At 61.2% G+C, this 57,671-nt stretch carries 53 protein-coding genes and 3 pseudogenes (1 of these 56 running past the window's edge); 45 read left to right on the forward strand and 11 right to left on the reverse strand.

Annotated elements, in window-relative coordinates:
- Nucleotides 1–99 precede the first annotated feature (99 nt).
- From ACTJJW_RS13435 to ACTJJW_RS13445, 3 genes are all read right to left on the reverse strand, one after another.
- Complete coding sequence (locus tag ACTJJW_RS13435; protein WP_462645465.1) at nt 100–282, reverse strand: AAA family ATPase; 183 nt, start codon at nt 280–282, stop codon at nt 100–102.
- Nucleotides 283–473: 191 nt separating this feature from the next.
- Nucleotides 474–1,487 carry an EcsC family protein gene (locus tag ACTJJW_RS13440; RefSeq protein ID WP_462645467.1) on the reverse strand — a complete coding sequence of 338 codons (1,014 nt, stop codon included), beginning with the start codon at nt 1,485–1,487 and terminating at the stop codon, nt 474–476.
- A 258-nt stretch (nt 1,488–1,745) separates the two neighbouring features.
- A complete protein-coding gene (locus ACTJJW_RS13445; RefSeq protein ID WP_462645469.1) occupies nt 1,746–2,759 on the reverse strand; it encodes a DUF368 domain-containing protein in 1,014 nt (337 codons plus the stop codon).
- Nucleotides 2,760–2,901: 142 nt separating this feature from the next.
- Between ACTJJW_RS13445 and ACTJJW_RS13450 the strand changes: the two genes are divergently transcribed.
- From ACTJJW_RS13450 to ACTJJW_RS13465, 4 genes are all read left to right on the forward strand, one after another.
- Nucleotides 2,902–4,350, forward strand: a complete 1,449-nt coding sequence (locus ACTJJW_RS13450) for a threonine/serine exporter family protein (protein WP_462645471.1) — start codon at nt 2,902–2,904, stop codon at nt 4,348–4,350.
- A gap of 91 nt (nt 4,351–4,441) precedes the next feature.
- The gene (locus tag ACTJJW_RS13455) at nt 4,442–5,026 is read left to right on the forward strand and encodes a type IV toxin-antitoxin system AbiEi family antitoxin domain-containing protein (RefSeq protein WP_462645473.1); all 585 of its coding nucleotides are present in this window, start codon (nt 4,442–4,444) and stop codon (nt 5,024–5,026) included.
- Nucleotides 5,023–5,952 (forward strand): nucleotidyl transferase AbiEii/AbiGii toxin family protein, encoded by a 930-nt coding sequence (locus ACTJJW_RS13460; protein WP_462645475.1) that lies wholly within the window; start codon nt 5,023–5,025, stop codon nt 5,950–5,952. The genes ACTJJW_RS13455 and ACTJJW_RS13460 overlap by 4 nt, the downstream gene beginning before the upstream one ends.
- Nucleotides 5,953–6,136: 184 nt before the next feature.
- Nucleotides 6,137–6,778 carry a dsDNA nuclease domain-containing protein gene (locus tag ACTJJW_RS13465; protein WP_462645477.1) on the forward strand — a complete coding sequence of 214 codons (642 nt, stop codon included), beginning with the start codon at nt 6,137–6,139 and terminating at the stop codon, nt 6,776–6,778.
- A 21-nt stretch (nt 6,779–6,799) separates the two neighbouring features.
- Here the strand turns inward: ACTJJW_RS13465 and ACTJJW_RS13470 are convergent.
- Nucleotides 6,800–7,117 (reverse strand): annotated as a pseudogene (locus tag ACTJJW_RS13470) (transposase); the annotation flags it as partial.
- A 370-nt stretch (nt 7,118–7,487) separates the two neighbouring features.
- Between ACTJJW_RS13470 and ACTJJW_RS13475 the strand changes: the two are divergent.
- Entirely contained in the window at nt 7,488–8,567 is a 1,080-nt protein-coding gene (locus ACTJJW_RS13475; protein ID WP_462645479.1) for an IS110 family RNA-guided transposase, read from the forward strand.
- Between the two features lie 4 nt (nt 8,568–8,571).
- Nucleotides 8,572–9,075: an integrase core domain-containing protein gene (locus ACTJJW_RS13480; RefSeq protein WP_462645565.1), complete on the forward strand. Its 504-nt coding sequence runs from the start codon at nt 8,572–8,574 to the stop codon at nt 9,073–9,075.
- Here ACTJJW_RS13480 and ACTJJW_RS13485 read toward each other — a convergent pair.
- Nucleotides 9,049–9,477: pseudogene (locus tag ACTJJW_RS13485) on the reverse strand (RES domain-containing protein); the annotation flags it as partial. The gene ACTJJW_RS13480 and the pseudogene ACTJJW_RS13485 sit on opposite strands and share 27 nt — an antisense overlap.
- Nucleotides 9,474–10,217, reverse strand: a complete 744-nt coding sequence (locus ACTJJW_RS13490) for a hypothetical protein (protein ID WP_462645481.1) — start codon at nt 10,215–10,217, stop codon at nt 9,474–9,476. The gene ACTJJW_RS13490 and the pseudogene ACTJJW_RS13485, both read right to left, overlap by 4 nt.
- Before the next feature lie 319 nt (nt 10,218–10,536).
- Between ACTJJW_RS13490 and ACTJJW_RS13495 the strand changes: the two genes are divergently transcribed.
- Nucleotides 10,537–10,737 carry a restriction endonuclease gene (locus ACTJJW_RS13495; RefSeq protein ID WP_462645567.1) on the forward strand — a complete coding sequence of 67 codons (201 nt, stop codon included), beginning with the start codon at nt 10,537–10,539 and terminating at the stop codon, nt 10,735–10,737.
- Nucleotides 10,738–10,882: 145 nt separating this feature from the next.
- Here ACTJJW_RS13495 and ACTJJW_RS13500 read toward each other — a convergent pair whose 3' ends face one another.
- Nucleotides 10,883–11,218: a DUF3024 domain-containing protein gene (locus ACTJJW_RS13500; protein WP_462645483.1), complete on the reverse strand. Its 336-nt coding sequence runs from the start codon at nt 11,216–11,218 to the stop codon at nt 10,883–10,885.
- A gap of 102 nt (nt 11,219–11,320) precedes the next feature.
- Here ACTJJW_RS13500 and ACTJJW_RS13505 point away from each other — a divergent pair, with 102 nt between their 5' ends.
- Entirely contained in the window at nt 11,321–11,632 is a 312-nt protein-coding gene (locus ACTJJW_RS13505) for a helix-turn-helix domain-containing protein (RefSeq protein ID WP_462645485.1), read from the forward strand.
- Nucleotides 11,633–11,829: 197 nt separating this feature from the next.
- Here the strand turns inward: ACTJJW_RS13505 and ACTJJW_RS13510 are convergent, their stop codons facing one another.
- Entirely contained in the window at nt 11,830–12,873 is a 1,044-nt protein-coding gene (locus ACTJJW_RS13510) for a LacI family DNA-binding transcriptional regulator (RefSeq protein ID WP_462645487.1), read from the reverse strand.
- 132 nt (nt 12,874–13,005) lie between these two features.
- On the opposite strand from ACTJJW_RS13510, the gene ACTJJW_RS13515 reads away from it, so the two are divergent.
- From ACTJJW_RS13515 to ACTJJW_RS13585, 15 genes are all read left to right on the forward strand, one after another.
- On the forward strand, nt 13,006–14,643 hold the full coding sequence (locus tag ACTJJW_RS13515; protein WP_462645489.1) for an ABC transporter substrate-binding protein: 1,638 nt from the start codon (nt 13,006–13,008) through the stop codon (nt 14,641–14,643).
- Nucleotides 14,644–14,719: 76 nt separating this feature from the next.
- Complete coding sequence (locus ACTJJW_RS13520) at nt 14,720–15,658, forward strand: ABC transporter permease (protein WP_462645568.1); 939 nt, start codon at nt 14,720–14,722, stop codon at nt 15,656–15,658.
- Nucleotides 15,655–16,482: an ABC transporter permease gene (locus ACTJJW_RS13525; protein WP_462645491.1), complete on the forward strand. Its 828-nt coding sequence runs from the start codon at nt 15,655–15,657 to the stop codon at nt 16,480–16,482. The genes ACTJJW_RS13520 and ACTJJW_RS13525 overlap by 4 nt, the downstream gene beginning before the upstream one ends.
- A complete protein-coding gene (locus ACTJJW_RS13530; protein WP_462645493.1) occupies nt 16,482–17,312 on the forward strand; it encodes an ABC transporter ATP-binding protein in 831 nt (276 codons plus the stop codon). Before ACTJJW_RS13525 ends, ACTJJW_RS13530 begins: the two co-directional genes overlap by 1 nt.
- Nucleotides 17,309–18,136 carry an ABC transporter ATP-binding protein gene (locus ACTJJW_RS13535; protein ID WP_462645495.1) on the forward strand — a complete coding sequence of 276 codons (828 nt, stop codon included), beginning with the start codon at nt 17,309–17,311 and terminating at the stop codon, nt 18,134–18,136. The genes ACTJJW_RS13530 and ACTJJW_RS13535 overlap by 4 nt, the downstream gene beginning before the upstream one ends.
- Nucleotides 18,133–19,242 (forward strand): C45 family autoproteolytic acyltransferase/hydolase, encoded by a 1,110-nt coding sequence (locus ACTJJW_RS13540; protein WP_462645497.1) that lies wholly within the window; start codon nt 18,133–18,135, stop codon nt 19,240–19,242. The genes ACTJJW_RS13535 and ACTJJW_RS13540 overlap by 4 nt, the downstream gene beginning before the upstream one ends.
- Nucleotides 19,243–19,288: 46 nt before the next feature.
- The gene (locus ACTJJW_RS13545; RefSeq protein ID WP_462645499.1) at nt 19,289–20,737 is read left to right on the forward strand and encodes a threonine/serine exporter family protein; all 1,449 of its coding nucleotides are present in this window, start codon (nt 19,289–19,291) and stop codon (nt 20,735–20,737) included.
- 76 nt (nt 20,738–20,813) lie between these two features.
- Nucleotides 20,814–21,350, forward strand: a complete 537-nt coding sequence (locus ACTJJW_RS13550; protein WP_462645501.1) for a helix-turn-helix domain-containing protein — start codon at nt 20,814–20,816, stop codon at nt 21,348–21,350.
- On the forward strand, nt 21,350–22,630 hold the full coding sequence (locus ACTJJW_RS13555; protein ID WP_462645503.1) for an MFS transporter: 1,281 nt from the start codon (nt 21,350–21,352) through the stop codon (nt 22,628–22,630). Before ACTJJW_RS13550 ends, ACTJJW_RS13555 begins: the two co-directional genes overlap by 1 nt.
- Before the next feature lie 516 nt (nt 22,631–23,146).
- Entirely contained in the window at nt 23,147–23,536 is a 390-nt protein-coding gene (locus ACTJJW_RS13560) for a hypothetical protein (protein ID WP_462645504.1), read from the forward strand.
- Between the two features lie 4 nt (nt 23,537–23,540).
- On the forward strand, nt 23,541–24,296 hold the full coding sequence (locus ACTJJW_RS13565; protein ID WP_462645506.1) for an SDR family oxidoreductase: 756 nt from the start codon (nt 23,541–23,543) through the stop codon (nt 24,294–24,296).
- An 885-nt stretch (nt 24,297–25,181) separates the two neighbouring features.
- Nucleotides 25,182–26,381 carry a CaiB/BaiF CoA transferase family protein gene (locus ACTJJW_RS13570; RefSeq protein WP_462645508.1) on the forward strand — a complete coding sequence of 400 codons (1,200 nt, stop codon included), beginning with the start codon at nt 25,182–25,184 and terminating at the stop codon, nt 26,379–26,381.
- Nucleotides 26,378–27,190: a cyclase family protein gene (locus tag ACTJJW_RS13575; protein WP_462645510.1), complete on the forward strand. Its 813-nt coding sequence runs from the start codon at nt 26,378–26,380 to the stop codon at nt 27,188–27,190. Before ACTJJW_RS13570 ends, ACTJJW_RS13575 begins: the two co-directional genes overlap by 4 nt.
- Nucleotides 27,187–28,626, forward strand: coding sequence for an MmgE/PrpD family protein (locus ACTJJW_RS13580; RefSeq protein WP_462645511.1), 1,440 nt, complete (start codon nt 27,187–27,189; stop codon nt 28,624–28,626). Before ACTJJW_RS13575 ends, ACTJJW_RS13580 begins: the two co-directional genes overlap by 4 nt.
- Before the next feature lie 81 nt (nt 28,627–28,707).
- Nucleotides 28,708–30,171, forward strand: coding sequence for a dihydroorotase (locus ACTJJW_RS13585; RefSeq protein ID WP_462645513.1), 1,464 nt, complete (start codon nt 28,708–28,710; stop codon nt 30,169–30,171).
- A 93-nt stretch (nt 30,172–30,264) separates the two neighbouring features.
- Here ACTJJW_RS13585 and ACTJJW_RS13590 read toward each other — a convergent pair whose 3' ends face one another.
- Together ACTJJW_RS13590 and ACTJJW_RS13595 are read right to left on the reverse strand one after the other, a co-directional pair.
- On the reverse strand, nt 30,265–31,170 hold the full coding sequence (locus ACTJJW_RS13590) for an HpcH/HpaI aldolase/citrate lyase family protein (protein WP_462645515.1): 906 nt from the start codon (nt 31,168–31,170) through the stop codon (nt 30,265–30,267).
- A gap of 1 nt (nt 31,171) precedes the next feature.
- Nucleotides 31,172–31,948 carry an IclR family transcriptional regulator gene (locus ACTJJW_RS13595; protein WP_462645517.1) on the reverse strand — a complete coding sequence of 259 codons (777 nt, stop codon included), beginning with the start codon at nt 31,946–31,948 and terminating at the stop codon, nt 31,172–31,174.
- Between the two features lie 235 nt (nt 31,949–32,183).
- On the opposite strand from ACTJJW_RS13595, the gene ACTJJW_RS13600 reads away from it, so the two are divergent.
- The 10 genes from ACTJJW_RS13600 (at nt 32,184) to ACTJJW_RS13645 (ending at nt 41,051) form a co-directional block, all read left to right on the forward strand.
- Entirely contained in the window at nt 32,184–33,425 is a 1,242-nt protein-coding gene (locus ACTJJW_RS13600; RefSeq protein WP_462645518.1) for an ABC transporter substrate-binding protein, read from the forward strand.
- Between the two features lie 18 nt (nt 33,426–33,443).
- Entirely contained in the window at nt 33,444–34,457 is a 1,014-nt protein-coding gene (locus ACTJJW_RS13605; protein ID WP_462645520.1) for a branched-chain amino acid ABC transporter permease, read from the forward strand.
- Nucleotides 34,454–35,503, forward strand: coding sequence for a branched-chain amino acid ABC transporter permease (locus ACTJJW_RS13610; RefSeq protein ID WP_462645522.1), 1,050 nt, complete (start codon nt 34,454–34,456; stop codon nt 35,501–35,503). Before ACTJJW_RS13605 ends, ACTJJW_RS13610 begins: the two co-directional genes overlap by 4 nt.
- Entirely contained in the window at nt 35,500–36,219 is a 720-nt protein-coding gene (locus ACTJJW_RS13615; RefSeq protein ID WP_462645524.1) for an ABC transporter ATP-binding protein, read from the forward strand. The genes ACTJJW_RS13610 and ACTJJW_RS13615 overlap by 4 nt, the downstream gene beginning before the upstream one ends.
- The gene (locus ACTJJW_RS13620; RefSeq protein WP_462645526.1) at nt 36,216–36,920 is read left to right on the forward strand and encodes an ABC transporter ATP-binding protein; all 705 of its coding nucleotides are present in this window, start codon (nt 36,216–36,218) and stop codon (nt 36,918–36,920) included. Before ACTJJW_RS13615 ends, ACTJJW_RS13620 begins: the two co-directional genes overlap by 4 nt.
- A 14-nt stretch (nt 36,921–36,934) precedes the next feature.
- Nucleotides 36,935–37,261 carry a muconolactone Delta-isomerase gene (locus tag ACTJJW_RS13625; protein ID WP_462645528.1) on the forward strand — a complete coding sequence of 109 codons (327 nt, stop codon included), beginning with the start codon at nt 36,935–36,937 and terminating at the stop codon, nt 37,259–37,261.
- Entirely contained in the window at nt 37,258–37,950 is a 693-nt protein-coding gene (locus tag ACTJJW_RS13630) for an aspartate/glutamate racemase family protein (RefSeq protein ID WP_462645530.1), read from the forward strand. The genes ACTJJW_RS13625 and ACTJJW_RS13630 overlap by 4 nt, the downstream gene beginning before the upstream one ends.
- Entirely contained in the window at nt 37,947–39,299 is a 1,353-nt protein-coding gene (locus ACTJJW_RS13635; RefSeq protein ID WP_462645532.1) for an MmgE/PrpD family protein, read from the forward strand. The genes ACTJJW_RS13630 and ACTJJW_RS13635 overlap by 4 nt, the downstream gene beginning before the upstream one ends.
- Before the next feature lie 35 nt (nt 39,300–39,334).
- Nucleotides 39,335–40,708: an FAD-dependent oxidoreductase gene (locus tag ACTJJW_RS13640; RefSeq protein ID WP_462645533.1), complete on the forward strand. Its 1,374-nt coding sequence runs from the start codon at nt 39,335–39,337 to the stop codon at nt 40,706–40,708.
- Between the two features lie 139 nt (nt 40,709–40,847).
- Nucleotides 40,848–41,051, forward strand: a complete 204-nt coding sequence (locus tag ACTJJW_RS13645) for a hypothetical protein (protein WP_462645535.1) — start codon at nt 40,848–40,850, stop codon at nt 41,049–41,051.
- Nucleotides 41,052–41,115: 64 nt separating this feature from the next.
- On the opposite strand, the pseudogene ACTJJW_RS13650 reads toward ACTJJW_RS13645, so the two are convergent.
- A pseudogene (locus tag ACTJJW_RS13650) lies at nt 41,116–41,841 on the reverse strand (tyrosine-protein phosphatase).
- A 240-nt stretch (nt 41,842–42,081) separates the two neighbouring features.
- Between ACTJJW_RS13650 and ACTJJW_RS13655 the strand changes: the two are divergent.
- The 12 genes from ACTJJW_RS13655 to ACTJJW_RS13710 all read left to right on the forward strand — a co-directional run.
- Nucleotides 42,082–42,849 carry a helix-turn-helix domain-containing protein gene (locus ACTJJW_RS13655; protein WP_462645537.1) on the forward strand — a complete coding sequence of 256 codons (768 nt, stop codon included), beginning with the start codon at nt 42,082–42,084 and terminating at the stop codon, nt 42,847–42,849.
- Between the two features lie 3 nt (nt 42,850–42,852).
- Nucleotides 42,853–43,716: a Fic family protein gene (locus tag ACTJJW_RS13660; RefSeq protein ID WP_462645539.1), complete on the forward strand. Its 864-nt coding sequence runs from the start codon at nt 42,853–42,855 to the stop codon at nt 43,714–43,716.
- A 348-nt stretch (nt 43,717–44,064) separates the two neighbouring features.
- The gene (locus ACTJJW_RS13665; RefSeq protein WP_462645541.1) at nt 44,065–44,832 is read left to right on the forward strand and encodes an IclR family transcriptional regulator; all 768 of its coding nucleotides are present in this window, start codon (nt 44,065–44,067) and stop codon (nt 44,830–44,832) included.
- A gap of 276 nt (nt 44,833–45,108) precedes the next feature.
- Nucleotides 45,109–47,337 (forward strand): malate synthase G, encoded by a 2,229-nt coding sequence (locus tag ACTJJW_RS13670; protein WP_462645543.1) that lies wholly within the window; start codon nt 45,109–45,111, stop codon nt 47,335–47,337.
- A 111-nt stretch (nt 47,338–47,448) separates the two neighbouring features.
- The gene (locus tag ACTJJW_RS13675) at nt 47,449–48,987 is read left to right on the forward strand and encodes a Re/Si-specific NAD(P)(+) transhydrogenase subunit alpha (protein WP_462645545.1); all 1,539 of its coding nucleotides are present in this window, start codon (nt 47,449–47,451) and stop codon (nt 48,985–48,987) included.
- A 5-nt stretch (nt 48,988–48,992) separates the two neighbouring features.
- A complete protein-coding gene (pntB, locus tag ACTJJW_RS13680) occupies nt 48,993–50,438 on the forward strand; it encodes a Re/Si-specific NAD(P)(+) transhydrogenase subunit beta (protein ID WP_462645547.1) in 1,446 nt (481 codons plus the stop codon).
- 247 nt (nt 50,439–50,685) lie between these two features.
- Nucleotides 50,686–52,482 carry an L-lactate permease gene (locus ACTJJW_RS13685; RefSeq protein ID WP_462645549.1) on the forward strand — a complete coding sequence of 599 codons (1,797 nt, stop codon included), beginning with the start codon at nt 50,686–50,688 and terminating at the stop codon, nt 52,480–52,482.
- A 221-nt stretch (nt 52,483–52,703) separates the two neighbouring features.
- Nucleotides 52,704–54,098, forward strand: coding sequence for an FAD-binding oxidoreductase (locus ACTJJW_RS13690; RefSeq protein ID WP_462645551.1), 1,395 nt, complete (start codon nt 52,704–52,706; stop codon nt 54,096–54,098).
- Nucleotides 54,098–54,529: a GlcG/HbpS family heme-binding protein gene (locus tag ACTJJW_RS13695; protein WP_462645553.1), complete on the forward strand. Its 432-nt coding sequence runs from the start codon at nt 54,098–54,100 to the stop codon at nt 54,527–54,529. The genes ACTJJW_RS13690 and ACTJJW_RS13695 overlap by 1 nt, the downstream gene beginning before the upstream one ends.
- A gap of 137 nt (nt 54,530–54,666) precedes the next feature.
- A complete protein-coding gene (locus tag ACTJJW_RS13700) occupies nt 54,667–55,440 on the forward strand; it encodes an electron transfer flavoprotein subunit beta/FixA family protein (protein WP_462645555.1) in 774 nt (257 codons plus the stop codon).
- Nucleotide 55,441: 1 nt separating this feature from the next.
- A complete protein-coding gene (locus ACTJJW_RS13705; protein ID WP_462645557.1) occupies nt 55,442–56,428 on the forward strand; it encodes an electron transfer flavoprotein subunit alpha/FixB family protein in 987 nt (328 codons plus the stop codon).
- Nucleotides 56,429–56,751: 323 nt separating this feature from the next.
- A protein-coding gene (locus tag ACTJJW_RS13710) for a cytochrome b/b6 domain-containing protein (RefSeq protein ID WP_462645558.1) crosses the window boundary here: on the forward strand, nt 56,752–57,671 show its 5' portion. The gene runs 133 nt beyond the window's last position; only the first 920 of its 1,053 coding nucleotides appear in the window; it begins with the start codon at nt 56,752–56,754; the stop codon falls past the right edge of the window.

A 57,671-nucleotide genomic window follows, 5' to 3' on the forward strand; every position in this document is an offset into this window, starting at 1 on the left:
CATAACCCGCATCGCCTTCGGCTTCAAATCCCCCGACGCCCTCATCGCCCTCGCGATGCTCAGCCTCGGTGGCCACAAACCCGTGCTCCCCGGCAGGAATTAACCCACGGAAGAGACAGGAGAGCCCGATTTCCCGCCATTATTATCGCCAACCAGATAGTTCACCCCGGCGCCGAACTCGAATGTAGTTTCAGCCCGAAAGCTCTTGACGTTCTCGACAGTAACCCGCTTGATGTACAAGTTGCTCCACTCGTAAGACGCAGCGCCATCCGGGGCGCACAACTCGCAGCTTATTTGAGTGTCGCTCGATTATCTATAGCGGACTCGATCAAGACTGCCAACCCGACCCGGCCCTCAAAGCGCCTATCTACTTACTGTGACAAACGAGTTTATTCTGTCGGGTGTGTCATTCATTCAGGCCGAGCGCTGCAGTCGCTGCCTTCGTTGTCGCAAGTGATAGGCACATGCAGCGATTAGTCCGGCTGTGGCTCTGAGCTATTGCCCAGATCTGTGAAAAGTGCGGCCGGTAGTGGTAGCTCGTACTTCTCGCACAAAAAGCGGGTCTGGCAATATCGCTGAGCGTCCGCAGCAACCTTGCCCAAAATTGCAGAATTAACGCCCGCCCCTATAACTATGCCTACGAAAGGCGCGACTTTAGCAACGTTCTTCACTGAGACTTTCGCTCCGTTGGGGCCCAGTTGTTGCAACAATTTTTCGATAGCCGCGAGGAGTCTGTTGTCCACGCGAAGTTTCTCCGACCACCGCACGCGTCCTTTGATGGCTTGAGCTGCGAGCGCCGCTTCCCGCAATGGTTCCGCTTTGGCCGCCTGAGCCATGAACGAGCGCTGCACTAGTCGCTGAATAAAAACTTGCTCCGCCGGATCCTTTGCGTCATATCCATACGAATGAGCAATACGAGCGGCGATCGACACGCTAAGGACTTGTATGACGAGGATGTCCGCGCCGATTGCTAGAGGAATTCCTGCGACGGGGACCAACGCAAGCGCGCCCATCGCCCCTCCCTCGAGGGCACCCGCCGTCCTCCAATTCAGGGTGTTCCGGCTTAGCAGCCGATCAGAAAATTTGAGATCTTGTAAACGCAACTCCGTGAAACTCACTATTTCAAGCCCGCGCTTTCGAGCGAGTTTCTCTACGCTGGTCGGGTCATTCAGCTCTAGAGCCCAATCGTTGAATAACTCGAGAAGTCTTGCTGCGGAACCTGCTATAGGTACTAGAGCCTTGTCTGCGACGGCTTCTCCAGCACGACGGATCGGTTCCTTGATCACTTTCGGGACGGATTCCGAAACTCGCTTAGTGGCGTCTCCTGCAAACTTGCTACCGCGATCCAGCGATGTGCTGACCCAATTAGGGAGATTGCGACGATTGTTTCGATCTTGCCAGTGCTTGTTGAGTGCGATCCACACCTGGCGCTCGTAATTGGTCATCCCCGCCGTGGCGTCCGCGAGAGGTTGGGCTTCGGTGCTCAATACAATTCCCCTTATGTAGTGACTACATGGTTCATGTTGCCCTAGTGCAGCGGGAACTGAGCGAAGCCGCACTGGCGATTGATTCAAATACTCGAATGAGTGATGCTGGGATTCCTTGCGTTGCCTTTTTGGGTTTCTTCGGTGAACCCGGCCAGCGCAGTTCTGGGCGTGGACGAACTCGTATTTGGTGCGCTCTGAGACGCCGCGCAGTGCAGCGCGTCGTACGTGCGCCAGAGACCCTTGAGAGAGCAGCGTGAGCTACTCAGAGGAGCGCGGCTCAGGATCAGCCACAATCTCGGGCGAGAGCATCCGCCGCTTCATTAGGGTAGCTTCTGCGGCCAAAATGCCCAGCACGAGGCTGGCGCCTACGGCTATGAGTAACAGCACGAGCCCGAGGTCGTCGGCGGGCGGCAGGATTCCGCCCGACTCGGTCTGCCAGGGCCACAACGCGCGAAGCGAGCCGAGCATGAGGCCCGTCATGATGGCGAGGGTGATGCGGCGGCGGTTCTTCAGCAGCCGCTGCAAGCCCGAAACGAAGAGTCCCAAGCCGACGATGGCGCCGATAATGAATGCGCCGAGGTAGGCGAAGTTGCGGTCGTTCACGGCCGCGAGGGTGGGGGCGTACATCCCGAGGATCAGTAGTAGGTACGATCCCGAAACTCCGGGCAGGATGAGAGCGCAGACGGCAAGTGCTGCGGCGAACGACACAATGATTAGCGAGGGTTCGACATCCCCGCCTCGAGGCAAGCTCGTGAGAGCAACAGCGACGGCAGCGGCAAGTAAGCCGATCAGTATTTCTCGTAGCGTCCACCGGCTACCCACCATGCGCGCTGGCACGATGAGCGAGGCGGCGATGAGGCCGGCGGAGACTGCGCGGGTGCCCGTCGGGTATGCCTCGAGCAGTGGGGCGAGCACAGCGGCTCCGACGACGATTGCCAGAAGCATCCCGATACCGATGGGCAGCACGACGTTCCAGCGCACCGAACGGAAGTGTGCGGCAGCGCGTGAGAGCCCGCGGCCACGGATGCCGTCTGCGATCGTGAGGGCCACTCCGCGCGCAAGGTGCCCGGCACCGTCGATGAGAGTGTCGTAGACGCCGACGAGCAGTGCGATGGTGCCGCCACTGACCCCGGGAACAATCTCGGCGAAGCCGATAAGGGCGCCGCGGAAGGCATCGCCGACGGTGCGTATGACGGGGTGCAGTCGAGTACTCGCGCGCCCGTGTTCATTTGGTTGTCTTTTTGTGCTTGTCGTTGTTGCTAGTTCCGTCAATCCAGATCTCAATCTCGGGTCGTGGCACTCTGAGCGGTGGAGTTTCTCAACACCGTGCAGGTCGGTCGAACTAGTTTAGGCGGCGGTGACTGATTGCGCTCTCAGGTACCAGACGCCACGCTTGTGCCCGTAGCCTAGAGGGGTGAATAACGGCAGCAACAACCGGGTTCGGGCATTTCAGCAACGTGTGAGTCGATCCCTCATCACTATGGCTGGGGGAGCCCTGCGCTCAACCAATGCGCCGACTCAGCTCCTGTCGATTCCAGGGAGCGAGCAGCAGCTATCCCAGCGACACGCACGCTCGGTTATCGATCTATGTTTGCGCGCCGGCGAAGCAATGTTGGCGACCGGAGCATCCGCGGCTGACGTTGTTGCCACGGTGCTTCGTATCAGTACTGCGTATGGCGTTAGCGGAATGCACGTCGACATTACCTTCACCTCGCTCACTGTTTCGGTGCATCGCGGGATGAACGAAGACCCGATGTCGATCATGCGCATTGTGAAGGTGCGCACCATCGACTACACGCGGCTGCAGAACGTGTACTGGCTCATTGACGTGATCACGGGGCCGGACGGTCCCGGGGATGTCGATGAGACACGCGAGCAGCTTGGTGCGATTCTGACAACACCGCATCCGTACCGGCGCTGGGTGGTGACCGCGGGTAAAGCGATTCTGGCGGCAGGTGTCGTGGTGATGTTCGACGTGAGCTTTGTGCTGGTGCTCGTGGCGGCAGCATCCGCCGCTATCTCGGATCTCATGACTCGTCGCTTAGAACGCTGGTCGGTTCCCGCATTCTTCGCTCAGATGGCTGCCGCAGCGGTAACCACCGTGATCGCGGTATTCATGTTCTGGCTTCACTCGGTTGGCATCGATATGCCCGGATCGAATAGTCCGACTGTCATTGTGATCGCCGGCATCATCATGCTTCTTTCCGGTGTCGGGCTCACCGCTGCGGCCAGTGACGCGATTGGCGGCTACTACGTCACGGCGACTGCCCGCGGAATGGAAGTCGTCATGATGACACTCGGCCTCGCAGTCGGCATCTCGATCGTGCTGAGCCTTTCCTTGCGCCTGGGAATACCGGTGGCCGTCGGCGATTCTTTGGGTGAAAGTCGAAGCTTGATCTCTGGGATGGTCGGGGCTGCGATCATCGCCGTCGGCTTCGCCCTCGCCTCCTACGTGCGGCTACGGTTGTTGCCGCTCATGGCAATCGGGGCCAGCCTCGTGTTCGCCGTGTACTGGGTGGTGCTGCCATTGGCATCCTCGCCAGGGCTAGCCCCCGCTATCGCCGGCACCGCTGCCGGCGTCATCAGCTACCTTCTCTATCGCTGGCTGAAAGTGCCAGAAGGCGCCACAAACATGGTGGGTATCATCGCTCTGCTGCCCGGACTCGCACTGTATCGAGGCATCTATGCCCTCATGGATTCCGAATATGGAGTCAATCTGGCGCTGCCCGCAATGGTTATGGCACTAGCGACCGGCTTAGGCCTCGCTGCAGGAACAACCATCGGGGGATTCATTGCACGACGCACCTTCGGGTTCGACCGCTCGGCAATGCTGGCGCTGAAGCGCTCACGGACGCCGCGGTAACGATGCTTGCCATTCGCGTGCGGACCTAGCGAAAGTCTCCGTTGCCTTCCTAACTCATTACAGATAGGCTTCATGTGTAGAGAGTTGGGAGGTGAGCGTGTTGGTAGCAGATCTCGCACCAGTGTTTACGCTCGGCGACGCTCGCACCGCAGGCCTGCGGAAAGACCAGGTTTACGACCTGCTCGCGAACGGGGAGATCGAACGAGTAGGCCGCGGCGTGTATCTGCGTCCTGACAAGATCGAGCCTGCCTTCGCCTCGCTCGCCGCAGCAACAGCTGTGCGTGAAGAGGCGACGTTGTGTCTGACGAGTGCGCTCGTACGCCACGACCTGAGCGACGCCATCCCGTTCGAGTCTGATATCGCCCTCCCGCGAGGCACCCATCATCCCGTTGGACTCGCTCACGTTGCATGGCACAGCTTCGACCCGACAACCTTCCAGATCGGACGCGACCACATCGATGCCGGAAATGGATTCAGGTTCGCCATCTACTCAGCCGAGAGATCGATCGTGGACTGCTTCCGACTCATGCATCAGGAAGGAAGCGACGTCGCCTACGAAGCACTCCGACGGTGGTTGCGACAACGCGGGAACTCGCCGGCAGCCCTGTTGAAGGTTGCATCATCTTTTCCGAAGGCACAGCCGCGGATCCGCCAGGCGCTCGAGGCGCTCCTATGACTCCGCCAACACCGACACGAGACACGCCTGCTGGGCAGGCATACAACGATCTGCGCAACCTCGCTCGCCGCGACGGACGCGACCCTGCCGAGTACATCACCTTGTATGCGCTCGAAGGTTTTCTCGCCCGGTTGGCCTTCTCTGAGCACGCTGGAGAGTTCGTGCTCAAGGGTGGTGTGCTCATGGCAGTGTTCGCTGCGCGCCGACCGACCCGCGACATCGACTTCGCAGCGACTGGATTCGCCAACGACATCGCCGATGTCGAGCAACGGGTACGCAGCACCATCGAGGTACATCTCGACGATGGGTTGGAGTTTGATCCGGACTCCGCTGTGGGGGAGCCGATCCGGGACGACGCCGACTACAACGGCGTCCGCGTCAAGGTCACGGCGCAACTCGCGACAGCGCGAGTAGCTCTGCACGTCGACGTGAACTTTGGCGATCCGATCTGGCCGGCCCCAACCGAAGTGGTGCTCCCACTCCTGCTCGGCGGAACACTTCGATTGAGGGGCTATCCCGACCACATGGTGCTTGCCGAGAAGATCGTCACCGCGATCGAACGAGGTGAGCAGAACACCCGGTGGCGCGACTTCACCGACATCGCGGCCATTGCCCGCACCCGGAGAATTCGCGGCACGGACCTGCGTTCGGCGATCGACACCGTTGCGCGCTACCGCCAAGTCGAGATCGAACCGCTTGGTCCATTGATCGCAAACATGCCCGACCTCGCGCAACGCAAGTGGGAGGTCTGGCGACGGAAACAACGGCTCGAAGGGACGACGCCCGTCCGCTTTGGCGAGCTTCTCGACACATGTTTTGCACTTACCGAACCGATCCTTTCTGAGAGCGCTACCAACCTGTCATGGGACCCGCGAACCGGGTTATGGAAAGTGCCCACTTTCGAACCGGGAGAAAGCCCTTGGTGACTTCGACGGGCAGGGATTCGAAACCGAGCCAAGCATCGTGGATGGACATTGACTCCACGGAAACTCCAGCGAGCAACGGTTCAGCCTCGGGGAGAACAGCTAGCCGTGGAATCATGCGAAAAACAGGTCCGCTGATAGTTTCGGGACGTCTGGGTGCGTCACAGGTCGTCAATACCATCGAGATATGACCCGTCGAGACTCAGAGCGCACGACAGCCGAAGCGCGCCGACGGCGTGCCGCGCAAGAGCGCCGCGGTAAGCAAAGGGAGACTTTGCCACCTCCCAGCCCAGCGTCTTTGTCTACGGAGCCACAGACGACCTTGTGGGCCATATCTCGAGCCGGTGCGCGTGCCGGGCGTGGATTTCGCTATCAGAATATGGTCGCCACGCTCGTCGTATTGCGTCTGTGGAGCGAAGGCGACGCGACAGCGTTAGTGACGCCGGAAGGGTACGACGACATTTCGGTGCAGTCGTTGAGCGGGTCGTTCTTCATCCAGGTCAAGTCGCGACGTGAGAGCGCGGGCGATTTCGCCCCGACCGATCTGCGAAAGGACTTGCGTTCCGTCGCAAAGGCTTGGGTGAAGCGCAGGGACGCCGAACTCCCAGCCGCGACGATCCTCTTGCTTGAGCGCCCGGTCACTCGAATTCCAGTACCCGAGTGGGGGAGCGAGGCTGCACAGCCTAGCTCCAGCGCCCGGAGTGAATTAGCCAAGGAGCTGGACGCTGTCTCATTGGACGACGATCAGGACATGGCTGCCTTTGCGGCTTCAACCTCAGTTGTAGTCTGTCCCGATCCGTATGGGCAGGCGATCAGCAGGGTCTGCTGAGGGTTTGGTTGAGTCTGGGGTTTATGCCGTTAGAGCAACGGCATCCATCATTATGGTCTCGAACTCGATTGGTGTCAGCTTCCCTAAGCTGCGTTGCCGTCGCTTGCGGTGATACTTCCCCTCGATCCATGAAACGATCGCGAGGCGCAACTCCTGTCGGCTCGCCCAGGACTGCCGGTCGAGCACGTTTTTCTGCAACAAGCTGAAGAACGATTCCATCGCGGCATTGTCCCCGCACGCGCCCACTCTGCCCATCGAGCCGAGCAGCCCATGACGCTTCAAAGCCCTCCGGAATTTCCTGGAACCAAATTGCGTGCCACGATCGCTGTTAAGCCGAATTCGGCTTAACAGCGACCGCGGCGTTCAATATGTCGCGATTCGCTACACCGAACGCCTTGCCGAGAACGGCATCGTCGCCTCAGTCGGCTCGAAGGGAGACAGCTACGATTGTCAGTCTGTTTCTACCGGGTTCCGCAAGAATCGGGTAGTCCTGGCCGGCACGGTCTGACCCATCTCTACGATTGGCCCGCATGGTGCCTTAGCGTTGATCTGTCGACCGTCCGGCCGGGCACGCAATAAGCGCTGCCGCCGGTCGGGCGTGACCTGATAGGAGCCTGGAGCAGACTTTTTGGAAGCGTCCCCATGACAGTCCTGTCCACCCGCCGGCAACAACGTGTGACCCACGATAACCGGCAAAGGAGACACCACAGTGGACGAGGTTGAGCAGTTCAGATCAGGGCATGTCGTGATCGGCGTCGATACCCACAAACACATTCATGTTGCAGCAGTCATGGATTCGATCGGGGGAATTCTTGCGACTCTCACGGTCGCGACCGACACCGCCGGGTTCCGGCAGCTTCTTCAATGGGCTGCAGGGTTTGGGAAGATTATCGCGTTCGGGATCGAAGGAACGGGCTCTTACGGCGCGTCATTGACCTCATTTGTTCGCCGCCACGGCCATAAAGTGATCGAGGTCTCCCGCCCCGACCGACGGCTGCGCAGACTCAACGGTAAATCCGACACACTCGATGCTGAGAACGCAGCCAGGGCCGTGCTAGCCGGGTTTGCGACCGCGATCCCCAAGACCGCTGACGGCGCAGTGGAGATGATCAGGCAACTGAAAGTCGCCCACGACACAGCAGTGAAAGATCGCTCTGCAGCCATGATCACCCTCAAAGCGATGATCGTGCACGCACCCGAACAGCTCCGCACTGAGACCGCCAAGAAGACGCAGCGAATGATCGCCCGCCACTGCGCAGCGTTGCGACCCCGGGCGTTGGAAACCCCAGACGACTCGATCCGCCACACGCTACGTTCGATCGCGAAACGCTGGCTTGCCCTCGACGAGGAGATCAAGGAACTCGTGGCCATGATCGAGCAGCTCGTCATGAAGCGGGCACCGCACCTGCTGGAGGAGTTCGGCATCGGCGTTGATACCGCGGCGGAGATTCTCATCGTCGTCGGCGACAACCCCGAGCGCATCCACTCCGAGGCAGCATTCGCGAAACTCGCCGGCATCAGCCCCATTCCCACCGGTTCAGGGATGACCTCCGGCAAGCACCGCATCAACCACGGCGGACACCGACAACTCAACGCCGCCATCTACCGCACAGTGATCGTGCGCATGCAGCACCACGAGCAGACGAAAGCATACGTCGCCCGCCGAACCACCGAAGGCAAAAGCAAACGCGACATCATCCGATGCCTCAAGCGCTACGTCATCCGAGAGGTCTACCAGCTGATCAAGATCAACCCGACGACAGGCGAAATCACTACTAGACAAACATAGGAGCATCAATGCGTCCGCGGAGACAGTGATGGGGCTCTACAAGAACGAAGCCGTCCAGAAGGGATCACCGTTCTGGTCGGGCCCGTTGAAGACTCTCGCCGATGTCGAAGAGCTCACCTTCGACTGGGTCGACTGGTACAACAATGACCGCCTGCACAGCGCCCTCAGGAACATTCCGCCCGAGGAATACGAGGCCGCCTACTACGATGAAGTCAATGTCCCATCAACCGGGGAGCCGCTAACAAAACAGCGGCATGAAAACCGGGACGGTTCAGCCAACCTTCTACTTTTTCGGTGGAGCAAGCACGGTGATATCGGTGCGCTTGGGCGGATTCGGAAGCACCTGAAGTCCCGCTTCGGCACACGCCGAAACACCATCGAGTATCTCCACTTGCGTGCCACAGGATCCCGCACCGGATTTCCCGAAAATTGCCCAGGCCGTTGGTGGCCCCGGGGTGAAGCGTGGAGAGTATCGGATGCCATCAAAAGCGGCCCGCTCGATCGCTGACGCCCACGCCTGAGGCACCACATACGGCGTCATCGACGTCAGCTCGCTCGTCACCTCAAAATTTGCGGCCTCCGGTACACTCACCGCAGCAAACTGCCCACCCCTGGTCGTGAATTTGGTTACGCGCGTCCCGTGGGCATCACTGGAGCTCACCCTCCCTTGCCTGATGACAATACCCAACCGCTCACGGAGAGCACCCGCGATATCGTCTGCGGCATATAACGTCCCGCGCGGCGCCGGCAGGTCAAACCTGCCGCCGAGGCTCGACGAGTAGTAGCCCGCGTCATTTCCAGTCGAGTGGGCGCGCGCGAGCACCCGCGCAGGCGATAAAGCCTCAGCCGGGAAATCTTCTAAAAGTGCGTCGTCTGCAGGGGGCCGCTGCGCGACTACTTCTCGGCTCATGTGAGCCGACTCGCAACATCTTGCTCCGCTAACGCCAGCACATCCGAAGCATCATCATCCGTGCCCCGCAACTTCTCGGCGGCCGACTTCCCACCCCACTCCTCCAACGGTGTGTTGAGCCACATCGCTCGAGTCCACTCATCGGTAATCCCGCGACGAAGGACCCTTGTGACATCGTGGATCCGCGGCAGCAGTTCCCCTGCAGCATCAAACTGGAACGAGGGGTGAAGGAATTCTCCGTCAGCAGACTTCAGGCCGAGAAGACGATCTTGGCGACGCAACACTGAGAGGCGTTGACGAGAAAGTCCGCGCCACACCACCAGCGCAGAAGTGTCATAAAACGGACCAACCAGTGCATCCCACGGGCTCTTCTGTGTGGTGGGTACGACCGCAATAAGTCGGCGAGCCACCTCAAGAGCATCAACACCCTCGAACGCACCCTCACCCAGCTCACGCTGCCGGTCTTGGAGCTGCGATATGAAAGCGGTAACCAAATCCCCCATCGGTTCGGAAAGTTCCACCTCCGGGCTTGGCCCACCAGCTACAGTGGCGCCCGTCGGCTCAAGACGCATATGCAGACGCGCGATGTCCCGAATCCTCCTCGGGACGGCCATTGTACCCACGACCTCCACTGGAATTTTCTGACTCACGACATTAACGAGGATGTACTTTCCGCCAACGGTCTCGAGTTCCACGGACGTCTGCGGTGCCCGTCGCGCAGGTTCATGGGTGATCGACATTTCAACCTCCGTCAATAGTGTCAATGCCAATGTACCACATGGTCAATAGCGTCAATAGCGGGGAGCGCACCGCCACCTCGCGGGCACCCGCTCCGCACAGCTATCCCATCGCGGTCTCATGAGTGGCTAGTTTTGCAGGTACACGACAGGCCGCCTTTCCGACTGTGCTTCGCGCCGCCTATGCCCCGAGAACGGCCCCTCGCGTCCGCGAGCCTGGGCTCCGGCCAACCAAAATCGTCGACCAGGAGCATGACAGTTGCGGTAACGCATCACCCGCGTCCTCATGGGCTGAAGGTGGTCAGACTTCAGTAAGGCGGGTATCAAGCTCAAGAAACACGTCTACGACTTCGTGGTGACGGACTCGAAGATTGAGCGAGCGTTCGTCACAGAGCTGGACACCAGTACGGAGGTCGCTGTCTACGCGAAGCTCCCACGCGGGTTCTTCATCCCGACCCCTGTCGGTGATTACAATCCGGACTGGGCGATCGGGTCTGCTGCACCGCTAGGTGACAGTTTCTAGTCACGCAGCCAATACGCACGAACGGTATGTCGTGCTCTGCTGTGGGGCGAAGTCGGTCACCGTGGTCAGCGACACTCCGCTTTTCTCGCCAGTGCGACCCTGCGGCGCGGAGGTTATCTGAGAACTGTGCTGCTGGTCCCCGACTTCATCCCCAGAAGATTGGGTCGCCGCTGGTGCCGATGTGGTCGAGCAGAGATTGAACAGTCTTCGTTGGTTTCGTGCCGTCGTAGATGTGGAACCGAAGGTTGCGATCCTGCCAGTAGAGAGACCAGAGCCCGGTCGATGCGGTGTAGCGGAGCCGGGCGATGGGGGAGCGCGTCCACTCGCGATCTGAGTCGTCCCATGGCGGACGGGTCTCCATAATGGTGACGTGCCGGTCAGCGATCTCACACTCGACGCGGACCTGCTCCCGCAGGTGCTCGGGAATGCGGGCTCGGCACCAGCGGGCGATGCGCAACGCGTCCAGTTCAGGGATTGCCATATGCCTAGTTTCACAGACCGATACCAGCGCACAATGCTGTCGGATCGAAGCAGTTGACCGCGTATGTGTTGTGACACATAATTGTGGGGGAGGGGAGCTGTGATGGTAAAGAACTTTAACGAACTTGCGGATCGTGCGAAGGCGGCATGGTCCGACGACACTCGACGGGTGTATGAGGCAGCATCGTCCGAGTTTGCCGCCGAGGTAGACGAACGTGCCGAACTTGGTGCTGTGCTCGCGACCGCACGCAAGGCCAGGTCTCTTACTCAGCCGGCGTTGTCTGAACTGACGGGCATCCAGCAGGCAGAGATCAGCCGCATCGAGCGAGGCGCTGGGAATCCGACCGCCGCGACACTCCTGCGTTTGGCTGATGCATTGGGGCAGAAGCTCACACTCGTTCCCGCCAAACACTGAATCTTTCACCGCACGTCAGTGCGGCGTGTTGGGCTCGCGCTGTTGCGCTTCCGGTCCGCCGAGTAGCGGGAGTGAAGTGGACCAATCTAGTGACCAACGCCCTGCAATGCGTGCAGAACGTGACGGCCGTTGACGTGCTCTGAATGGGAAATCCCCGATCAGCTTCCGGATGAAGGCTCAACTCGTCGTCAACGCGCTCACAATGGCCGGTTCGTCGATTCGCGAAATCGGAGCACGTTCTCGACGAACGGTGGACTGCTTTCGGTGTCGCCGTCGAGTCTGCAGAGCAGAAAGTCGACTGCGGCTTTCGCAGTGGCCTCCGGCACGAGGTCGACAGAGGTGATCGGCGGAGTGCTGTTTCTGGTTTGTTCTGAGTCCGAGCCAGCAACGATCATGATGTGTGCAGGGATGCGGTAACCGGCTTCCTGCAGGCGTTTCTGCAGACCAGCCGCGTGACGTCCGGTGAGGCAGTAGATAGCGTCGGGCAGTTCCTTCTCGCCAGCGAGCTTTGCCGCGAGCATCTCGTCGGCGACAGTTCGGCCTCCAGCTTCGCCCGAGCGTTCGTCCTGATGGTATAAGAATCCGTCCTGTCCGTGCTCGGCTGCCCACGTGCGATACGACAGCTCGCTGTCGGCGTTCCACGCGTTGGAGTCTGTTCCGGTGACGAGGGCGATTCGTTTTGCACCTCGTTCGACGAGAGCATTTACGACCGCACGGCAGTCGGTTGTCGTGCCTGTCCCTACCCAGTCAGCGAACTCTGGACGCTCGGTATCGCGACCCACGGTGACTATCGGGATGCCGTTGCGATTCAACAGGGCGATCACCGGGTCGTTGGCGACCGGGTCAGAAATGATGAAGCCGTCGACCGCGAGTGCGATGCCGGGCAAGGCACCTGCTGTGGGATCTCGCACGAGCATGAGTCCGAATCCGCGGTCTAGGGCTTCGACTGCCGCGGCACCAGCAAAGCGCATGAAGTAGTCCACGCCCTCCGGCTGGTAGGAGTCTAGGTCTTCGAGCGGGCGGATGACGATGCCGAGCACGCCCAGACGGTTGCTGCGCAGCCCCCTCGCAATTGCATTGGCGCTGTAGCCGATTTCGTTGGCGGTATCGATGACACGCTGCCGAGTCGCGTCGGCCACGACACCTTTACCGTTGAGCGCGTGGGAGACCGTCGTAATGGAAACGCCGGCTTGCTTGGCGACGTCATGAATCGTGGTTCTGTGTCGACGTGGGCGGGTCATCACCGAATGTTACCTGTTGGTAACGGCTTTCGGGATTTCCAGAACGCTCTTGTCCAAAACGTTTTGGCTAACTACAGTCACAACAACGTCATGGTGTTCGTACCTCGACCAAGGACCAATAGGAGCATTTCAATGAAGAAGAGCGCACTAGCTTCCACCGTCATCCTCGCGCTTGCCCTCACGGGCTGCGTGGCGACCGACGACACAGATACAAAGTCCAATGGATCGGGTTCCGACGAGCTTGTCTTTACGACGCCGCCAGCCGTCGGAGAACTTGATCTCGCAACGTGGAACCTGCCGTTCGGCGAACCAGCGTCGCTGGACCCGATCAAGGCATTCAACTACCCGGAGAACACGGTAGTCGCGAACTTGTGTGAAGGGCTCATGCAACTGCAGCCCGACTACACGATCGAGCCGAACCTGGCCGAGAGCGTCGAAACTCCGGATTCGACCACCTACATCTACACGATTCGTGATGGCGTGGAGTTCTGGAACGGTGATCCACTGACGGCGGAAGACGTGGTCTTCAGTCTGGGCCGTCACATGAACCCCGACGAGGGAAGCTATTGGGCCGGTGACGTTGTCAGCAACATAGCGTCGATCGAGAAGACCGGAGAGCGTGAAGTCACCGTCAAGCTCACGGAGCCAGATGTCACGTTCAACTCCTACATGGTATCGCCGATCGGCAACATTGTTCAGCAATCGCACCGCGAAGCTGCCGGCGGAGATTACGGCAATCCCACAGGACTCGTCATGTGCACCGGTCCATTCTCGATGGGTGAATGGAATCAGGGTCAGTCCATTTCGCTTATGCGCAACGATAACTACTGGAACGAAGAGAAGATGGCCAAGACCGCACAGGTCGACATCAACTTTATCGTCGACTCCGCGGCCATTTCCAGCGCTCTGACCACCGGGGCTATCGATGGTTCCTATGATGTGCCGCTTGGCTCAGTGCCCACCTTGGAGAGCGCCGACAACGGCACTCTGTACCTCGGCAGCTCGCTGCAGGTCATGGCAATCATCGGTACGGGCAACGGCGCATTTGCTGACCCAGCAGTTCGCCAAGCACTCATGATGGCGACCGACCGTCAAGCAATCGCCGACACCGTGTATGAAGGTACAGCGCAACCGTCCAGGTCGCTCGTGCCGAACAACGGGTGGTCTTACGGCGAGGACGAGTTCACCAGCGGACGCGAAGACCTCCGACCAACCGAGGTTGACATCGAGGGCGCGAAAAAGGCCCTCGAGAGTGCGACGGTAGATCTCGATCAGACCATCAGCATCGTGTACCCCGCGGAGCGTGGCTACTATGCGGACATCATCTCCGAAATCGCCAACGGCGCACGGGCCATCGGGCTGACGGTCGAGCCGGTAGGAGTCCCGAGCGCACAGTTCGGTGCTTACTTCTCCGACGAAGAGGCTCGTGCGGGTAGCGATGCGTTCGTGACTGCGAACTACATGGATGTGCCAGACCCACTCGCGTTCCTTCGCGGCATCGTTGGTCCTGAGGGCTCGCAGAACTACAACGGCTATGACAATCCTGAGGTCAACGCGCTAATCAATGAGGCGGAGGCGATGACCGACGAGAACGAGAGAGCGGCCGTCGTCAACCAGATTCAGCAGATCGTCATGGAGGATCTGCCGTGGATCCCGATCGTCGATTCCGCCGTGCGACTGTTTCTGAACGACAGGGTGACTGGCGTGCCAGCATCCTTCGTGTACCTCTACTACCCGTGGGCAGCTGACCTCGGCGCATCGGGAAACTGATCAACCGGCAGGTGTGAGGGTGCAATAGACCGCACCCTCACTCCTGCTGCCACCAAAGGGGGGTGCCATTCCAGTGATGTTCATCATACGAAGACTTTTCGCGCTCATCGGCGTGCTCATCGTGTCGAGCTTTCTCGTCTTCGCCGGGATGTATGCCGCCCCGGGCAGCCCAGAGAACTTCCTTGTGCAGGGTCGCACCGTCTCCCCGGAAGTGCTTGCAGCTATCCGGGAGCAGTACTCGCTCAACGACCCCTTCCTCGTGCGCTTCTGGAACTGGCTCACCGGAGTTCTGCAGGGAAACTTCGGGCAATCGCTCATCAACCGCCAAGATGTCGGTGAGCTACTCGCCACCCGACTACCGACGACAATCACCCTCGTGGTGATGGCTGCCATCCTGATCATGGTGCTCGGAGTGGGACTGGGTATCGTCGCAGGCACCCGCGATGGGGCTCTCGATAAGGTCATCCTGCTTGGTTCAAACCTCGGCTTCGCCGTCCCTACTTTTTTCGCCGCGCTGATCCTGATGAGTATTTTCAGCGTCGGGTTGGGCTGGTTTCCGGTATTCGGCTCCGGGGACGGCTTTCTCGACCGACTCTGGCACCTCACCCTGCCGGCTTTTGCACTCGCGCTGCCCTCAATGGCAGTCGTCGCGCGGATCACCCGCACGTCCATTCGCGAAGAACGCGGTTCCGAGCACTCGATCATGGCTCAGGCTCGCGGCGTCCCGCGAGCACTCGTGCAACGCCGTCACGTGATCCGTAACTCGATGCTCCCGGTGAGTACGATCGTCGGAGTACACATCGCCGGTCTCATCGCTGGCGCCTTCGTTGTCGAGTACGCCTTCACTCTGGATGGCATCGGGACACTGCTCATCAGTGCCGTGCAGACCAAAGACTTCGCCGTGGTGCAAGCGATCGCCATCATCCTGGTTGCAGCCTTTGGTCTCATCAATCTTCTCGTTGACCTGCTCTACGCGGCGATCGATCCGCGCGTGAGAACACGAGGTGAAGGATGATTCGCGTCAAGTCGCTGCTTGGCCCGATTGGCATAGCCGCTGCGGGCCTGTTCACGCTGGTCGTTCTGGGGGCACTATTCGCCCCGTTGATCGCCCCCTACGATCCCACGATCGGCTCCGTCACCGAGCGCTACCTCGGGGTCAGCGCCGCTCACCTACTGGGCACCGACCAGGCCGGTCGCGACATCTTCTCCCGACTGTTGTGGGGCGCGAGATCCGCTTTGATCGGCCCTGTCATCGTCGTGACGATTACGGCGGTACTTGGTACCGGACTCGCCCTGATCAGTGTCTGGTGGGGTGGACTCGTTGACTCCTTCATCAGTCGCGTCCTCGACCTGCTCTTTGCGTTCCCCAACCTGCTGCTCGCGATGCTGGCGATTGCCGTGTTCGGACCGAGCCTGACGACTGCAGCTCTCGCACTCTCGATCGCGTACATCCCTTACACCGCCCGTGTTATCCGGAGCATGGCGCTTCGCGAACGCAACCTTCCCTACATCCGTTCGCCGCAGCTGCAGGGGATCTCGGGGGTCGTGATCACGGTGAGGCACCTGATCCCGAACATCGCACCATTGATCGTGACCGGCGCCACAATAAACTTTGGTTTTGCCATGATCGAACTCGCCGCACTGTCCTTCCTCGGGCTCGGGGTCCAGGCACCCGATGCTGATTGGGGTCTCATGGTCGCCGACGGCCAGCAGTCGTTGCTGAGGGGTTACCCGGCCGAGAGCATGCTCGCAGGCTTGCTCATCGTGCTCACGGTCGCCTCGCTGGGCTACATCGGTGAACGACTTGGCGGTCGTGCCGCAGCCGGGAGGAAAGTCTGATGTTAGAGATTCGCGATCTGTGCATGACAATCGCCACCGAACGGGCAGAGCTCGACATTCTGCGGAACGTGTCGCTTTCGGTCGGCGCGGGTGAATCCGTGGGTCTTGTCGGAGAGTCCGGCAGCGGTAAATCGATGACCTTGCGTTCCATTCTTCGTATCGAACCGAGTAATGCTTCGATCACCGGGAGCATCACCTTTGCAGGGACGGACGTGCTCGCGTTGCGGGGCGAGTCTTTGCGCCGGATGCGCTCCACAGACGTATCAATGATCGCCCAGAATCCGCACGCGGTGCTGAATCCGGTACTTCCCGTCGTCAACTACCTGATCGAAGGTATGCACGATGCGCAGGGAATGCCCAAGGATGCAGCACGGCTGCGCGCCGGTGAACTACTCGAGCAAGTTGGCATCGACGGCGTTGACCGGGTGCTTGGTTCGTACCCGCACCAGCTCTCTGGCGGGATGCTCCAACGTGTCGTTATTGCGGGAGCGATCGCGGGTAAGCCAAAACTCATGCTTGCCGACGAACCCACCACGGCGCTCGATGTCACGACACAAGCCGAGGTAATGGCGATTCTCGATGAACTCCGCCGGGATCTTGGCATGGCAATGCTCTACGTGACGCATGATCTGGACCTCGCCGCGGCGGTCTGCGACCGCATCAGTGTGATGAAGGACGGACAGATCGTCGAAACCGGAGTGCCAGAACAGTTGCGCGACAATCCCACACATCCCTATACGCGGGAGCTGATGGACTCGCGGCCGGTAGGGATTATTCCGACCGGGATCGTTCCACCTGGGATTGACGTCGACGAAAGTGAGTCCACATGAGCACGCCCGCAATAGTCGTGGATGCGCTGACGAAGACCTTCAACGGCCACGGGCGACACAAAGTTACGGCGCTAGATAATATTTCCTTGACTGTCGAGCGCGGCTCATGTCTCGCAGTGGTCGGCGAATCGGGCTCCGGCAAAACTACTCTCGCGCGGATCATCGTAGGGCTCGAGACTGCCGATTCGGGCACCGTAATGCTCAACGGAAAACCGGTCGCCGAGCGCGCGAGCCGTCGAGAACTGCACCGGCGCGCCCGTGAAATTCAAATGGTGTTTCAAGACCCGCAGAGCTCGCTGAACCGACGGCTGCGGGTGAGCACCGCCGTCGACGAGGTCCTGAGGGCCCACACGACGCTGGATGCTCGCGCAAGACGTGAGCGGTGCGTTGAACTCTTCGAGCAGGTTGGCCTCGAACCCCGTCAGCTCGACGCACTGCCGGGTGAACTTTCCGGCGGACAGCGGCAGCGCGTAGCGATCGCGCGTGCGCTCGCGGCCGACCCGTCGGTCATTGTGCTCGACGAATCGGTTGCCGCACTTGACGTCACGGTCCAGGGTCAGATTCTCAAACTCCTCGCTGAGCTTCGCGCTGCTAAGAACTTGAGCTATGTCTTCATCACCCACGATCTCTCCGTCGTGCAACTGGTGGCTGACCAGATTGTCGTCATGCATCGGGGTGCCATCGTGGAGCGGGGTGCGACGTCCGACGTGCTCGGTAACCCTCGCCACGCCTACACCCAGCTATTACTCGCCTGCGCGCCTCGGCCCGGGTGGAAACCGCAGCGAGGTCTCATCCAAGCTTTCCGAGAGAAGATCGCGTCATGATTGGCTCCCGCCCAGAGATCATCCGAATCGATTCGGCGGATGCTCACGAACGCGGGCTGCAACGCGGGTCTGCGCTGCGCGGCACCCTCACTGAGGGGGTGAGCATCTATATGGCGCTATTCGCGCAGGCCGGCATCGAAGAAGCGTCGGTTCGCAACAACGCAGAACAGGCCATCGTGAGCACCCGGCAATGGTGCCCCACCCTCGTCGATGAGATGCGAGGAACGGCCGAAGGATCTGGTCTCGAACTCTGGCAGATCGCCGCGCTCAACGCGCGCACCGAGATTTTGTCTGGCGCGCCCGGGGCGAGGCCCGGAGAGTGCTCGACGATTGTGAACACGCGCGGCGCCCCCGTCGGTGCACAGACCTGGGACTGGCACGAAGAGTTATCCCACTATTGGCATCTTCAGGATGTGCGCGGCAACGTCCGCAACTTCGTTGGTCTAACCGAGCACGGCATCCTGAGCAAGATTGGGATCAATGACGCGGGGATCGGCATCATGCTCAATATTCTTGGGCATCAGGATGACCGGCCCGACGGCGTGCCCGTGCACTTGGTCGCGGCCCGGGTTCTGGCGGAATCGTCGACGCTCGCCGAGGCGGTAGACGTTCTGCAGTCGGCCCCGGTGAGCACATCCAGCGCGATCACGGTGGTCAGTCCGAACGCTGCCGTAATCGTGGAGTTGAGTCCCCGTGGAGCAGTCGTACTCACCCCGAACGACGGTGTGCTGCTGCATACCAATCACTTTCTCGACGAGCACTTGGGTCGCGGCGAAAAGCCCGGGCTTTATGACCCGGACTCCCAGCTCCGCTACCGTGTTCTGATCGATCGCGTGGCGGACTCACCACTTCCCATGTTGGCCAGCGAGCTGGTTCCTTATCTCGTTTCCCACCCGGGTGACGAAGCAGAACTGTGCTGTGTTCCCGAGCCCGGAGCCTCGTTAGGCAATCGCTGGGCAACGCTTGCGACGATCACACTGGATGCCGCAGCGCGGGAGATGACAGTGTCGGTCGGTACGCCGCGGGACGCACCAAGCGTGCCGCTCGTGCCGCTCGTGGCAGAGTCCGCGCAACCTCTCGTTCAGCGTGCTGTCTCGAGCGCCTGAGTAGAAGGTTAGCGCTTCGGCTTCGGATGCCCGTTAGCCTAGAGGAGTGAGTGAAGGCATCAACGACCGGTTACGGGTTTTTCGGCAACGTGTGAGCCGATCGCTCGTCGAGCTGGCTGGTGGAGCCCTGCGCGCAACTAACGCGCCGACCCAAATGATTGCGATTCCGGGCAGCGAGCAGCAGCTGTCCCAGCGACACGCACGCTCGGTTATCGATCTATGTTTGCGCGCCGGCGAAGCAATGTTGGCGACCGGAGCATCCGCGGCTGACGTTGTTGCCACGGTGCTTCGTATCAGTACTGCGTATGGCGTCAGCGGAATGCACGTCGATATCACCTTCACCTCGCTCACTGTTTCGGTGCATCGGGGGATGAACGAAGACCCGATGTCGATCATGCGCATTGTGAAGGTGCGCACCATCGACTACACGCGGCTGCAGAACGTGTACTGGCTCATTGACGTGATCACGGGGCCGGACGGTCCCGGGGATGTGGATGAGACACGCGAGCAGCTTGGTGCGATTCTGACAACACCGCATCCGTACCGGCGCTGGGTGGTGACCGCGGGTAAAGCGATTCTGGCGGCAGGTGTCGTGGTGATGTTCGACGTGAGCTTTGTGCTGGTGCTCGTGGCGGCAGCATCCGCCGCTATCTCGGATCTCATGACTCGTCGCTTAGAACGCTGGTCGGTTCCCGCATTCTTCGCTCAGATGGCTGCCGCAGCGGTAACCACCGTGATCGCGGTATTCATGTTCTGGCTTCACTCGGTTGGCATCGATATGCCCGGATCGAATAGTCCGACTGTCATTGTGATCGCCGGCATCATCATGCTTCTTTCCGGTGTCGGGCTCACCGCTGCGGCCAGTGACGCGATTGGCGGCTACTACGTCACGGCGACTGCCCGCGGAATGGAGGTCGTCATGATGACGCTCGGCCTCGCGGTCGGTATCTCGATCGTTTTGAGCCTTTCGTTGCGCCTCGGAATACCGGTGGCGGTCGGCGACTCACTCGGAGACAATCGAAGTGTTATCTCGGGGATGGCCGGGGCTGCGATCATCGCCGTCGGCTTTGCCCTCGCCTCCTACGTGCGGATGCGGTTGTTGCCGCTCATGGCAATCGGGGCCAGCCTCGTATTTGCCGTGTACTGGGTGGTGCTGCCATTGGCATCCTCGCCAGGGCTAGCCCCCGCAATCGCCGGCACCGCTGCCGGCGTCATCAGCTACCTTCTCTATCGCTGGCTGAAAGTGCCAGAAGGCGCCACGAACATGGTGGGCATCATCGCCCTTCTCCCCGGACTCGCACTGTATCGAGGCATCTACGCGTTGATGGATTCCGAATATGGAGTCAATCTGGCGCTGCCCGCAATGGTTATGGCACTAGCGACCGGCTTAGGCCTCGCTGCAGGAACAACCATCGGGGGATTCGTTGCTCGGCGCACCTTCGGGTTCGACCGCTCAGCAATGCTGGCGCTGAAGCGCTCACGCACGCCGCGGTAGCACTTCTCGCCATTGGGCGAATGGGCCCGACGAAAGCCTCTTGACATTAGTGTTAATGGTCGTTGACACTAATGAAATGACGAATTCTGTTGAGAGCACGGACCCTGTCCCGGCTGAAGATTCAGTTGCCACCGGCGACCTCCGCGCCCTTGCCAACGCGGTGCGGCTCGACATGCTCAGGCTGCTGCGTGATCGCGAGTGGACCATGGCCGAGCTCGCGACCGAGTTGGGGCTGCGCAAGGGCAGCATCAGTTACCACTTGCGCGTATTGGAGCGGGCCGGCATCGTGTGCCAGGTTGGTGAGCGCAGTGTGCGCGGTGGGAGGCAGCAGCTTTGGGGGCTGACGGCTCCGTCTATCGCTGGTGATCCCGATAGTACTGATCCGGGTGCTCGGCCCGCAGTGCTCCGGGCTCTGGCTTCGCAGATGGAAGCAAGCGAGTCGCAGCGACTGTTTGTGTCGCAGGTGCGATTGGATGCGGCAGGCAAGGAAGCTGCGGTCGTCCTGTTGGAGAGTGCTCTGGCATCCATTCGGCAGCTCGAGATCGACGGGGGAGATATCGTCTCGCTTGGCGCGTTCACGTATTCGGTAGGCAGCTCGACGAGAAGCGAATAATGTCCGGCGGGCAAAAGCTCGGGCGTCCGTTCTGGGTTTTCTGGAGCGCCGTCACTGCGACGAATGTGGGCGACGGCATCCGTCTGGTCGCGCTGCCTTTGTTGGCGACTCAGGTAACGGAGAGCCCTGGTCTTATCGCGCTGGTTACCGTGTTCACGTATGTGCCGGCGCTGCTCTTTGGACAAGTTGCCGGAGTTTTTGTTGACCGGGTCAGGAAGCGGCGACTGATCGCGCTGTCGCAGATGGGGCGTGCTGTCGTGTTGGCGTTCGTGGCGGTTGCGATTGCTCTCGGGATGCTCGACATCACGATGCTGTGCGTGGCCGCGTTCCTTTATGGGGTGGGGGAGGCGGTATCGGATCCGGCATCGCACGCGATTCTTCCGCGGCTTGTTGTTGCGAAAGACTTGGGGCGGGCGAACTCTGATCTGCAGTCAGGGCAGATCGTTGGTGAGATGTTTGTCGGGCGTGCGCTCGGCGGGATTCTGTTTGCGGTGGCTCAGCCGGTGCCGATTCTTGCGAATGTGTTGTTGCTGGTTGCGGCGGCACTCGCGATGGTTTCGTTGGGTGAGGTTGAGGGTGCGTCCGAAGCTGCTGTGCCTGCTGCGCCTGATCGTGCGGGAGGGCGCATCCGGAACTTCATCGCAGACTTGGCCGACGGAATTCGTGTGGTGACGCACTCTCGACTACTCGGCGTCATGTCGGTGCTACTGGCGGTGTGGGCTGGGGTGTCCGGAGCCTTCTGGGGTGTTGCCGCGATCTACGCGTTGCGCGATCTGCAATCAGGAGAGGTCGGGTTCGGCATCATGTTGGCGTTGGCTGCAGTCGGTTCTCTGGTCGGTGCGCGGATCGCGATTCGGGTCATTCAGAGACTGGGCGCGCCTGGCGCTGCGGTCGTTTCGGTTCTCGTCAGTGGGGTCTCGATCATCGCCCTCACCTGGACACGAGACCTCTGGCTCGCATCCCTGCTGCTCGCGTTCAACGGCGCGGCCGTCACGCTGTGGAACGTGATGACCATCACCATCCGGCAAGTCACCGTCGAGCCGCACATGCTCGGCCGGGTCAGCAGTACCTACCTCGTGCTGGCGCGAACCGCGCTTCCTGTGGGAGCTGGGCTCGCGGGGCTGTTGGCGACCGCGACCGATGCTCCGACCGTGTTCTTGGTGTCCGGCAGTGTGTTGTTGGTCTCTTCGGCTGTGTTGCTGCCGATGCTGTGGAAGACGTTCGGGGAGTCGTGGCCGCGCGGGCAGGGTTCGGCGCAGAAGGTTAGTGCGGATCTGTAATGTTGCCCAGCGACTGCGTTTCATATGTTGCAGCCCGCGAGGTCCAAACTTCGGGTGGTCGGTAGGCCGCCCAAGTCTCGGGCATTGATGAAGCCACCCAGGCGCTGTCTTGCGGCAGCCGTCAGGTTCTGAATAAAAGTCGAATTTGCGCGTCGGCGACCTGCATTACTCAACACAAGAGCCGCTTCGGGGCTTTGTAGAGAGCTGACAGCGAACGCAGTACGAGCGGGTTGAATATCCGAGTCTGTGTAGCGCGGGCCTGAATGCCGGATGCGCGGAGGCGTTGAAGTTGGGGGCTTGATGTGGCATTTTGAAACGGAGAGTGTGTTTTAGAGATGCGCGAAGTATTCCCTACACTTGAATACAGGGGAAGGGGCAACGACCTACGATAGTGACCCGCTTGCCGCGACCCCTTGCATAGTCGGCGAGATTTTATCCCAAGAGAAAGCTGTCGTCCCATCGGTTCGATGGTTCTTGCAAATGAGCGCGTGAGAGAGAAGTTTGATGATAAAGGCAGTGCTTGCATACGATATTGTCGAAGGTGTCGACGAACAGGAATATAACGACTGGATAGTGGATGTGCACGCGCACGATCTGCTCGCAAATCCGTACATTGATCGGCTGCTCTTCAACACCGTATTGCGCCCGGTAGCTTCGTCTAGTGGGGGAGCGAGCTCGATCACCAACGAGATTCTTCCCTACCGCGTGGCCGAGATCCATTACGCTGATGAGGCTGCCTACGAGAAGGCGCTGGAATGGTTCGAAGACCATCCCATCCCTCCCGAGCGGGGCCCTGCCGGTCGCACAAAATTCTACTTCTATGTGCTTACGACCGTGGTTTCAATTGATCGGGAGAACCTTGGTTCGATAGATCGCGCTGAATTGCAATCAACCAGTGGGCGGTAGGCAAATGCCGGCCCGTTTGGGGAGCGGTGTTGTTTCACCCGTCGTGGTCAGCGGGGCCACGGGAGCTCTCGGTTCAGCGATCGTTGAGCGATTAGTGCGTGCCGATGTTCCGATTATTGCGATCGCGCGGTCCAAGGACGCATTAGATAGTCTTGGTGCACAATTTCCGGGAATTCAAGTGATCGCGTGTGATCTCAGTCGGGATAGCCCGGTCATTGATGAGTCGCGCATATCCGGGGTTGTGCATGCCGCTGGGGCTGCGTTCGGTGGGGGAGTGCTCGATGTCGAACCGGCCGCTGTGCTGGAAGGGATTGACCTCAAGGTGAACGGGTTGCTCAGACTGATTCGCTCGGTTGATGGGGGGCTCGTCGAAGGTTCGCGGATCATTGCGCTGGGTGGGAACCTTGGCCTCGACCCCGTGGCTGGGGCTGCAGTGCCAGGCGTCGCTAACGCCGCGTTGGCAAACCTTATCCGTCAACTTAGCCGCGCTTATGCACCGCGTCACGTGACGGCGCACCTCATTTCACCAGGCCCTGTCGACACGGAGCGATTGCGACTGCGTGCGGCTGATGAAGCTCATTTCTCCGGGTCTTCACCAGAGGAGATTTATGCTGGATACGCGGCGTCGTCGCCACTAAGTCGTCTGACAACACCCGCAGAGGTCGCATGGGCGGTGCAGTTGCTTTTTGAACCTGAGGCGGTGGCGCTAGCTGGCTCTACCTTGTTTCTCGATTCTGGGTTACGAACCAGCATCCCTTAGCCTCGATGCACCGATCAGCTGGGGTTGGGCGCCGGTTTCGGTTTTTGAGCGCGTTCGCTCGTTGTGGCGCGTTTGATCTGTGGGCCTCGCTGCCCAGCAGTTCCACGTGTTGTCCAAGTAGTGCCGGAGATCGATCGCCCCGCAAACGTACTACGCGGCACGCAAAAGACTGCCCTCAAAACGATTCGTCAGCGACGTGGATACCGCGGTGAAGATCCACACAGTGCATAAGAAGAACTACCGTGTCTACGGGCCACGGAAGGTCCACGCGCAACTACGCCGCGAGGGGGCGCCCGGCGACCGCCTCGCCAACCACGCCAATCCACCGCATCGTGCGCGTGCGCCTCTGCCACCACGACGAGCGCACCATGGCCTATTTCGAGCGCCGCCGCGCCAACAATGCCAGCAGTTGAGCATCCCGATCACTGATCTCGCTCGCAGCCTGAGCGTTCCCTGCCAGCGCCTACGCAGGCTCGAGTTCGGCAAACGGACCGATGCCGAACTCGAAGCACAATGCCAGAATTGGCTCACCGCCGCTTGATGAAGATAGGAGCATCCACTCGAGGGGACGTGACCCAGATTCTGTGCAGAGAAACGGCCCAGCACATTCTTTCGGAATGCATAGGCGCCCGTGTGAATGACTCCCAACTCATCGTGGTCCTACGCGCCGCGATCCGGTAACTTTGGTCGCCCACTCCACCGCTCGTCGTTTCTCGGCGCATTCCGGCCAGAGAAACAAAGATACCGACACCGTCTTTCAAAAGAGTCTTCGCGATATCGCTCGACTCATTTTACTGTTTGTTTTATTGGGCTCAGGGGTATCATCCGTCTCGCATTTTCGCTACACTTGATGAATTCAGTGTTTCACTCAGCGGAACGAGAAAAATGTCGAATTCCCCATCTCCCCTGGCGGGCCTCCGCGTTTTGGATGTCTCCACAATTTTGGCCGGCCCCTTATGCTGCCAAATCTTGGGCGATTTCGGTGCCGACGTCATCAAGATTGAACACCCGACCCGTGGCGACAGCATGCGCGGTCACGGGGAGGGCAAGAACGGCGTGCCAATCTGGTGGAAGGAAGTTTCGCGAAACAAACGAACTCTCGCCTTGATCCTCAGTACAGCCGAAGGCGCCGCGGTATTCAGAAAACTCGTAGCCACCGCCGACGTCGTCGTCGAGAACTTCCGGCCCGGCACCCTCGAACGGTGGGATCTCGGCCCTGAGGAGCTTCTCTCTATCAATCCGGGCCTAATTTTGGTGCGCTTGACGGGGTTTGGCCAAACGGGCCCTTACTCATCACGTCCAGGGTTCGGAACCCTCGCCGAAGCAATGAGCGGGTTCGCCCACCTCACCGGCCAGACAGATGGTCCGCCCACGCTCCCGGCCTTCGGACTGGCCGACAGCATTTGCGGCATAGCAGCGTCATCCGCGACGCTCATGGCGCTGCGCCACCGGGACCGAACGGGAGTCGGGCAAGTCGTGGATCTGAGTATCCTCGAACCCATCATGACGGCCGTCGGCCCCGGCCCGACCAACTATGAGCAGCTCGGGATAATAGGCCAACGCAATGGCAATCGGTCGACCAATAACGCCCCGCGCAACACCTACCTGACCAAAGACAACAAATGGGTGGCCGTGTCGACGAGCGCGCAGAGTATCGCCGAACGCGTCATGCATATTGTGGGCCACCCCGAAGTCATCGATGAACCGTGGTTTTCCTCTGGAAGCACCCGTGTGCAGCACGTCGACGAACTCGACGCGTACGTTGGCTCGTGGATTGGCGACCGCACTCGCGCCGATGTCATGGAGATCTTCTCTGTTGCCGGCGCCGCAGTGGCCGCCGTCTATGACGCCCAGGACATTGTGGAGGACCCTCACATTCGCGAGACCAAGATGCTCATCGACGTACCCGACCGGGACTTCGGCACGGTTCTGCAGCACAACGTCATGTGGCGCATGAGCGAGACCCCGGGCAGTATTCGATTCACCGGGCGCAACCTCGGCGAAGACAGCGACAGCATCCTGGATGAAATCGGCTACGACACCGACGATATCGTCGCCCTAAAAGAAAGTGGAACAGTGAGATGAGCGATGCACTGATTGAGGCGGTAGCCCAAGGGCTGCAGATGGTTGATCTGGGCCGCCAACTGAGAGTCGGCATGCCGCAATCGCCGAACCACCCGCAATTCTGGCATACTCTCCCCCGACGTCACGGCGACACGATGCGTGACGATGGTAGCAGCGCGGCCAACGACATGATCTCGACCGGCACCCATGTCGGAACCCACATCGATGCTCTCGCGCACGTCAGTCAGGACGGCAAGCTCTTTGGTGGAGCGGATGCCGGCAGCTCCTGTATCGGGGGCAAATATGTGGAACACGGCGTGCACACCATCCAGCCCATGATTTGTCGCGGCGTTCTGCTCGACGTTCCCACCTATCTGGCTGTGCCCGACCTCGAAGGTGGCTACGAAATTACCGCGGACGACATTAAGGGAACGATCAATGCTCAGCACACGCCCGTTGGCGAAGGTGATGTGGTGCTGATCCGCTCGGGCTGGGGCAAGAAGTTCACCGAAGGAGCCGCCTACCTCGGCGGGCCCTCGGGAGTGCCGGGAATCGGCGAGGGCGCCGCAACCTGGCTCGCCGCGCAGCATATCCATGCCGCGGGTGCCGACACCATCGCGTTCGAGCGACTAGCCCCTGGCGGCGGACACGCTCTTTTGCCCGCCCACCGGGTGTTTCTCGTTGAAAACGGCATCTACATCATCGAAGCGCTCGATCTCGAGGAGCTGGCCGAACGTCGGCTCTACGAATTCACTTTTGTGCTGGTTCCCTTGAATATTTATGGAGCGACCGGGTCTCCCGTGCGGCCTTTGGCTCTGGTGCAGGCATGAGCACCGAGCCGACACTCGCCCAACAACTCGCCGATTTCGCGGCCAATGTTCGCTACGACGAACTGCCCGTGGCGGTAGTCGAGAGCGTCAAGGCTCGCGTGCTCGATATTTTGGGCATCTGCGCTGCGGCTGCTCCCCTCGAGACCAGCCGCGGCGCGCGCGCGTGGGCCGCGGAGCAGGGCGGAACCGCCCAAGCCAATGCGGTGGGAGTCGCGCAGGCCCTGCCCGCATCGCTGGCAGCCTTTGTCAACGGCGTGCTGGCTCATTCGCTCGACTACGACGACACCCATCTTCCGTCGGTGTTGCACCCCAGCGCCAGCGTCATTCCCGCTGTCCTGGCTGCCGCACAAGCCAAGGGCGCCACCGGGGCGGAACTCATTCGCGCCATCGCTATTGGGCTCGAAGTCACCGTGCGACTGGGCATGGCCGGCTTCGACAAAGAGAGCGGAAACTCCGTGTTCTTTGAGCATGGCCAGCATGCAACCTCAATCTGCGGAACCATGGGTGCGGCCACGGCCGTGGCCGCACTTTACGGCGACGCAACCCTGATCCGCAATTCTCTCGGCGTTGCCGCATCCATGGCCTCAGGAATCATTGAAGCCAATCGAACGGGTGGAACCGTCAAGCGAATTCACTGCGGGTGGGCTGCGCACGCTGCCATCAGCGCCGTCAATCTCGTACGTTTCGGCCTCACCGGCCCGCCCACCGTTCTTGAGGGCCGATTTGGCTTCTTTCAGGCTTGGCTGCACGGCAAGTTCAATGCGCGGGAGATCACCGACGACCTCGGCCAGCAGTGGTCGATTCAGGACATCTTCTTCAAGCCCTACCCTGCGAACCACTTCACCCATGCGGCCGTCGACGCCGCGGCGGCGCTTCGACGGGCCGGCATTACGCCCGACGAGATCGAGTCGCTGGTACTCGGGGTACCCGCGCCGAATCTGCGCACCATCGGGGAGCCGATCGAGGTGAAGCGCCGCCCCGAAACGGGATACATGGCACAGTTTTCGGGACCCTATGCCGTTGCAGCCGGGCTGCTCGGGGGCAGCGGGCTCGAAGTGGGGCTCGATGACTACTCCGACGAGTTGGCGCGGGATCCATACCGACGTTCTCTGATGGCCAAGGTCGACGTGGTACCCGACGCTGAGTGCACAGCAATCTTTCCCATGCAATTTCCGGCGGTGCTCACCGCTCATCTCAGTGATGGCCGCACCCTCATCGAAAAGGTCCTCACCACCCGCGGAGGGCCGGATCGTCCACTGAGCTTTGACGAACTGACCCGAAAGTTTCGAGACAATGCCCGGCGCACACTGAGCACAGAGGCCATGGAACACTTGCAGACCTATTGCCGTGATCTGGAGCAGGCCGACAACGTCAACGACATTTTCGTGAACCTCACCCTGGTCGATGCCGATGCGCCCGCTCTGCTAGTTTCCTAGGCCCACCACATTCTTTGCCCCGGCATCGAAACTTCCTTCGGAGTCGGGTCGTACCCAAATCACAGTCAAGAAAGGCACGACATGTTCAGTTACGACCTGTTGATCAAGAATGTCAAAGTGGTCCGCCCCGACCAGGAGTCCGTAGAATCCCTCGATGTTGCTGTCAAAGACGGCAAGTTCGCCTCCATCGCGCCCAACATCGACCCGAGCACCGCTGCTGAGGTTCTCGATGGCAATGGCCGCCACCTGTTTCCCGGCGTTGTAGATGCCCACCAGCATTGGGGCATCTACAACGAACTTTCCGAGGACACCAACATCGAGAGTCGCGCCAGCGCTCAGGGCGGCGTCACGAGTGGCATCACGTACATTCGCACCGGTGCGTACTATCTGAACAAATCCGGCCCCTACAAGACGATCTTCCCCGAGATTTTACAGGCGGCCGAAGGCCGGGCCTATATCGATTACGCCTTTCATGTTGCCCCCATTCTGAAAGAACACATCGACGAGATCCCTGACCTGCTCGACATGGGCGTTCCCTCGTTCAAAATTTTTATGTTCTACGGCATTCACGGCCTGCACGGCCGGTCCAGCGATCAGGGCAAGTTCCTTATGATTCCCGAGGATGAGTCTTATGACTACGCTCACTTCGAATTCATCATGCGCGGCATCGAAAAGGCACGCCGCGACCCGAAGTACGCAGCGATCAAAGATCAGATCTCCCTGTCACTGCACTGTGAGACGGCCGAAATCATGCGTGCCTACACGAAACTCGTCGAGGAAGAGGGCGTGCTGACAGGGCTCGAAGCCTACAGCGCCGCGCGCCCGCCGCACTCGGAGGGACTGGCCATCACCATCGCCTCCTATCTGGCCTACGAGACGGAACTGCCCAACATCAACCTGTTGCACCTCAGCTCACGCAAGGCCATTGAAGCAGCCATGCTAATGCAGACAACTTTTCCGCACATCGATTTTCGGCGCGAGGTGACCGTGGGTCATCTGCTCGCCGATTGTGAGACTACGGGCGTCGGAGGCAAGGTCAACCCGCCGCTGCGCCCCCGCGAAGACGTCGAGGCGATGTGGGACCATGTTCTGGCCGGTGACTTCTCATGGGTGAGCTCTGACCACGCCTGCTGCAAGGACGAGGCAAAATTCGGAGACCCGAAGGACGACGTCTTCCTAGCGAAGTCGGGTTTCGGCGGGGCCGAATACCTGCTTCCTGGCTTGATCTCCGAAGGGCGCAAGCGCGGCTTGTCATACAACAAGATTGCGCAGCTCGTCTCGAAAAACCCGGCAGACCGCTTTGGTCTCGCTGGCAAGGGCGATATCGCCGTGGGTTTCGACGCGGACTTCTGCCTCGTCGACGACAACGTCGGTCAGGTCGTGCATGCGGAGGATTCGCTTTCAGCGCAGGAATACACGCCGTTTGAAGGCTATGAACTTACGGCCACGGTGACCGATACGTACCTTCGCGGCGGCGCTGTCTATCGCGATGGTGCCATTCTCGGCGCTCCGCGTGGGCAATACCTCAAGCGCTCAGGAAACTAGCCCCGACCGACACAGAAGAGGTAGCGGCCCGCGGGCCGCTACCTCTTCTGGCCTGACGGCGGCGGGCCGAAGGCAAGCGCACCGATTGCCTGCCTAAAATGCTAGCGTGCTGCGTAAGAGCACCTCTTCGGCACCGCGAACCACTGCCGGGTCGATCATGCGACCATCGCGGTCGAGGGCAACTCCACCGTGCGCCTGCTCAAGGCACGCTATGGTCTCGCGGGCAGCCGCAATGTCGGCGGCTCCTGGGGTAAACACGCCATGAATAATGGGAACCTGTTTTGGATGCACAGCTGTGCGAGAGCGAAACCCGATGTCGTGCATCTTTTGGCTGCTCTCCGCGAACGCGTCAAGAGCGTGAACATCCGTCGACGTTGGCGCGACCGGCGGCAGCAGCCCGGCCGCCGCCGCGCTGACGACAAATCGCGCCCGCAGAGAGTCCAGCGCGACCTCTGACTGGGTACTTCGGGTCATGCGCAGATCAGCCATAAGGTCGACCTCCCCGATCGCGAAAGTCACGAGTCGCACATTGCTCGCCATGAGGTCGAGGTGGAGCAGCGCTGCGGCGCTCTCGACCAGGCCGATGACGCCCACGCTCCCCGGCAAGAGCCCGCGCTCAAGCTCCAGCATGCTGAGCGTCGCTGCGGCCTCTGCCAGGAGCAGTGTCGTGCATTTGGCCAGAAATATCCCGGTGAGCCCCGCGCCGACCACGGCCGTGAGGTCAGCGACCATGTTCTCCGCGCTCACGCGCACCCACTGCTGTTGAACCGGGCGCACATTTTTGCCACCAGCGGGAGGCCGCGTGTCGAACCAACGGCGCAGGTTCTGCCTCGCGATGGCTTTTCGCTTACGCGGTACCGCGTCTTCCAGATCAAGAATCAGGGCATCAGCAGGCCCTGCCGCGGCCTTCTCGAACAGTACGAACTGGTCCGCTGGCACGTAGAGGAATGAGCGAGGTAAATATTTCGGTCGAACAACCGCGGTATCTACGTTCTGCATGTCAGCGGCTCAGCAGAGCAGTAATCTGGCGGGCAGCCGCGGTGACCTTCTCAGCGTGGCCCGCAACATCCGCCGCGTCATAGCGAAAGACCGGTCCGCAGGAGCTGATCGACCCCATCACGTTTCCGGATTTGTCGAAGAAAGCGGCGGCGATCGACGCCGCGCCAATATTGCGTTCGTTGAGCGAAGCCGCATAACCGTCTATGCGAATCTTGGCGAGCTTACGGCGGTACTCGCTCTCATCGAGGTCTGCATTCAGGCGGCTCAGTTGTTCAATGGCTTCATCAACCCTGACCGGCGGAAGGGAGGCCAGAATCGCCCGGCTCGACGCGCCCGAATGCAGCGGATACCGCACGCCAATTTCCACGACCATCTTGATTTCCTTCGCGCTCTCATACTGGTCAAGGTAGATTCTCGCATCACTCGAGAGCACAGACAGTGTGGTCGTTTCGTGTGTCTTGTCGCGCAGTGCTCGCAGCACCGGCGCAGCGATGGTTCGAAAGTCGAGCTGGTTCCACGCTTTGTTGCCCAGGCTGATCGCGCTGGGCCCGAGCACATAGTTCGATGTCTGCGGCGGAGTCTGTACAAGCCCGCGGGAGCTGAGCGACTGCAGAATACGGTGGACCACGGCTTTGCTGAGGTCGAGGCTGCGGGCAATCTCGGAGACACCGAGCGCTCCATCGGATCGGCTAAACAGTAAAAGGACATCTGCGACTCTGTCGCCGGCCTCCGTACCTCCGGCGCTCGGGCGAACATTCGTAACGTTTTCCCGTTGCATTGCCAATCCTCTCGTTTGGACCAGTATAGCAACTAGTCCGCTGAGCGGAATGGTCAATCGCATTACGTTCCTGTAAATCGCTAGCTATCTGAGGACCTCTCGTGCAACACTAGGCGAACACGGCCTTCTTGCCGTAATTTACGTTCCGCTTTACGGAACGGCTTCACGTTCTTCATTCCTCTCAGCGCACCGTCGCGCTGGAGAATCTGAAACAGAAAGGTCGCAGGAAACAATTATGACCAAGAAAATCTTAAGTACAGCAGTGATCATGGTCGCCATGCTGGGCGTCACGGCGTGTTCTAGTGATGGGGGCAGCGACGCCACGGCATCAGGAAACCCTGACACCATCACCATCGGCGCTGTCCATCCGCTGAGCGGAGGCCTGGCCGGGGTCGGGGGGCTCATGAGTGACGGCGCCAAGCTCGCAGTCGACGATATCAACGCGGCGGGCGGCATCAAGTCGCAGGGCGGCGCATCCCTCGAGTTGATCGTTGGCGACAGTCAGGGCAGCGCCGAGACAGGGCAGAGCGAGGCGCAGCGACTTATTAGCGCTGGCGCCGTCGCCCTCGTGGGGACCTACCAGTCCGATGTCACGATAAATGTCGCATCCGTTGCAGAACGATCCAAGATTCCTCTTGTCATTGACGTTGCCGTCGACGACAAGATTCTGGATGAGGGCTACCAGTACAGCTTCAGAATCCAACCCAACGCCAGCAACATGGGCGAATCAGGCGCTAACGCCCTCATCGACATGGCCAAGCAGAGCGGCACCACGATCAGCACCGTCTCGTACATCCACATTGAGGGCGCCTACGGAAGCAGCGTGTTTGAGGCTTTCAAGGCCGAAGCGGAGAGCCTGGGCATTGACGTTGCCAAGGAGGTCACATACTTAGGCAGCAACTTCTCCGATGCCACCACCCAGGTCGCTGATGCACTGACCGTCAATCCGGATGTGATTGTCGTGACCGGTTACTTCCCCGACAACCTCCTCATCGCCAAAGCCGTTGAAGCGATGGGACCGGATATCAAGGCCGTGTTCGGCATCGCCAGTGGCGCCTTCGATGACAGCTCGTTCCCTGCCAGCGCGGGTTCGGCGGCCAGCGGAATTTTGAGCGCCAACTACCATTACAGTGCGACGAGCGAACGTGCAGCCGACATTCGGCAGCGTTTCGAAGCCAAGTACGGCAAGCCCATGGAGACCTCAGCCATGCTGTCCTACCAGGCAGTTGAGGTTATCGCCGCAGGGCTGGAGGAAAGTGGATCCACCGACCCGACGAAATTGCGTGATGCCATTTCCGGCATCAGCATAGAAGACCCGCTGCTGGCGTTCCAGGGTCCGATCGAATTCGATGAGACCGGTGAGAATAAGAACGCCTCCGTGATTGTCATGCAGGTGCAGGACGGATTGATCGAACAGGTCTTTCCCGGTGACTTCGCTACCGCAGACCTCGTTTTTCCCGTTCCTGCTCAGCAGTAGCCTGAAGGGAGTGAGCGCATGACCACAACAGTAGAAGTTGTCGACACCGATCAGGTTGCGCCCCGTCGAAGCGGGTTCTTTGCTTCGACGGGGCGGAAAGTCTCAGTAGGTGCCACTGCCCTCGTGGTAGTTGCCTTGGCTGCGATCTACCTCGTCGGCAACCGGGATCCTTCACTGGTCACCCAATCAATTGTCACTGGGCTACTTCTCGGCGGGGTCTACGCGCTCGCTTCCCTCGGCTTGACTCTGATATTTGGGGTCCTGGGAATCGTAAATTTCGCCCAGGGCGCGATGCTGACGATGTCCATGTTCATTGTGTACTTCATGGTCTCGTCCCTGGGCCTAAACGTCTATCTGGCCGTGGTCCTCACGGTTCCAATCATGTTCGGCTTCGGATGGCTCGTCCAATCCACGCTCATGAACCGGCTGGCCGACGACGGCGGGCATGAGCGTCCGCTTATGGTGACCCTCGGGCTGTCGCTTCTCATTATTAACGGCCTGCTTATGATTTTCGGTGGCCGACCGTTGTCGGTCACCGCGCCCATCGAGGGTTCGATCCAGGTGCTGGGCGCTATTGCCGATTACTCCCGCATGATCGCGTTCGGCGGTGCCGTCATCGTGGCGGTCACCTTGGCATTGATTCTGAAGAAATCGCCGCTGGGCTTGGCAATTCGGGCAGTGTCCGAGAATCGTACGGGCGCCTCGCTCGTGGGCATCAACGTGAGCAGAATCTACTCACTGACCTTTGGTCTGGGAGCGGCCGCCGTTGCTGTGGCCGGCGGGCTGATCACCCCATTCACGAGTCTGATCCCGTCGGTCGGCGACCAGTACACAACCCTGGCATTCGTCATCGTTGTACTTGGCGGGTTGGGCAGCATTCGCGGCGCTGTCATCGGCGGCCTGTTCATCGGGCTCCTGCAGATGGTCGGATCGCTGTATCTACCGGGCAGCGGATCCCTGCTGCTCGTCTTTGTCGTATTCGTCCTCATCCTCTTCCTGCGCCCCCAGGGACTATTCGGAGCAAGAAAATGACGCAGACCGAAAGCTCACAGCTGATACGCCCTGCCCGCACAATGCGACGTCGGCAAGGCAGCGGGGCTGGCCGCCAATACCTGTATCTCGCCATCGGGCTGGTCGTCTTCTTCTTCGTGCCCTTTGTTCTCCCGGAGTCGGCTCAGCCGGTCGCCGTGAGTACGCTGATCTTCGCTATCATGGCGGTCGGCTGGAATCTCATGAGCGGTTATGGGGGCATGTTCAGTTTCGGGCACGCGGCCTTCTTCGGGGTCGGGGCCTACACCGTGGCCTACCTGCTGTCCGAGTTTGGCGTTTCGCCCTGGATAGCGATGGTCGTGGGTGCAGTCTTATCCGCCAGCGTCGGAGTGCTCATCGCATACCTCTGCCTTCGCTACAAGCTGTCCGGATCCTATTTCGCACTCGCCACTTTCGCCTTCGCCCAGATGTTCCTGCTCCTCAGCCAGAGCTCGGAATTCCTCCACAAAACCGAAGGCATCAACATCCCCTTACTCCCGCAGGAATCCTGGTCAATGATGCAGTTCGACCAGAACAGCAAGAATTACTACTGGATTCCCCTGGTTCTCCTCGCGATCGTGGTGGCCATCACTATTGGTTACGTGCACTCCCGCGCCGGCCAATTTACCCAGGCGATACGCGACGATGCGACCGCGGCCGAGTCATTGGGAATCAAGGTCATGAAGTATCGCTTGATCACAGTCGCTTTGAGTTGTGCCATTACCGCGATCGCCGGTGCATACTACACCCAGTACTACCTCTACGTGGGCCCGGAACAGGCCTTCGGAGTGCACGTCTCCATCAACGCGCTCATCCCCGCTGTGATCGGCGGAATGGGCACGATTTGGGGACCATTGGTGGGTGCAGCAGTGATGGGGCCGTTGTCCGAGGTAATCGCTGGAATGCTGCGCAACCCGCCCCCCATCCTGGAGTTCTTGCAGGGCCGGAGCGGACTCGACGTTGCGGTCTACGCGGTGTTACTCATTGCAATCGTGGTCTTCCTGCCCAAGGGCATATTCGGAACCATCAGAGAGAGATGGCGCAAATGAGCCTGCTCACAATCGAGGGGTTGTCAAAGTCCTTCGGTGGACTTCAAGCCCTCAAGAACATCAACCTGGAGATCCCTGAACATGAGTTCCTGGGAATAGTTGGCCCAAATGGTGCAGGGAAAACCACGCTCTTCTCCGTCTTGGCTGGGCAGATCCCCCCAACCAGCGGGAAAGTCACGTTCCAAGGTCAGGATATTACCGGCTGGTCCGCAGACCGGGTTGCCTCCGTCGGGTTGGTGCGCACGTTCCAACTCATGCGCCCCTTTGAGAGCATGACGGTTCTGGAGAATGTCGCGGTAGCCTCGCACAACAAACGCCGTTCCGTGGCCAGCGCGCGTCATCACGCCACCGGCGTCATCGAGCGGGTCGGCCTCTCGCCATACCTGAATTCCATGTCCGGAACCCTGCCCACGGCCGGGCTGAAACGGCTGGAATTGGCCCGGGCACTCGCCTTGGAGCCGCAGATGCTCCTCCTGGACGAGGTTCTGGCCGGGCTCGTGCCAACGGAACGCGCGCCCATCATCGAGCTGCTGCGCGAGATTCACCGTGACGGTGTCACGGTGATGTTTGTCGAACACATTATGGCTGCCGTCATGGCCTTGTCGGAGCGTCTCCTGGTCATGCACGAAGGCCAGGAGCTCGCGCTCGGGGCACCCGAGACAGTGATCCAAGACACACGGGTGGTCGATGCCTACCTCGGAGAGGACTACCTATGATTCTTGAGATGCAGAACGTCTGTGCCGGTTATCGCAGGCTCGAAATCCTGCACGACCTGAACCTTCACGTCAACGAAGGAGAGATCGTCTGCTTGATCGGTGCCAACGGAGCAGGCAAGACCACCGCGCTGCGCGCCCTAGCCGGACTGATCAATGCCACCCGCGGTCAGATTCTGTTCGAGGGCAAGCCCATAGGTAAGTCCCGGCCCGACCAGATCGTGAGGGCAGGCCTGGTGCATGTTGCCCAGGACCGTGCACTGTTCGGCGGGCTTCCCGTCATCGAGAACCTCACCGTCGGCGCGTATACGCAGCCCAAATCATCCATCAGCGCGTCCCTCGACCAGGTCTTCGAGCTGTTTCCCATTCTGAAGGACCGCAGAAGCCAGCTGGCCAACACCATGTCTGGTGGCCAGCAACAAATGCTGGCTATCGGGCGGGCTCTCATGGCCAGACCCAAGTGCCTCACGCTGGATGAACCTTCCATTGGCCTCGCGCCCAATCTGGTGGCACAGGTATTCAGCGCGATTACCCGAATCGGTGAAGCCGGCGTGACCGTGCTCATCGTGGAGCAGAACGCGTCGCAAGCCCTGGCAATTGCGGATCGCGCCTACGTCATGGAGAGCGGAACCATCGCGATCGAGGGAACCGGGTTGGAACTGGCCGACAGCCCCGAAGTGCGCAAGGCATACCTCGGCATGTAGCCGAAAGGACAATCATGGAATTTCTCGTCAAGATTGAAATCAACTGGCCCCCAGAAACAGACGAAGCCCGTCGAAGTGAAATCTTCACCCGCGAGTTGGCGCGCGGTCAGCTCTTGGCCCGCGAAGGAAAACTCCGACGAATCTGGCGCATACCGGGCCGCTGGGCGAACTGGAGCCTCTATGAGGTCGCGGATGCCACCGAACTTCACGAAGCGTTAACGTCTCTGCCGCTGTACCCCTGGATGAACATTGAGGCACATGCGCTGGCTGAGCATCCCAACGATCCAATATCTCTGGGGATTACTCCCGATGGCGGACCCGCCAAGGAGACCTCCCAATGAGGCTGTTGGCGATAACCCCGATCTGCGTTGACGACGCTGAATTGGCGAGGCGGCAGCACCGTTACGACCGGCTGGCGCCAGCCGGCCTATCGATTCGGCTTCTCAACCTCGGTACCGGTTCTGAGATTCCTCGCGCGCTCAACACTGCAGATGACATCACTGCTTCCGAGCAAGCGCTACTGCACCGACTTCGTGCCGTTGACACGGGCGACGCCCGCGAAACCGACCTCGCGAGTGTGGATGCCTTCCTGCCTGACTGCATTCTGGACCCTGTCGTAGATCTGCCCAACACCGGTCTTTCACGGCCGGTCTTAGGCCTGTTGAAGCTCACCGGGCACTTTCTGGTGAGCCTGGGAACAACCGTCGGCGCCGTGGCGCGGAATGAGGCGATCGCCCGCGAACTGGACCGCAAATTCCAGTCCTACGGCCTCGGCCGGCCGCAGGGAACAACATTCGTTCTCGGTCTCACTGTTGGCGATATCGCAAATGATGAGATTTGGGCCACGGCCGTAGGTTCCCACCTTCAGACGATGGGCGCGGACGTTGTAATCAACGGATGCTCCGCCGTTGAAGCTTTCGCACCCAGCGGCCAGCCGGTATTGGTGGATCCGACAAGAACGGCGCTCCGGCTCATCGCGCTCAGCGAGGCCGTAGGTGCCATGGGTGCTATCGCCACGGAGGACGATTGAACGGGGCCTCTGCACAAATTGCCGCCGTCGACGAAATGGCCCAATTCGCTGCCGACCTGCGCTGGGCTAATCTGCCCATCTTGGTGCGCGAACGGCTGAATCTCATGCTGATCGATTTAACTGGCGTTGCGGCCGCTGGCGCTCGCACACCAGAAATGCGAGCGCTTGTTGACGTCTGGGGTCCGAGCCCCGGGGTGTCACCAATCGTCGGCGCCCACCGCACGACAAGCCCCGAGACCGCCGCCTATCTGAATGCCATCGCCGCGTGTTCTCTTGAACTTGACGAGGGAAACAAACACGCAAAGGGCCATCCCGCAGCGCACGTAGTTTTCAGCGCTATGGCCGCTGTACAGCTTCTGGAACGACCCGTTACGGGTGCGGAATTTCTCACGGCCGTTGCCGCCGGTTATGAAGTTGCGGCCAGATTCGGGCGCGCCTTGGAACGCGAAGCCACGTGGCACACACATGGTCACTGGGGCGTGACCGGTGCCGCGTGCGCCTCCGCACTGATTATGGGGGCCTCCCGCGACCAGATCGCTGCCGCCATTGATGCCTCGACAGCTCTCATGCACGTGACTCCGTGGGCGACCGTGCTGGGCGGTAATTTTGTGCGAAACCTATGGGCGGCTGGCGCGAATATGGCTGGACTGAATGCCGCAAGACTGGCCCTGGCAGGTCTGGCCACCAACAATGCAACCGCTCTCGACACCCTCGGCGGGATCGTAGGTTCCTTGGACACTGCAACGCTTGCACACGGGCTAGGAATCGAGTGGCTGATCACCGAGGGCTATATGAAGCGATACCCCTCGTGCTCGTACACCCACGCAGCCGTCGACGCGGTGCAGGGCATCAAAGCACAGCAAGATTTCTGCACGACCGACATCGTGAGCGTGAAAGTGCGCACGCACTCATTGGCCACGCCACTGTTCACACGGAATCCACACAACCGCCTGTCCGCCATGTTCTCGCTCCCTTTCGTGGTCAGCGCTGCCATCGTGAACGACGCCCTTGACCCTGCCATGTTGGAGCCGGGAACACCTGCCTTTGAGCAGGCGCAGAAGTTCAGCGACAAGGTAATCGTAGAAGTCTCGCCCGAACTTGATCAACGTCTGCCTCTGGAGCGCTGGGCCGATGTCGAGATAGTCCTCCACGACGGCTCCGTTTTCACCCAAGCGCATCCCAATCCAATTGGCGACGTGGATTACTTTCCGATGGGGCCTGCGGAGGTCGAAGCGAAGCTCTTTTCCCTCCTCGGGCCTGATGACAGCCACATTATTCAGAACACAATTGGTCACCTGGCAGAGAGCCCCAACGCGCTCTTGACCCTGGCCAGGCTAAGCGCTATCTAAGACCGCGCACCGCGTTCAACGGCAAGGAGATCGACATGACAGAACAAGAATTTGACGGGCCAGACTTGGTCGTAGCCGGAGCTGGAGGCGGACTGGTTGCCGCCCTGCGGGCCGCCCAGCTCGGCCTCTCTGTGCTTGTGGTCGAGGCCAACGCCCGTTTTCGACGAGGAAACAACACGGCGATGTCGACCGCGATGATTCCGGGTGCTGGAAGTCGGTGGCAGGCCGAGGCCGGCATCGACGACTCGCCAGAACGGTTTCTGGCCGACATTATGGCCAAAACGAACGATGAGGCGGACCCCGAGTTGGCGCAGGCGCTTGCAGTCGTCAGCGCACGGCTGGTCGAGTGGATGGCCGACGACCTGAAGCTGCCCATGTCACTCGTCACCGATTTTCACTACCCAGGACACTCCCGGCTGCGTTGTCACACCGTGCCGGGGCGCATCGGAACGGCGCTACTGGACTCCATGCACACCCAAGTCGAAGCCTCACCGCTGATCGATTTGTACATGCCTGCCCGCCTGGTCGACGTGATTCTGACCGACGGTGTCGTGAGCGCGGTTGTGGTTCAGACGGTCGACGGTCTCGAAGAAATCCCGACCAAAGCCGTCGTGCTGGCCACCAATGGTTTCGGGGGCAACGCCGCGCTCGTACGCGAGCACATGCCTGAAATTACGGAGGCAATTTACTACGGCAGTGAAGAGTCGCAGGGTGACGCCTTGCGCATCGGCGTCAAACTGGGCGCGGCGACAGGCTTTCTCGATGCCTACCAGGGCCATGCCGCACTGGCCATGCCTTCGGCGACCCTTGCCGGCTGGGCGACGGTCATGCACGGTGGTTTTCTAGTGGACAAGGCCGGTGAGCGGTTTGGCGACGAGACCGTCGGCTACTCCGAATATGCGCGCGAGTCACTGCTACACGCTAATGGGCAGGCGTGGATCATCGTGGATCAACGCATTCATGACGCCTGCGAAGCCTTTCAGGACTTTCGCGACACCGTGTCGTCGGGCGGACTGCGCTGGGCGGATTCTGTCGAGGCTCTAGCTGCGGCGACAGGCATCGATGCGGTTGGCCTCCAGAAGACGCTGGACCAAACTCAAAGCTTCGCACGCGGTGAGGCCGATGACGACTTGGGGCGCACGTTCTGGGAGGCACCTCTCTCGGGGCGCGTGGGTGCTATCGCCGTTCGTCCGGCACTATTCCATACGCAGGGCGGACTGCGCGTGAACGGAGACGCCCAGGTGCTGACCGAAGCCGGCGAAGCCATTTCGGGCCTGTACGCCTCGGGCGGTGCAGCCATTGGCATCTCGGGGCACGGGCCGGGGGGCTACCTCGCGGGTAACGGGCTCCTGCCAGCGCTTGGACTCGCGCTTCTGGCCGCCGAGCATGCGGCCAGACAGCAGCGCTAGCCACCAGGCCCAGCAACTACTCCCGCAGCGCCCCGCGCTGCGGCCGATACCACTCCACAGTCGACGTCAACCCGGCCTCAAGCCCGATCCCGGTCTTTTGCCGCTCTTTTGCGGGCGCCATTTCCCTAATTTCCGCGGATTGACCCCAAGTGGCCACGACAATGGTGCGGCCGTCACGCTGTGGAACGTGATGACGATCACCATCCGACAGGCCACCGTCGAACCGCACATGCTCGGCCGCGTCAGCAGTACCTACCTGGTGCTCGCCCGCACCGCACTTCCTGTGGGAGCGGGGCTCGCAGGCCTTCTCGCAACGGCGCAGAAAGTCAGTGCGGATCTGTAATGTTGCCCAGCGACTGCGTGTCATATGTTGCAGCCCGCGAGGTTCGAACTTCGGGTGCTTGCGGCTAGTGTTCGACAAGCAGCGCCCGCAAGGTCGCACGAGTAGCAGCCGATACTCCGAGCAGGTCGAAGATCTCGTTAGCCTGTGTTGCTGCATCGCGAACGATGGGAAGTTTGTCGAGCATCCACTGTTCAACTTCTTCGGGTGACCGTACGGCTTGAGGTTCCACTCCGGGTGCAAGTTGGGCGACTGCCGCCATCGCATGAACAGATGTGGCGTAGTCGGCTGTTACAGCATCGGGCTCGACTCCGGCGTTGCCGAGGAGGAGGGCGCTGATCATCCCGGTGCGGTCTCGACCTGCGCTGCAGTGCACGAGCATGCCTGGTTGTGAGGATGCGATTGCTTCGAGAGTGCCCCGCACTAGTTGGGGTTGGAGTCGCCAGTTGTGTGCCTAATATTTGGGGGAGTCGAGGATGGGGGTGCAGACTTGCATGAACTCGGCGTCGTCTTGATCCTCGGTTGGTGCGTTGACGATCGTGATGCCGGCGAGTGCTTCTACTGAGACTCCAGGGTCGCCCTCTCCGGCAACTATCTCGTAGGCGCAGCGGATATCCACAACTGATGCGAGCCCCCACGCGCGCGCCGCGTCCCAGCCGGCCACGGATAGGCGTTCTCGGCGAGGTCCGCGTGCGATCCGGCCAGTCACCGTCACGCCCGTGCGAGACAGCGCGGTCGGCAACCCGCCCAGGTCTCGGGCATTGATGTAGCCATCCCAGATGAGATTATCCATCGCATCAGCATGCCCGGGTTCTAAACGGAAGCGCAGCTCGATACTGAATCAACTGGGTTTCGTGTTCTGGCCACCAATGGTGCCGCGCCCACACAGTAGGTGTACCGAATGAGGTACGTTTTCATATTTCGTACCATATCCGGTACAATTCTCGTTATGTACCGCATTAGGTACCTTGTGTTGCACGCGTGCCACATCCGGTACGGCGCCGGACCGATAGGCAAGAGGGAGGGGCTGACCATGGCCAGAGTAGACGCGCGCGGGCTCATCACTGAACTACGCGAGCGCAGCGGAATCTCGCCGACATCGCTCCGCGCTCGGTCGGGTGTCTCCCGCGCGACCCAGCGTCGCATAGACACGGGAGAGTCCGATGTCACCCTCGGCACCCTGCGCGAGCTCGCGATCGCCGCAGGCCTCGATATCGCCCTTGATCTCGTGCCGCTGTCCGACCCGGAAGCCGCCGCCGGTGCCCGAGCGCTCCTCGACGAAACCGTCAAGCCGGACACCGTCAGCCCCGCCGCAGCCGCTTGGTTGGAGCGCCTCCTCCGACTTACGGCTGACCCGCTTCGCCAGTCGAACAGCCCGCTCGAAATCGTCACCGAAGCCGGCCGCGCGGCCGCGCCGCTGAACCGATACGCCGCACTTCTGTTCCGTGGTGAGTGGAGCGACCTGAAACTCGCCGACGCAGGCATGGCCAGCCGAGCAAAGTGGCTCCTGTCTGGCATGAGTGCCCTCACTGCCCTCACCGACAAGCCGATGCCAACCGGGGGAGTAGGTATCCTCTATTCCGCCGACCCGGCCGCGGTCGCCCGGCACCTCGTGCACCTTCGACCGACCCGTCCGTCCACCGCGAATCTCGTCATCCTCCCGATGACCGAGTCCGTCGCCGTCGACAGCTGGCAGGAAGGGCCGCTCCATCTCGTCTCGCCGATCCAGGCGATCATCGACGGTATCGGCGTCGGTGGGACAACAGCCGAAACTGCATTTGCTATTGCCGAGAAGTGGTGAACGATGACTGACAACCGAGGCTGGGCCAGGGGCTCCGATCAGTACCAGAAGCGCATCAAGCCCAGCGCGGGGCTCATCCCGAGCACACCGCCGGCCGCTCTCAGCGCGAGAGGAAACACCGCCGACCAGCTGGCGCTCACAGGCATCACCTGGGACCCGGCCGCGCTCGACTTCGGCCTCATCCGGGAGTCCACGCCGCAACGGGTCCGCTCGCGGTTTCGCGCCCAGCTGCCGGAATTCATCTGGGACGCCGCCGCCTTGGAAGGCAACCCCTACACGTTGCCGGAAGTGCAAACTCTCTTGGAAGGCATCACCGTCACCGGGCACAAGCTCGAAGACCAGAACCAAATTCTTGCACTGAACGAGGGCTACAACCGTGTCGATATGCTCGTAGCAACCGGCTCGTTCTCCCTCGACAAGCCGACCAGCGACGAAATCCACGGCCTCGTCGCCGTCCACGAAGCCATCGAATCGGGACACTTCCGTGGCGAAGGCCAAGCAGGCGGCGCCGGACACGTCAGTATCGGCGAGCGCGGTACCTACATGGCATCCGACCCCGGAGAGGGTGGGGAAGCCCTCATTGAAGAGTTTCGCGATCTCATCGATTACCTCGACATCGTCGAGGACCCGCGCGAGCGCGCCTTTGCCTACTTCGCGGCCGCCACCCACCGCCAGTTCTACTTCGACGGCAACAAGCGAACCTCCAGAATTATGATGGCCGGCACCCTCATGGCCGCCGGCTACGACGCCATCAGCGTGTCCGCTAACCGCCGTCTCGAATTCAACACCTACCTCGGCGAACTCTTTGCCGAACACGACGCCACCAATCTGATGCGCTTTATTATCGATAGCCGGCCTGGCGAATGACGCGGCTCACAGTGGAAAGTCGGGTCTAGGCCCTTTGCGAAACTTGCCACATATGTCTGCAAGGCCGGGACGGCTAGACCGATCGCGGCGGTGAGGCTGGCTGATAGACCGAGGCTGGAAGGCGACTCAGGGCGAGATCCATGGCTGACATCGGCACGTAAGGCCATTTCGGGCACCCGAGAGTTTGTTCGCGTACCAGCGTGTCAGTTCCTGGACCGGTCATTGGCGCTGTGCATGACTGCATCTCCCCGAGTGGAGGAAAACCCTCGCGGATAATCCGGGAGGGTTTTCCTCAATCTTCCGCGATGCGAATAGGATATATCGCAAGCTATGAATCGGAGTGCAGACATGGCAGAGAAAGCAAGCGGCGGTGTGCAGTCGGTCGAGCGAGTGTTCGAGCTGTTGGAACTGATCACGAGTGCACGTGATGAGGTGTCCCTTTCAGAGCTGGCCGAGGCTGCCGAACTGCCGCTGCCCACCATCCACCGGCTCCTGCGCACCCTGATATCTCTGGGCTACGCGCGTCAGCTCCCGAACCGGCGTTACGGTCTCGGACCGCGGCTCATCCGTATAGGTGAGGTCGCTAGTCGGCAACTTGGCGCATGGGCTCGACCGCACCTCGCGAGTGTGGTCGAGCAACTCGGCGAGACGGCAAACATGGCAATCCTCGACGGCGACATGGCCACCTACGTTGCCCAGGTCCCCTCCGCGCACTCCATGCGCATGTTCACCGAAGTGGGCCGCCGAGTTCACACACACGCTTCTGGAGTCGGTAAAGCAATGCTGGCTCAGCTGGACGATGAGCAGGTGCGAGGCATTGTTGCACGTGCTGGTATGCCGACGCCGACAAAGCACAGCATCGCCGACATCGATAGCCTCCTTGAGGACCTTTCCCGAATTCGAGCGTGCGGCTACTCCATCGACGATAACGAGCAGGAACTCGGCGTGCGATGCTTCGCCGTAGCGATACCCGACATGCCGAGCCTGACTGCGATTTCTGTCTCCGGCCCGCTTGCCCGCGTCGATGAGAATTTTGCCGAGCGGGCCATCCCGATCCTCACCCACACAGCTGAGTTGATCGCTGCTGACGTAGAAAATTCCTACCGGAGACACTGACAGCGCTTCCGGCATCCAGTAGGGCGCGACCGAGAGAACTCGGAGCGCGGCTGCCCCGAGTGTTCCGTCATGTGGAAGTATGCTTCCAAATTCTCGCATTTACTGAGAGAATGACTATTGACGCAACCAGCCAAGGAGGATCGCCTACATGAATCGACCGGTGCTTTGGCTGCGACTGACGCGGCGAGCAACCCCACAGTTCCCTCACACACACGCGCTCACCCCGGACGGCACCGCCGCCTGGGGTGCGACCGCACGACGCCAAGGAGTTCACCAGTGAGCACACCCCTGTCAACACAGACGACTGATTCAAGCGGGCGGGTTCGTCGAGCGGATCTCGACATCGCGGCCCCGTTTGCCTCGTTCGTTGAGAACGAGGCCCTCGAGGACACTGGCATCCGAGCGGACACCTTCTGGCAGGGGCTCAGCGCGCTGATCCGTGACCTCACACCGAGAAACCGTGAACTCCTGCATCGGAGGGATGAGTTGCAGGCGCGGCTCGATGCCTTCCACCGGGCCCACCCTGGTCAGCCGGACCCAGCCCAGTATCGGGCGTTCCTGACCGAAATTGGGTACCTTGTCGACGAACCGTCCGATTTCACCATCACCACCTCCAACGTCGATGCGGAAATCGCCTCACAGGCAGGTCCGCAACTTGTCGTACCCCTTCTCAACGCGCGGTTCGCAGTCAACGCCGCCAACGCGCGGTGGGGTTCGCTCTACGACGCGCTCTACGGGACCGACGCGATCGCCGAAGACGGCGACACCGCCCGTGGGAGTTCCTATAACCCCGCTCGCGGCGAGCAAGTAATCGCCCGTGGGCGCGCACTGCTCGACCAAGCCGTCCCGCTCCGCGCGGGCTCACACAGCGACGCCGTGGAGTACCGCATCAGCGACGGTACCCTGGTCGTAACGTTGGCAGACGGCTCGTTCACTGGTCTAGCGGAGCTATCAGCATTGACCGGCTACACCGGGGGACCCTCAGCGCCGGCGTCGGTCCTGTTCCGTCACCACGGCCTGCATCTCGACGTGATCATCGACAGGGATGGGCTGATCGGCAGCACCGACCCTGCAGGGATCCAAGACATCGTGCTCGAGTCCGCAGTGACAACAATCATGGACCTCGAAGACTCGGTCGCCGCGGTTGACGCCGACGACAAGGTTCTCGGATACCGAAACTGGCGAGAGCTCATGCGTGGCACGCTCAGCGAAACCGTCAGAAAGGGCAGCGGCACATTCCTGCGAACCATGAACGGCGACCGCGTCTACACTGCTCCAGACGGTGGTGCCGTGACGTTGCCCGGGCGGGCCCTTCTACTGGTGCGCAACGTCGGCCATCTGATGACCACTGACACGGTGCGCGATGCATCCGGCGACGAGGTTTTCGAAGGCATCCTCGATGCGGTGCTGACCGCACTCGGTTCGATCCCCGATCTTGCCGGAAAAGCACGCGGTGGCAACTCGCGTGCCGGCTCGGTGTACATCGTCAAACCGAAAATGCACGGTCCCGATGAAGTGGCGTTCACCGTCGAACTGTTCGGGCGGGTCGAGCAGCTCCTCGGCCTGCCATCGCGCACGCTGAAGGTGGGCATCATGGACGAAGAGCGGCGAACCACGGTGAACCTGCGCGCCTGCATCGCCGCAGCATCCGATCGCATCGTCTTCATCAACACCGGATTCCTCGATCGCACCGGCGACGAGATCCACACTTCGATGTACGCAGGCGCCGTGGTCACCAAGGGTGCGATGCGCTCGCAGCCCTTCATGGCTGCGTACGAGAATGCGAACGTGGACGCGGGACTATCAGCAGGATTCCCCGGGCGGGCTCAGATCGGCAAGGGCATGTGGGCTATGCCCGATCTCATGCACGACATGCTCGAGCAGAAGATTGTGCATCCCCGGTCCGGCGCGACCACAGCCTGGGTGCCGTCTCCGACGGCCGCCACGCTTCACGCAATCCACTATCACGAGGTCGACGTAGCCGAACGTCAGCGAGAAGTCGGCACGCGGGCTCGCCAGGCGCTCGACCCGATCCTCGTCATCCCGCTCGCCGAACAGCGACTCGGCGACGAACGCCTGACCGAGCTCGACAACAACGTTCAGTCGATCCTCGGATACGTCGTCCGATGGGTTGACCAGGGAGTCGGATGCTCAAAGGTCCCGGACATTCATAGTGTTGGGCTCATGGAAGACCGGGCAACCCTGCGCATCTCCAGCCAACTCCTCGCGAATTGGCTTGCCCACGACATCATTACCGAATCAGAAGTAGACGCGAGCCTCGTGCGGTTCGCGGCCGTCGTCGATGCGCAAAATGCAGACGACCCCATCTACGAAACGCTGCTCGGCCCGGCCGGGCCGAGCCTCGCCTTCCAGGCGGCCAGACAACTCATCATCGACGGTGCTTCCTCGCCCAGTGGCTACACCGAGCCCATCCTTCACCGGATCCGACGGGCCAAGAAGGCCCAGCAGGCCGCATATGAGGTGGCGGGCAGGGATCGTGACTGACCCACGCTCCTAGTAGCCACGTAAATCACATGACGTAGCAACGACCCCTAGAATTCACCTAGGTATGTCCAGTACCGCGTTGCACCACGACCCAGATCCGAAGGAAAGACCATGCCGATTGGCATCATTATTGAGACTGCGCCGGGGGAGACCAGGGTGGCAGCGACCCCATCCACTGTTGCGCAACTTCTCAAACTCGGGTACGAGGTCCTCGTTGAGCGCAGCGCGGGTGCCGGGTCGTCGTTCCCCGATGGGGACTACGAGACGGCGGGTGCACGCCTTGTCGAGAAGGCCACTGCGTGGGGTGCTGACGTGGTCCTCACCGTCGGTGCGCCATCGTATACCGAGCTCGCCTTGCTGTCACCGCAGGCGGTGCTCATCTCCTGGTTGAGCCCCGCACTGAATCCGGATCTCGTTGACCGGCTCGTCGAGCTTCCCATCACGGCTCTCGCCGTAGACGCGGTTCCGCGCATCTCACGGGCCCAATCAATGGACGTGCTCTCGTCGACCGCCAACATCGCCGGGTATCGCGCGGTAATCGAGGCGGCAAACTCCTTCGGCCGCTTCTTCACCGGTCAGGTGACCGCCGCGGGCAAAGTTCCCCCGGCAAAGGTACTCGTGGCGGGAGCCGGCGTGGCTGGACTTGCTGCCATCGGCGCCGCATCGAGCCTGGGTGCGATAGTGCGGGCGACGGATCCCCGCCCCGAGGTTGCCGAGCAGGTCATGTCGATCGGCGGCACCTACCTTCCGGTCGAAGTGGCCGAGACGATGCAATCATCCGACGGGTACGCGAAGGCGACGAGTGACGCATACAACCGCCGTGCCGCAGAGCTTTACTCCGAGCAGGCCCGCGACGTCGACATCATTATCACGACCGCCAATATCCCGGGCCGCGCAGCACCGAAGCTGATCACGGCAGCGGACGTGGCATCCATGAAATCGGGCAGCGTGATCGTGGATCTTGCCGCGGCCAACGGCGGTAACGTCGAAGGCACTGTTCCGGGCGAGAAAACCATTACAGCAAACGGGGTGACGATCATCGGCTACACCGACCTCGCCCGGCGACTGCCGGCGCAAGCGTCGCAGCTGTACGGACAGAATCTCGTCAACCTGATGAAGCTGCTCACCCCCGGCAAAGACGGCACCCTCGTACTGGACACCGACGATGTCGTGCAGCGTGCGATCACCGTCGTCCGCAACGGCGAGAAGCTGTGGCCGCCGCCGCCCGTGGCAGTCTCGGCGGCTCCGAGTACTGCGCAGGCCGCCGGCCCGGCTGAGCGTGCCGTGAAAAAGAGCAGTGGCCTGTCGAGGCCGGCACGAGTCGCGCTCACGGTGGCAGGGATTGCCGCCCTGCTCGTCGTCGTCGCGGTGGCGCCAGCGCCGCTCCCGCAGCACATCACCGTGCTGGTGCTCGCGATCGTGATCGGTTTCTACGTGATCGGCAAGGTGCATCACGCGCTCCACACGCCGCTGATGTCAGTGACCAATGCGATCAGTGGCATCGTCGTTGTCGGCGCCATGCTCCAGATGGTCGTCGGCGACCCCGTCACCCGGGTGCTCGCAGTGATCGCCATCCTACTGGCCAGCATCAACATATTCGGCGGCTTTGCTGTCACACGACGCATGCTCCGCATGTTTTCGAAGGACTAAACCACATGCCTGACACTCTTACCACCGTCACGGTCGCCATCGCGAGCGCCACGTACATCGTCGCCGCGCTGCTGTTCATCCTGAGCCTTGCCGGGCTCTCTAAACATGAGACCGCCCGCGGCGGGATCGTCTACGGCATCTCCGGGATGGTCCTCGCCATGCTGGCGACGGTGGCCCTAGTGATCGTAGGCTCCGATATGCTCGGCATCATTCTTCTCGTCGGCGCCATCATGGTTGGCGGCAGCATCGGGCTGTGGCGTGCCGCCCGCATTGAAATGACGGGGATGCCGCAATTCATCGCCCTGCTGCACTCCTTTGTGGGGCTCGCCGCGGTGCTGATTGGCTGGAATGGCTTCCTGCAGTCCGAAGGAATCGAACCGAACCTCGTGGGAATCCACCACGCTGAGGTGTTCATCGGCGTGTTCATCGGTGCGGTCACCTTCACCGGGTCGATCATCGCGTTCCTGAAACTGTCGGCGCGCATCTCGTCCGCACCCCTCGTGATTCCCGGCCGGAACGCGCTCAATCTCGGGGCTCTCGTCGCCTTCGTGGCACTGACCGTCTGGTTCGTGATCACTCCGGAACTCTGGCTGCTCATCGTCGTGAGCGCGCTCGCGCTGCTTCTGGGGCTTCACCTAGTCGCCTCGATCGGCGGCGGCGACATGCCTGTCGTCGTGTCGATGCTGAACAGCTACTCAGGTTGGGCGGCAGTGGCGAGCGGGTTCCTGCTCGACAACGACCTGCTCATTATCACCGGCGCGCTCGTCGGGTCATCCGGTGCCTACCTCAGTTACATCATGTGCAAGGCCATGAACCGTTCCTTCATCTCGGTGATCGCCGGTGGTTTCGGAATCGCTGCACCAACCAAGGGCGTCGAGGAGACGGGCGAATACCAGGAGACCAGCGCCATCGAGGCGGCAACTCTTCTCGCCGACGCGAAATCCGTCGTGATTACCCCCGGCTTCGGCATGGCGGTCGCCCAAGCGCAGTACCCGGTCGCCGAGCTCGCCCGGATCCTCCGCGCACGCGGAGTCAACGTTCGATTCGGCATCCACCCGGTCGCCGGTCGACTGCCCGGCCACATGAACGTACTCCTTGCCGAGGCGAAGGTTCCGTACGACATCGTGCTGGAGATGGACGAGATCAACGGCGACCTCCCCGAGACCAGTGTTGTCCTGGTGATCGGGGCAAACGACACAGTTAACCCGTCAGCCGCTGAAGACCCGGGCAGCCCGATCGCCGGAATGCCGGTACTGAAGGTGTGGCAAGCGCAGGAGGTCATCGTCTTTAAGCGGTCGATGGCATCCGGTTACGCCGGCGTACAAAACCCGCTGTTCTATCGTGACAACACCCGGATGCTGTTCGGCGATGCCAAGGAGCGCGTGGAAGATATTGTCCGTGCGCTCAGCGACATCAGCACGGCGCATCCGGCGCAAGCCCGCCAGTCTTAAGTTGGCGCAGGTGTCGTGCATCGGGATCACGGCACGCTGCAGTGGGCTGCCGCGGAGATTTCGGACAGACGTAGTCGTATTCCGCGTCGAACATCGTGATGCGCTGGGCGACGGTGGGAGCTGCGGTGCCAAATTATCCTAAAGGTGCCACATCCATTGACTCTGAACGCGGGCCGCGCCTAGGATGACATCCACAACGCAGAAATAAAGTTTCACCATACGAAAATTGGTCAGAGAGGACCTAATCGTGGACAATCTTGCTGTGCTCAGCCTTCTGGCGCTGGCACCAATTCTGGTGGTGGGCATACTGCTCGCCGGATTACGCTGGCCGGCCAAATATGCCATGCCGCTGGGCTACGTCACCGCCGTGATCGTGGCCATCACCGTGTGGAAAATGGACGTTCGGGGAGTTGTCGCTGCGTCCCTTGAGGGCGTCATCACTGCCGCGACCCTGCTCTACATCGTGTTCGCGGCGCTTCTGCTGCTCTCGACACTCACGATCGGAGGGGCGATGGCGACCATTCGTGCCGGCTTCAACAACATCTCACCTGACCGTCGGATTCAGGCAGTCATCATCGGCTGGCTCTTCGGCAGCTTCATTGAGGGTGCCTCTGGCTTCGGCACGCCAGCCGCCGTCGTTGCACCGCTGCTGCTCGCCATGGGGTTTCCCGCAATGGCCGCAGTCATGGTGGGCCTCATCATCCAGAGCACAGCGGTGAGCTTCGGAGCGGTGGGAACGCCGATCATCGTGGGAGTTGGCGGTGGCCTCGGTGGTGACCCCGCCGTTGCGGAACGCATCGCCGTGCTCGGCATGACGATGCCCGAGTTCGTGGCGTCGATCGGGTTCCAGGTGGCGGTGCTACATGCGATTGTGGGAATACTCATTCCGCTGATTTTGGTCGTCATGCTGACGGGATTCTTCGGCCCGGAGCGCAAATTCCGGGATGGGTTGGCGATCTGGCCGTTTGCGATCTACGCCTCACTCGCGATGACCGTGCCGTCCGTGCTCGTAGCTTGGTTTCTCGGCCCGGAGTTCCCCTCGCTGTTTGGTGGCCTTTTCGGGTTGATCCTCGTGATGTTCACCTCAAGCCGTGGGTTCCTCATGCCGAAAAAGATCTTCGACTTCGGCCCACGCGCCAGTTGGAGTCCGCGGTGGATGGGGACGATGGAACCAGCGAACACCGTTCCCGACGGAACCGGGAAGCGAATGACCATCGTCAGCGCCTGGGCTCCCTACGTGCTCATGGCCGTGCTGCTCGTAGGCAGCCGCGTCATCGCTCCGGTGAAAGAGATCCTCACCGGTATCGCGATCCCGTTCAATAACATTCTTGGTACCGGCATTTCCACGGCAGTGCAGCCCTTCTACTCGCCAGCGTTCCTGCTGATCCTCGCGGCGCTTTTCGCCTACGCGCTCCATCGAATGAATGGAAAGCAGATTCGCGAGACGTGGAAGGTCTCCGGCAGACAACTTGCGGGAACCGCCGTGGCGCTGCTCTTCGCGGTACCTCTGGTACGCGTGCTGATCCAATCCGGACCCGACCTCAACGCTTCCGGTCTCTCAAGCATGCCGGTGACGCTGGCTGAGGGCGCGGCGGCCATCTCTGGAAGTTCGTGGCCATTCATTGCGCCGTTCATCGGCGCACTCGGGGCCTTCGTAGCCGGATCCAACACGGTGTCGAACCTCACGTTCTCGCAGTTCCAGTTCTCCACGGGCAATGCCATTGGAGTGAACCCGGAGCAGGTCGTTGCCGCGCAGGCGGTGGGTGGTGCCGGCGGCAATCCGATCGCCATCCACAACATCGTCGCAGCCTCTGCGACGGTTGGTCTGCTGGGGCGCGAAGGAGATCTGCTGCGCAAAACGATTCTCGTCACGCTCTATTACTGTGTGGCTGCCGGGACCGTGTCGCTAATCTTCATCTACGGCTTCGGTCTCAACCTCGGCACGCTCATGCTCATACTGCTCATGACTGCCCTGGCCCTCATTGTGCGCTGGATGCTGCACCAGAAGGCAGCGGTGCTCACCCCAAGGTCGCAGCGCACCTAGCCTCAACGCAGAACGGCTAGTCTCAACGCAGAACGGCACTGAAACATAAAGCGGGTGACAGCGGATGCTCCGCTGTCACCCGCTTTTTCGTGTCGTCAGGTTGGGGCCGGGAGACTTCCTCGAGCAGTTCAGTTCTTCCACAATCTGGAAGGAGACTTTCATTTTATGGCCGGATTGGTGGTAGCGTGCTTTCATTCCAGGTCAAGGAAGGACCGCCATAGATGATTCGCAATGACGCGCAAACGCTCGACGACCTCGTGAGCTCGCTGCCACCTGGAAGTGTGATTACCGATCCGGCCAGCATGGACGCCTATCGGTGGGATCGAGCCAATGATCCCAACGCGGGTGTTCCGCTCGCTGTCATCCGTGTCACTTCGACCGAAGAAGTGCAGACGGTAGTGCGGTACGCCGCTGCAACGGGAACGCCTGTCGTCCCGCGCGGCGCCGGCTCGGGTCTCTCCGGGGGGAGCACCGCTGTCGAGGGCGGAATCGTCCTCTCTCTGGATCGGATGAAAAACATCGAGATCGACCCGGTTACACGCACGGCCGTGGCCGGTCCGGGGGCGTTCAACGCCGAGGTGAAAGCCGCGGCAGCAGCGCACGGGCTGTGGTATCCGCCGGACCCGTCCTCATACGAGATCTGCTCCATCGGCGGAAACGTCGCTACAAACGCCGGAGGCCTGTGCTGCGTAAAGTACGGGGTCACCACCGACTACGTGCTCGGGATGACCGTCGTCCTCGGCGACGGCCGGGCTGTCCGGCTCGGCGGGGCACGACTGAAGGATGTCGCCGGACTCTCTCTGACGAAGTTGTTCGTGGGGAGCGAGGGCACGCTCGGGGTGATCACCGAGGTTCTGCTGCGGCTCATCCCTGAGCAGCGACAACCGACCACTCTCGTCGCTACGTTCCCAACCCTGGACAGCGCGACCGACGCCGTTCTCGCGATCACCCGCTCGATGCGTCCCTCGATGCTCGAGTTCATGGACCGCGTCACGATCAACGCAGTCGAGGACGCCACCCGGATGGGACTGGACCGGGACGCGGCTGCGATGCTCATCGCCCAGTCCGACGAGCCCGCCGGACACGCTGCCGTGGAGATTGGTCGCATCGAGGACATCTGCAACCAGAACGGCGCAACCGAGTGCTACTCCACAGACGACCCCGAAGAGGGCGAAGCGTTCATCGTGGCCAGGCGCATGGCGATCCCGGCCGTCGAGAAGCGCGGCGCACTGCTCCTGGAGGACGTCGGCGTGCCGCTACCGCGCCTCGGGGACCTCGTCAGCGGGATCGAACAGATCAGCAAGAACCGTGACGTCACCATCGCCGTCATTGCCCACGCCGGCGACGGTAACACGCACCCGATGCTCCTGCTGGACCCGACGGACGAAGCGCAGCAGCAGCGCGCACACATCGCCTACGGCGAAGTGATGGATCTCGCGATCCAGCTGGGCGGCACCATCACCGGCGAACACGGCGTCGGCCGGCTAAAGCAACCCTGGCTGGCCGCATACCTCGGCGAGGATGTCCTCGAACTCAACCACCGAATCAAGAACGCGCTCGACCCCCAAGGCATCCTTAACCCCGGCGCCGTATTCGAACACCACGAAGGACACTAATGACACATCACCTCCAGATCCCGACGATCACCTACGAGACCGCAGCCCGCGCAGTCGCTCTCGCTATCGACGAAGGCGCCAAGGTCGGCGTACGCGTCTCCGTAACCGTCGTCGATCCGAGCCTCGCCCTCGTCGCATATGGGCGCGCTGACGGCACGACCCCACACAGCGTGGAGACCAGCCGGCGCAAGGCGAACACCGGCGCCTCCACGCGCCGACCCAGTGCGCTCCTGCCCGCCGAACTTGCTGTCGCGCTCGAGCACGGCACCGGCGGCCTGCTCACGAGCGTCGCAGGGGGAGTGCCTCTCGGCTTCGACGGGGTGCACACCGGCGGGCTCGGCGTCGCAGGAGGCGCACCGCAACAGGACGCCAAAATAGCCGCCGCCGTCCTGGAGGCACTCTGCGCCGACCCCGTTCCGGTAGGCGCGTAGTTGCCGGCGGTACCCTCAGCACTACCGCGAGCAGCGCGTCACCAGAACGCCGCTGATGGCAGCCGTGGCGCCGCCGCACGAGGATACGCGCTCGCCCGCACGACAATTGACGGTCACAGAAGATGGGAGGTTTCACGATGAAGATCATAGTTCTGGTGAAAGAAGTGCCCGACACCTATGCGGAACGTCGGCTGAACCTCGAGACCGGGCTAGCTGATCGCGACGCCAATGACCGGGTTCTCGACGAGATCGGCGAACGTGCGGTCGAAGTCGCCGTCTCCTACGCCGAGTCCCACCCCGACACCGAGGTAATCGTCCTGACGATGGGGCCACAGACGGTTCCGGCCACCCTCCGAAAGGCCCTCGCCATGGGCGCCACCAGCGGGTTCCACGTCCTTGATGACGCGTTGCTTGGCGCAGATTTGACGCTCACAGCCGAGGCCCTCGCGAAAGCGGTCGAACGCATCGGCTTCGATCTCATCATCGCAGGAGATGCATCCACCGACGGCAACGCGGGCGTGATTCCGGCCATGATCGCAGAGCACCTCGGTATCGCCCACGCTACGACTCTGAACAGCCTTGAGATCTCCGACACTGATATCGGCGGCGAACGCGAGACCAGCGGCGGCACGATCACCCTCACCGCCTCGTTGCCCGCCATTGTCTCGATCACCGAGCGGCTTCCCGATGCTCGCTTCCCGAGCTTCAAAGGCATCATGGCGGCGAAGAAGAAAATCATCGTCACCATCGACCTCGCGGACCTCGGGATCGACGCGGATGCCGATGTTCCCCGATCGATCGTAATCGCCGTCTCGGCGAGGCCCGCCCGAAGCGCGGGCATCAAGATCGTCGACGAAGGCAACGCGGGCCAGCAGCTCGCGGACTACCTCGTCCAGAACCGGTTGGTGTGACATGACTGAGCTTGCTGTTGACCCTATTCTCGTCCTCCTCGGCGTGTCACCCACCGGTGAACTCGCCACCAGCGCGGCCGAACTGCTGGGCGCCGCCGGGCGCATCGGGACCCCGGTCGCGGTCATCATCGCTGGCCACGGGCACGGTCAGGATGCCGCAACGGCCGCCGGTGCGCGGGGCGCCCAGCGAGTCTTGCTCGCCGAAACGCCTGACGTGGACTCGGTGTTGACCTCCCAGCTTGTCGACGGACTCGTCGCAGCGTACGAACGTGTAAACCCGTCCGCGGTCCTGATCTCCCACTCGATCGAGGGTCGCGATGTCGCCGGCCGCTTTGCTGTCCGCACCCAGAACGCGCTCGCTGTGGATGCCGTCGGTGTCGACCGCGACGACGAGGGGATCATCATCCACCACTCTGTGTACGGCGGAGCCTACGATGTGGACTCAGCGGTCACGTTCGGAACCCCGGTCGTCACCATCCGGGAAGGCGGAGTCGAGGACCGCGCCGCAGCAGCGAACCCGACAATCGAATCACTCGAGTATGTCGGAACCGGCCGGAAAGCGGCGACGATCGTGTCCTTCACCCCGGAGCAGGCGAGATCGTCCCGCCCAGCACTCCGTGGCGCAAATCGAGTGGTTGCGGGTGGCCGCGGTGTGGGCTCTGCCGAGGACTTCGCCCTCGTCGAACAACTCGCCGATGTCCTTGGGGCAGCCGTAGGAGCCTCCCGAGTTGCCGTCGATTCAGGCTACGTGCCGCATTCGTATCAGGTCGGCCAGACAGGCGTGTCCGTCGCCCCGCAGCTCTACATCGCGCTCGGTATCTCTGGCGCGATTCAACACCGAGCAGGCATGCAGACGGCGAAGACGATCGTCGCGATCAACAAGGACCCCGAAGCGTTGATCTTCGAGATCGCCGACTTTGGTGTGGTCGGTGACCTCTTCACCGTTGTGCCGCAGCTCGTCTCGGCACTGACCACGAAGAAGGAATAGGGACCGTGGCGTTCCCCCAAACAGCGCGACCCCAACGCCGCGGATTGCCACGAGTCGTCGGAGGTGATCCCTGGCCCGACCAGAGCGCGCCAACGCACACAACAACCGACGCTCACGCCTCTTCTGCGGAGGAGGCCGAGCCACCCACGACCGCTGCAGCGACAGTCACATCAGTCGAGAACAGCATCGTGACGAACACTGCTCCTCCTGCCGCCGGTTCACCTCAATTGTCTCGGACTGCTGACGTCGACGCTGGCGCAGTGCTTCAACGGCGTGGGCTATCCAGGACCCCTGGAGGGGATCCCTGGCCACCGCCGCGAGCCGTGCCCGCCACCGCGACCGCACCGGTGGTCGAAGAGCCGGCACCCACCATCACGATGGCAGAGCCGATCGTCGCGCCCGAGACAGATTCGACTCCAGGGCTGCGTCGTCGCTTGTACCGAGGTTTACCCTGTGAACCACGCCGCAAACGGCGCCGCTACCGCGGCCGAACCCTCCAACACTGGGCGGGCATCGGAGTCATCGGAGGAGGCGGCCTCCTCGTGCTCGGAGCGTTTACCGTGCTGTTCGTGCGTTGGCTGCTGACCAGCGATCCCCTGCAGAGTTTCCTCACCGACTATCCGGGAGAATATCATCTGCCCGAATGGGCCCCCGTGGGTGTCCCGTGGTGGCTGAGCTGGGCGCACTTCTTCAACGTGTTCCTGATGGTGCTCATCATCCGCTCGGGCTTCCAGATCCGCACTGAGAAGCGACCGACAGCCTTCTGGATGCCCAAGTGGAACCCGCAGCGCAAGATCAGCCTGACGATCTGGTTCCACCAGTCCCTCGACCTGCTGTGGCTCCTGAACGGCACGATCTTCATGCTGCTGCTGTTCATCACCGGGCAGTGGGTGCGGATCGTGCCGACCAGTTGGGAGGTGTTTCCCAACGCACTCTCGGCTGGGCTGCAATACGTGTCGCTTGACTGGCCCACAGAGAACGGCTGGGTCAACTACAACAGCCTGCAACAGCTGACCTACTTCGCCACAGTATTCCTCGCCGCACCCTTGGCGGTCGCGACGGGTGTCCGGATGTCAGGACTGTGGCCAAAGAACGCTCCGAGGCTGAACAAGGTCTACCCGATCGAGATGGCCCGCGCGATCCACTTCCCGGTGATGCTCTACTTCGTGGTCTTCATCATCTTCCACGTCACCCTCGTTCTCGCCACCGGTGCACTGCGGAACCTCAATCACATGTACGCCGG

It is taken from the genome of Rhodoglobus galactosidasius, from assembly GCF_054957775.1.

Bases quoted from the DNA above. Each gene is read 5' to 3' on its own strand.
- ACTJJW_RS13460 (WP_462645475.1), top strand. From the start codon at position 5,023: ATGACTCCGCCAACACCGACACGAGACACGCCTGCTGGGCAGGCATAC.
- ACTJJW_RS13465 (WP_462645477.1), top strand. From the start codon at position 6,137: ATGACCCGTCGAGACTCAGAGCGCACGACAGCCGAAGCGCGCCGACGG.
- ACTJJW_RS13490 (WP_462645481.1), bottom strand. From the start codon at position 10,217: ATGTCGATCACCCATGAACCTGCGCGACGGGCACCGCAGACGTCCGTG.
- ACTJJW_RS13500 (WP_462645483.1), bottom strand. From the start codon at position 11,218: ATGGCAATCCCTGAACTGGACGCGTTGCGCATCGCCCGCTGGTGCCGA.
- ACTJJW_RS13505 (WP_462645485.1), top strand. From the start codon at position 11,321: ATGGTAAAGAACTTTAACGAACTTGCGGATCGTGCGAAGGCGGCATGG.
- ACTJJW_RS13510 (WP_462645487.1), bottom strand. From the start codon at position 12,873: ATGACCCGCCCACGTCGACACAGAACCACGATTCATGACGTCGCCAAG.
- ACTJJW_RS13515 (WP_462645489.1), top strand. From the start codon at position 13,006: ATGAAGAAGAGCGCACTAGCTTCCACCGTCATCCTCGCGCTTGCCCTC.
- ACTJJW_RS13520 (WP_462645568.1), top strand. From the start codon at position 14,720: ATGTTCATCATACGAAGACTTTTCGCGCTCATCGGCGTGCTCATCGTG.
- ACTJJW_RS13525 (WP_462645491.1), top strand. From the start codon at position 15,655: ATGATTCGCGTCAAGTCGCTGCTTGGCCCGATTGGCATAGCCGCTGCG.
- ACTJJW_RS13530 (WP_462645493.1), top strand. From the start codon at position 16,482: ATGTTAGAGATTCGCGATCTGTGCATGACAATCGCCACCGAACGGGCA.
- ACTJJW_RS13535 (WP_462645495.1), top strand. From the start codon at position 17,309: ATGAGCACGCCCGCAATAGTCGTGGATGCGCTGACGAAGACCTTCAAC.
- ACTJJW_RS13540 (WP_462645497.1), top strand. From the start codon at position 18,133: ATGATTGGCTCCCGCCCAGAGATCATCCGAATCGATTCGGCGGATGCT.
- ACTJJW_RS13550 (WP_462645501.1), top strand. From the start codon at position 20,814: ATGACGAATTCTGTTGAGAGCACGGACCCTGTCCCGGCTGAAGATTCA.
- ACTJJW_RS13555 (WP_462645503.1), top strand. From the start codon at position 21,350: ATGTCCGGCGGGCAAAAGCTCGGGCGTCCGTTCTGGGTTTTCTGGAGC.
- ACTJJW_RS13565 (WP_462645506.1), top strand. From the start codon at position 23,541: ATGCCGGCCCGTTTGGGGAGCGGTGTTGTTTCACCCGTCGTGGTCAGC.
- ACTJJW_RS13570 (WP_462645508.1), top strand. From the start codon at position 25,182: ATGTCGAATTCCCCATCTCCCCTGGCGGGCCTCCGCGTTTTGGATGTC.
- ACTJJW_RS13575 (WP_462645510.1), top strand. From the start codon at position 26,378: ATGAGCGATGCACTGATTGAGGCGGTAGCCCAAGGGCTGCAGATGGTT.
- ACTJJW_RS13580 (WP_462645511.1), top strand. From the start codon at position 27,187: ATGAGCACCGAGCCGACACTCGCCCAACAACTCGCCGATTTCGCGGCC.
- ACTJJW_RS13585 (WP_462645513.1), top strand. From the start codon at position 28,708: ATGTTCAGTTACGACCTGTTGATCAAGAATGTCAAAGTGGTCCGCCCC.
- ACTJJW_RS13590 (WP_462645515.1), bottom strand. From the start codon at position 31,170: ATGCAGAACGTAGATACCGCGGTTGTTCGACCGAAATATTTACCTCGC.
- ACTJJW_RS13595 (WP_462645517.1), bottom strand. From the start codon at position 31,948: ATGCAACGGGAAAACGTTACGAATGTTCGCCCGAGCGCCGGAGGTACG.
- ACTJJW_RS13600 (WP_462645518.1), top strand. From the start codon at position 32,184: ATGACCAAGAAAATCTTAAGTACAGCAGTGATCATGGTCGCCATGCTG.
- ACTJJW_RS13605 (WP_462645520.1), top strand. From the start codon at position 33,444: ATGACCACAACAGTAGAAGTTGTCGACACCGATCAGGTTGCGCCCCGT.
- ACTJJW_RS13610 (WP_462645522.1), top strand. From the start codon at position 34,454: ATGACGCAGACCGAAAGCTCACAGCTGATACGCCCTGCCCGCACAATG.
- ACTJJW_RS13615 (WP_462645524.1), top strand. From the start codon at position 35,500: ATGAGCCTGCTCACAATCGAGGGGTTGTCAAAGTCCTTCGGTGGACTT.
- ACTJJW_RS13620 (WP_462645526.1), top strand. From the start codon at position 36,216: ATGATTCTTGAGATGCAGAACGTCTGTGCCGGTTATCGCAGGCTCGAA.
- ACTJJW_RS13625 (WP_462645528.1), top strand. From the start codon at position 36,935: ATGGAATTTCTCGTCAAGATTGAAATCAACTGGCCCCCAGAAACAGAC.
- ACTJJW_RS13630 (WP_462645530.1), top strand. From the start codon at position 37,258: ATGAGGCTGTTGGCGATAACCCCGATCTGCGTTGACGACGCTGAATTG.
- ACTJJW_RS13640 (WP_462645533.1), top strand. From the start codon at position 39,335: ATGACAGAACAAGAATTTGACGGGCCAGACTTGGTCGTAGCCGGAGCT.
- ACTJJW_RS13655 (WP_462645537.1), top strand. From the start codon at position 42,082: ATGGCCAGAGTAGACGCGCGCGGGCTCATCACTGAACTACGCGAGCGC.
- ACTJJW_RS13660 (WP_462645539.1), top strand. From the start codon at position 42,853: ATGACTGACAACCGAGGCTGGGCCAGGGGCTCCGATCAGTACCAGAAG.
- ACTJJW_RS13665 (WP_462645541.1), top strand. From the start codon at position 44,065: ATGGCAGAGAAAGCAAGCGGCGGTGTGCAGTCGGTCGAGCGAGTGTTC.
- ACTJJW_RS13675 (WP_462645545.1), top strand. From the start codon at position 47,449: ATGCCGATTGGCATCATTATTGAGACTGCGCCGGGGGAGACCAGGGTG.
- pntB (WP_462645547.1), top strand. From the start codon at position 48,993: ATGCCTGACACTCTTACCACCGTCACGGTCGCCATCGCGAGCGCCACG.
- ACTJJW_RS13690 (WP_462645551.1), top strand. From the start codon at position 52,704: ATGATTCGCAATGACGCGCAAACGCTCGACGACCTCGTGAGCTCGCTG.
- ACTJJW_RS13695 (WP_462645553.1), top strand. From the start codon at position 54,098: ATGACACATCACCTCCAGATCCCGACGATCACCTACGAGACCGCAGCC.
- ACTJJW_RS13700 (WP_462645555.1), top strand. From the start codon at position 54,667: ATGAAGATCATAGTTCTGGTGAAAGAAGTGCCCGACACCTATGCGGAA.
- ACTJJW_RS13705 (WP_462645557.1), top strand. From the start codon at position 55,442: ATGACTGAGCTTGCTGTTGACCCTATTCTCGTCCTCCTCGGCGTGTCA.